At 71.2% G+C, this 57,671-nt stretch carries 48 protein-coding genes and 1 rRNA gene (2 of these 49 only partly in view); 30 read left to right on the top strand and 19 right to left on the bottom strand.

All coding sequences use genetic code 11. The features are described 5' to 3' along the window. A protein-coding gene (locus KV381_RS13475) for a hypothetical protein (RefSeq protein ID WP_218785280.1) crosses the window boundary here: on the top strand, positions 1-179 show its 3' portion. 886 nt of this gene lie to the left of the window's left edge; only the last 179 of its 1,065 coding nucleotides appear in the window; the start codon falls outside the window, past its left edge; it ends in the stop codon at positions 177-179. 14 nt (positions 180-193) lie between these two features. Continuing rightward, positions 194-1,576, top strand: a complete 1,383-nt coding sequence (locus KV381_RS13470) for a hypothetical protein (RefSeq protein ID WP_218787214.1) — start codon at positions 194-196, stop codon at positions 1,574-1,576. Positions 1,577-1,833: 257 nt separating this feature from the next. Here the strand turns inward: KV381_RS13470 and KV381_RS13465 are convergent, their stop codons facing one another. After that, positions 1,834-3,333: a peptide MFS transporter gene (locus tag KV381_RS13465; protein WP_030086083.1), complete on the bottom strand. Its 1,500-nt coding sequence runs from the start codon at positions 3,331-3,333 to the stop codon at positions 1,834-1,836. A 490-nt stretch (positions 3,334-3,823) separates the two neighbouring features. On the opposite strand from KV381_RS13465, the gene KV381_RS13460 reads away from it, so the two are divergent. Then, positions 3,824-4,501, top strand: a complete 678-nt coding sequence (locus KV381_RS13460; protein ID WP_012380631.1) for a response regulator transcription factor — start codon at positions 3,824-3,826, stop codon at positions 4,499-4,501. A 58-nt stretch (positions 4,502-4,559) separates the two neighbouring features. After that, positions 4,560-5,825, top strand: a complete 1,266-nt coding sequence (locus KV381_RS13455) for an ATP-binding protein (protein WP_030086080.1) — start codon at positions 4,560-4,562, stop codon at positions 5,823-5,825. 66 nt (positions 5,826-5,891) lie between these two features. Here the strand turns inward: KV381_RS13455 and KV381_RS13450 are convergent, their stop codons facing one another. Then, on the bottom strand, positions 5,892-6,413 hold the full coding sequence (locus KV381_RS13450) for a GtrA family protein (protein ID WP_030086078.1): 522 nt from the start codon (positions 6,411-6,413) through the stop codon (positions 5,892-5,894). 178 nt (positions 6,414-6,591) lie between these two features. On the opposite strand from KV381_RS13450, the gene KV381_RS13445 reads away from it, so the two are divergent. Genes KV381_RS13445 through KV381_RS13435 form a run of 3 tightly spaced genes read left to right on the top strand, consistent with a single transcriptional unit; the run spans position 6,592 to position 9,485 of the window. Further along, complete coding sequence (locus KV381_RS13445) at positions 6,592-7,743, top strand: 5-(carboxyamino)imidazole ribonucleotide synthase (RefSeq protein WP_218785279.1); 1,152 nt, start codon at positions 6,592-6,594, stop codon at positions 7,741-7,743. Further along, a complete protein-coding gene (purE, locus tag KV381_RS13440; protein WP_218785278.1) occupies positions 7,740-8,288 on the top strand; it encodes a 5-(carboxyamino)imidazole ribonucleotide mutase in 549 nt (182 codons plus the stop codon). Before KV381_RS13445 ends, purE begins: the two co-directional genes overlap by 4 nt. A gap of 12 nt (positions 8,289-8,300) precedes the next feature. Next, complete coding sequence (locus KV381_RS13435) at positions 8,301-9,485, top strand: dipeptidase (RefSeq protein WP_030086073.1); 1,185 nt, start codon at positions 8,301-8,303, stop codon at positions 9,483-9,485. Between the two features lie 3 nt (positions 9,486-9,488). On the opposite strand, the gene KV381_RS13430 is transcribed toward KV381_RS13435, so the two are convergent. Together KV381_RS13430 and KV381_RS13425 are read right to left on the bottom strand one after the other, a co-directional pair. Next, positions 9,489-10,685 carry a GDSL-type esterase/lipase family protein gene (locus tag KV381_RS13430; RefSeq protein ID WP_218785277.1) on the bottom strand — a complete coding sequence of 399 codons (1,197 nt, stop codon included), beginning with the start codon at positions 10,683-10,685 and terminating at the stop codon, positions 9,489-9,491. Positions 10,686-10,734: 49 nt separating this feature from the next. Beyond that, on the bottom strand, positions 10,735-12,078 hold the full coding sequence (locus KV381_RS13425; RefSeq protein WP_030632933.1) for a UDP-glucose/GDP-mannose dehydrogenase family protein: 1,344 nt from the start codon (positions 12,076-12,078) through the stop codon (positions 10,735-10,737). A 207-nt stretch (positions 12,079-12,285) separates the two neighbouring features. Here KV381_RS13425 and KV381_RS13420 point away from each other — a divergent pair, with 207 nt between their 5' ends. After that, the gene (locus tag KV381_RS13420; RefSeq protein WP_030632934.1) at positions 12,286-13,443 is read left to right on the top strand and encodes an acyl-CoA dehydrogenase; all 1,158 of its coding nucleotides are present in this window, start codon (positions 12,286-12,288) and stop codon (positions 13,441-13,443) included. A gap of 100 nt (positions 13,444-13,543) precedes the next feature. Here the strand turns inward: KV381_RS13420 and KV381_RS13415 are convergent, their stop codons facing one another. Both KV381_RS13415 and KV381_RS13410 read right to left on the bottom strand, forming a co-directional pair. Next, positions 13,544-14,074: a hypothetical protein gene (locus KV381_RS13415; protein WP_218785276.1), complete on the bottom strand. Its 531-nt coding sequence runs from the start codon at positions 14,072-14,074 to the stop codon at positions 13,544-13,546. A 118-nt stretch (positions 14,075-14,192) separates the two neighbouring features. Next, positions 14,193-14,765, bottom strand: coding sequence for a dihydrofolate reductase family protein (locus KV381_RS13410; RefSeq protein WP_030086058.1), 573 nt, complete (start codon positions 14,763-14,765; stop codon positions 14,193-14,195). 96 nt (positions 14,766-14,861) lie between these two features. On the opposite strand from KV381_RS13410, the gene KV381_RS13405 reads away from it, so the two are divergent. Continuing rightward, the gene (locus tag KV381_RS13405) at positions 14,862-15,332 is read left to right on the top strand and encodes a hypothetical protein (RefSeq protein WP_030086056.1); all 471 of its coding nucleotides are present in this window, start codon (positions 14,862-14,864) and stop codon (positions 15,330-15,332) included. A 38-nt stretch (positions 15,333-15,370) separates the two neighbouring features. On the opposite strand, the gene KV381_RS13400 is transcribed toward KV381_RS13405, so the two are convergent. After that, the gene (locus tag KV381_RS13400; protein WP_218785275.1) at positions 15,371-15,955 is read right to left on the bottom strand and encodes a 1,4-alpha-glucan branching protein; all 585 of its coding nucleotides are present in this window, start codon (positions 15,953-15,955) and stop codon (positions 15,371-15,373) included. Positions 15,956-16,054: 99 nt separating this feature from the next. Here KV381_RS13400 and KV381_RS13395 point away from each other — a divergent pair, with 99 nt between their 5' ends. Continuing rightward, positions 16,055-16,579, top strand: a complete 525-nt coding sequence (locus tag KV381_RS13395) for an AAA family ATPase (protein WP_218785274.1) — start codon at positions 16,055-16,057, stop codon at positions 16,577-16,579. A gap of 52 nt (positions 16,580-16,631) precedes the next feature. Continuing rightward, positions 16,632-17,225 (top strand): hypothetical protein, encoded by a 594-nt coding sequence (locus KV381_RS13390; protein WP_218785273.1) that lies wholly within the window; start codon positions 16,632-16,634, stop codon positions 17,223-17,225. Here KV381_RS13390 and KV381_RS13385 read toward each other — a convergent pair. Then, positions 17,116-18,240 carry a helix-turn-helix domain-containing protein gene (locus tag KV381_RS13385; protein WP_256995061.1) on the bottom strand — a complete coding sequence of 375 codons (1,125 nt, stop codon included), beginning with the start codon at positions 18,238-18,240 and terminating at the stop codon, positions 17,116-17,118. The two genes, KV381_RS13390 and KV381_RS13385, sit on opposite strands and share 110 nt — an antisense overlap. Positions 18,241-18,663: 423 nt before the next feature. Here KV381_RS13385 and KV381_RS13380 point away from each other — a divergent pair, with 423 nt between their 5' ends. Then, positions 18,664-19,710, top strand: a complete 1,047-nt coding sequence (locus tag KV381_RS13380) for a DUF5954 family protein (RefSeq protein WP_030086041.1) — start codon at positions 18,664-18,666, stop codon at positions 19,708-19,710. A gap of 100 nt (positions 19,711-19,810) precedes the next feature. Here the strand turns inward: KV381_RS13380 and KV381_RS13375 are convergent, their stop codons facing one another. Continuing rightward, positions 19,811-21,136, bottom strand: coding sequence for an LCP family protein (locus KV381_RS13375; RefSeq protein ID WP_078611247.1), 1,326 nt, complete (start codon positions 21,134-21,136; stop codon positions 19,811-19,813). Positions 21,137-21,253: 117 nt separating this feature from the next. Between KV381_RS13375 and KV381_RS13370 the strand changes: the two genes are divergently transcribed. After that, on the top strand, positions 21,254-21,823 hold the full coding sequence (locus tag KV381_RS13370; RefSeq protein ID WP_218785272.1) for an acyl-CoA thioesterase: 570 nt from the start codon (positions 21,254-21,256) through the stop codon (positions 21,821-21,823). A 50-nt stretch (positions 21,824-21,873) separates the two neighbouring features. On the opposite strand, the gene KV381_RS13365 is transcribed toward KV381_RS13370, so the two are convergent. After that, positions 21,874-23,256: an LCP family protein gene (locus tag KV381_RS13365; RefSeq protein WP_218787213.1), complete on the bottom strand. Its 1,383-nt coding sequence runs from the start codon at positions 23,254-23,256 to the stop codon at positions 21,874-21,876. A gap of 335 nt (positions 23,257-23,591) precedes the next feature. On the opposite strand from KV381_RS13365, the gene KV381_RS13360 reads away from it, so the two are divergent. Then, positions 23,592-24,620: a glycosyltransferase family 2 protein gene (locus KV381_RS13360; protein ID WP_030086031.1), complete on the top strand. Its 1,029-nt coding sequence runs from the start codon at positions 23,592-23,594 to the stop codon at positions 24,618-24,620. A gap of 73 nt (positions 24,621-24,693) precedes the next feature. On the opposite strand, the gene KV381_RS13355 is transcribed toward KV381_RS13360, so the two are convergent. From KV381_RS13355 to KV381_RS13340, 4 genes are all read right to left on the bottom strand, one after another. Further along, positions 24,694-26,421 carry an LCP family protein gene (locus tag KV381_RS13355; protein ID WP_230543578.1) on the bottom strand — a complete coding sequence of 576 codons (1,728 nt, stop codon included), beginning with the start codon at positions 26,419-26,421 and terminating at the stop codon, positions 24,694-24,696. 37 nt (positions 26,422-26,458) lie between these two features. Further along, the gene (locus KV381_RS13350; protein WP_373461025.1) at positions 26,459-28,231 is read right to left on the bottom strand and encodes an LCP family protein; all 1,773 of its coding nucleotides are present in this window, start codon (positions 28,229-28,231) and stop codon (positions 26,459-26,461) included. Positions 28,232-28,455: 224 nt separating this feature from the next. Then, on the bottom strand, positions 28,456-30,042 hold the full coding sequence (locus KV381_RS13345) for an LCP family protein (protein WP_218785271.1): 1,587 nt from the start codon (positions 30,040-30,042) through the stop codon (positions 28,456-28,458). A gap of 177 nt (positions 30,043-30,219) precedes the next feature. After that, positions 30,220-30,972 carry a TIGR03089 family protein gene (locus tag KV381_RS13340; RefSeq protein WP_218785270.1) on the bottom strand — a complete coding sequence of 251 codons (753 nt, stop codon included), beginning with the start codon at positions 30,970-30,972 and terminating at the stop codon, positions 30,220-30,222. A 149-nt stretch (positions 30,973-31,121) separates the two neighbouring features. Here KV381_RS13340 and KV381_RS13335 point away from each other — a divergent pair, with 149 nt between their 5' ends. The 3 genes from KV381_RS13335 (at position 31,122) to KV381_RS13325 (ending at position 34,919) form a co-directional block, all read left to right on the top strand. Beyond that, the gene (locus KV381_RS13335) at positions 31,122-32,663 is read left to right on the top strand and encodes a peptidoglycan recognition protein (protein WP_218785269.1); all 1,542 of its coding nucleotides are present in this window, start codon (positions 31,122-31,124) and stop codon (positions 32,661-32,663) included. Between the two features lie 79 nt (positions 32,664-32,742). Next, positions 32,743-33,834 (top strand): NDP-sugar synthase, encoded by a 1,092-nt coding sequence (locus KV381_RS13330; protein ID WP_030086018.1) that lies wholly within the window; start codon positions 32,743-32,745, stop codon positions 33,832-33,834. 77 nt (positions 33,835-33,911) lie between these two features. Then, positions 33,912-34,919 (top strand): DNA-3-methyladenine glycosylase, encoded by a 1,008-nt coding sequence (locus KV381_RS13325; RefSeq protein WP_086780167.1) that lies wholly within the window; start codon positions 33,912-33,914, stop codon positions 34,917-34,919. Between the two features lie 192 nt (positions 34,920-35,111). Here KV381_RS13325 and KV381_RS13320 read toward each other — a convergent pair whose 3' ends face one another. From KV381_RS13320 to KV381_RS13310, 3 genes are all read right to left on the bottom strand, one after another. Then, positions 35,112-36,434, bottom strand: a complete 1,323-nt coding sequence (locus KV381_RS13320; RefSeq protein ID WP_107058021.1) for a coenzyme F420-0:L-glutamate ligase — start codon at positions 36,432-36,434, stop codon at positions 35,112-35,114. Between the two features lie 104 nt (positions 36,435-36,538). Next, positions 36,539-37,495, bottom strand: a complete 957-nt coding sequence (cofD, locus tag KV381_RS13315) for a 2-phospho-L-lactate transferase (protein ID WP_030086012.1) — start codon at positions 37,493-37,495, stop codon at positions 36,539-36,541. A gap of 13 nt (positions 37,496-37,508) precedes the next feature. Further along, entirely contained in the window at positions 37,509-38,009 is a 501-nt protein-coding gene (locus KV381_RS13310) for a cysteine dioxygenase family protein (RefSeq protein ID WP_030086010.1), read from the bottom strand. 676 nt (positions 38,010-38,685) lie between these two features. On the opposite strand from KV381_RS13310, the gene KV381_RS13305 reads away from it, so the two are divergent. The 3 genes from KV381_RS13305 (at position 38,686) to KV381_RS13295 (ending at position 44,858) form a co-directional block, all read left to right on the top strand. Continuing rightward, a complete protein-coding gene (locus KV381_RS13305) occupies positions 38,686-38,949 on the top strand; it encodes a WhiB family transcriptional regulator (RefSeq protein ID WP_003968728.1) in 264 nt (87 codons plus the stop codon). 468 nt (positions 38,950-39,417) lie between these two features. Continuing rightward, positions 39,418-43,314 (top strand): glycosyltransferase family 2 protein, encoded by a 3,897-nt coding sequence (locus KV381_RS13300; protein WP_218785268.1) that lies wholly within the window; start codon positions 39,418-39,420, stop codon positions 43,312-43,314. Then, positions 43,311-44,858, top strand: coding sequence for a DUF5719 family protein (locus KV381_RS13295; protein WP_218785267.1), 1,548 nt, complete (start codon positions 43,311-43,313; stop codon positions 44,856-44,858). The genes KV381_RS13300 and KV381_RS13295 overlap by 4 nt, the downstream gene beginning before the upstream one ends. Before the next feature lie 39 nt (positions 44,859-44,897). Here the strand turns inward: KV381_RS13295 and KV381_RS13290 are convergent, their stop codons facing one another. Further along, positions 44,898-45,326, bottom strand: a complete 429-nt coding sequence (locus tag KV381_RS13290) for a metallopeptidase family protein (protein WP_078611244.1) — start codon at positions 45,324-45,326, stop codon at positions 44,898-44,900. A 469-nt stretch (positions 45,327-45,795) separates the two neighbouring features. On the opposite strand from KV381_RS13290, the gene KV381_RS13285 reads away from it, so the two are divergent. From KV381_RS13285 to KV381_RS13250, 8 genes are all read left to right on the top strand, one after another. Further along, a complete protein-coding gene (locus tag KV381_RS13285) occupies positions 45,796-46,173 on the top strand; it encodes a DUF3499 domain-containing protein (RefSeq protein ID WP_030086004.1) in 378 nt (125 codons plus the stop codon). Positions 46,174-46,240: 67 nt separating this feature from the next. Next, a complete protein-coding gene (locus tag KV381_RS13280) occupies positions 46,241-47,614 on the top strand; it encodes a phosphomannomutase/phosphoglucomutase (RefSeq protein WP_218785266.1) in 1,374 nt (457 codons plus the stop codon). 567 nt (positions 47,615-48,181) lie between these two features. Beyond that, entirely contained in the window at positions 48,182-48,364 is a 183-nt protein-coding gene (locus KV381_RS13275) for a Trm112 family protein (protein ID WP_003968734.1), read from the top strand. Positions 48,365-48,513: 149 nt separating this feature from the next. Next, positions 48,514-49,650 carry an SIS domain-containing protein gene (locus tag KV381_RS13270; protein WP_030634438.1) on the top strand — a complete coding sequence of 379 codons (1,137 nt, stop codon included), beginning with the start codon at positions 48,514-48,516 and terminating at the stop codon, positions 49,648-49,650. Positions 49,651-49,834: 184 nt separating this feature from the next. Beyond that, a complete protein-coding gene (gene manA / locus KV381_RS13265; RefSeq protein ID WP_030076015.1) occupies positions 49,835-51,010 on the top strand; it encodes a mannose-6-phosphate isomerase, class I in 1,176 nt (391 codons plus the stop codon). 87 nt (positions 51,011-51,097) lie between these two features. Further along, a complete protein-coding gene (locus KV381_RS13260) occupies positions 51,098-52,102 on the top strand; it encodes a cation diffusion facilitator family transporter (RefSeq protein WP_030076017.1) in 1,005 nt (334 codons plus the stop codon). A gap of 279 nt (positions 52,103-52,381) precedes the next feature. Beyond that, positions 52,382-53,839 (top strand): adenosylhomocysteinase, encoded by a 1,458-nt coding sequence (gene ahcY / locus KV381_RS13255; RefSeq protein ID WP_218785265.1) that lies wholly within the window; start codon positions 52,382-52,384, stop codon positions 53,837-53,839. A gap of 140 nt (positions 53,840-53,979) precedes the next feature. After that, the gene (locus KV381_RS13250) at positions 53,980-54,648 is read left to right on the top strand and encodes a hypothetical protein (protein ID WP_030076041.1); all 669 of its coding nucleotides are present in this window, start codon (positions 53,980-53,982) and stop codon (positions 54,646-54,648) included. Here KV381_RS13250 and KV381_RS13245 read toward each other — a convergent pair. Then, a complete protein-coding gene (locus tag KV381_RS13245) occupies positions 54,645-55,631 on the bottom strand; it encodes an RDD family protein (RefSeq protein ID WP_193464783.1) in 987 nt (328 codons plus the stop codon). The two genes, KV381_RS13250 and KV381_RS13245, sit on opposite strands and share 4 nt — an antisense overlap. Before the next feature lie 119 nt (positions 55,632-55,750). Between KV381_RS13245 and KV381_RS13240 the strand changes: the two genes are divergently transcribed. After that, the gene (locus KV381_RS13240; RefSeq protein ID WP_030634458.1) at positions 55,751-56,758 is read left to right on the top strand and encodes a stage II sporulation protein M; all 1,008 of its coding nucleotides are present in this window, start codon (positions 55,751-55,753) and stop codon (positions 56,756-56,758) included. Between the two features lie 692 nt (positions 56,759-57,450). Continuing rightward, positions 57,451-57,671: ribosomal RNA gene (locus KV381_RS13235) — 16S ribosomal RNA — on the top strand (it continues 1,295 nt past the right edge of the window).

The raw sequence follows: 57,671 nt of genomic DNA, 5'->3' as shown, positions 1-57,671 counted from the left end.
TCGTGGACAAGGTCCGACCCCGCCCCGCAGGCGCGCACCGTACGCGGAGGGCCGCGACACCCGCCGCCCAGGCCGCCCCCGCGAACACCACCGCGACCACGGCCGTGCTGCCGTGGTTCACCCCGGATTCCGCACCGTTGGAGAACCCACCCCGACCCACGACGAAGGGACAAGCGTGAGCACGCAACGGAGGATGAGCGCGGCCGGAGTCGCGCTGATGCTCGGCGGCGCGGGCATCCTGATGGCCGCGAGTCCGGCCCAGGCCGCCGAGGTCAGTTACGCGACGGAATGTATTCCGCCGCCGATCTCGGGACTGCCCGCGGTGCAGGGCACCACGAAGGTGGAGCTGACCGCCCCGGCCGAGGCGAAGGTGGGCGACGAGATCGAGGTCGTCTGGAAGACGGTCGAGGCCGCGTCCAAGAACCCGGACGTGCTGGACCTGTCGGCGGACACGGTCAAGCCGACCGGCACCATCACCCTGGGCGGTGCGGCGAGCGGCGAACTGAAGCTGGAGGGCCCGCGACAGAACCCGCCCATACCCAAGAACAGCCCCATGGTGCTGTCCGACATGAAGGGCACGCTGAAGCTGGAGGCCGCCGGGGAGATCACGCTGACGCCGGGTGCGTACAACATCAACGTGTCCAAGCCGATCTCCACGGACACCAAGTGCGCGCCGAAGGAAGAGGTTCGGCCCGGCGCCACGATCAAGGTCACCGAGGGCGGCGGCGACACCACCGGAGGCACGACCTCCGGCGGTACGGACAGCGGCGGCACGGACAGCGGTGGTACGACCGGCGGCGACGACACCGGCGGCACCACGACCGGCGGTACGACGACGGGCGGCGCGGACGGCGGCACGGACGCGGGCGGCACCACCTCCGGAGGCGGTGACTCCGGCGGGAGCACCGGCGGCGGGGGCGGCGAGACCGACTTCCCCGGCAAGGAGGTGTCCGTCGCCTACGCGTGCAAGACGCCGATCGGGGACAAGAACGCCACCTCGCCGGTCAGGATCGACGCCAGGAAGAACGGCGGGGCGTACGACCTGACGGTGAAGTTCAGCAAGTCCGTGATGGACAGCCCGATCGACATTCCCGCCAACCAGGTCAAACCGTCCATGGACGTCAAGCTCGGCGGGGCGGACGAAGGCACGGTCAAGGTCGAGGGGCCGCTGAACAAGGAGGTCATCAAGACCGGAGCCCCGATCGAGATCCCCGACCTCACGGGTACGTACAAGCCCGGTGCGAGCGGAAAGTCCACGCTCAGCCCCGGCGTCCTGACGGTGATGGCCGCCGGTACGACCACGACCTGCACGCCGCCCGACGACGTGGCGGTCTCCCTGGAGCTGGACACCTCCGCCCAGCCGGGCGGCGCGTCCGGCGGCAGCGGCGGCGCTGCGGACTCCGGCGGGGCCGCGGCGTCCGGCGGCGGCACGGACTCCGGCGGCGGGCTGGCCGCCACCGGGGCCGAGGGCGACGGTGCGCTGCGGGCACTCGGCCTGGTCGCCGGTACGGCGATCCTGCTGGGCGGCGCGGTGTTCACGTTCACCCCGTGGCGGAGGCTGCGCGGCACGTGCTGAGCCGGGCGCACGGAGCACGGGAGCACGGAGCACGGAGCACGGGAGCACGGGCCGGGGCGCCGAGCACACCATCCCGTGGACGCTGTTCGGCGACTGGAAGAAGCCCGGTGAGAAGTCCTCGGTGAAGTGCGGGTTCAGCAGCTTCCCGCGCAGCGTCAAGGTCGAGACCAAGAAGTAGAAGAGGCCGACGACGAACGGCAGCGGGTCCGCACGAGAAGTTCGTGCGGACCCGCTGCTTCACGTTCCTCGCCGAGGAGCTACTTCACATTGCCCATCAGGGCGCGGATCTTGCGGCCCGCCACCATGAAGGCGATGCCCGCCGCGACCGCGACGACCGCCTGCAGCGTGTAGTACGCGGCGTCGCCCAGCGGAGCGTTGAGCTTCGTGGTCCAGCCGTTCAGGGCGTTGCCCGTCGACGTGGCCAGGAACCACAGGCCCATGATCTGGCCGACGAACATCTTCGGCGCCAGCTTCGTGGACAGCGACAGGCCGACCGGGGAGAGGCACATCTCACCCATGGTCTGCGCCAGGTAGACGGCGAGCAGCCAGAACACGGTGACCTTGCCCGTGTCGCTGTTGGCCGCGGCCGCGCCCGCCAGGCCCATGATGCCGAAGGAGCCACCGATGAGGAGCATCGCCAGCGCGAACTTCATCGGGGTGCTGGGCTCACGGTTGCGCGTGGCCAGCTTGACCCAGAGCGTGGCGAAGATCGGAGCCAGGATGATGACCATGGCCGGGTTGACCGACTGCAGCCAGGAGGCCGGGAACTCCCAGCCGCCGATGAAGCGGTCCGTCTTGTTGTCCGCGAAGATCGTCAGCAGCGAGCCGGACTGGTCGTAGATCATCCAGAAGAGCACGGCGGTGATGAAGAACCACACGTACGCCTTGATCTTCGGCCGGTCCTCCTTGGTCAGCGCCGGGTCCCGGAAGATCGTGATGAAGTAGACGATCGGCACGACGACGCCCAGCACGGCCAGGACGTTGACGATGTGCTCGATGTCGTACGTGCCCAGCGCCAGGTCGATCAGCAGCGCGGCGACCGCGATGCCGGCCCACAGGCCCACCTTGCGCAGCGTGCTGCGGCGCTCCTCGGGGGAGATGGGCTTGGCGGGCAGCTTGCCGACCTCGCCGAGGTGCCGGGAGCCCAGCGCGTACTGGATCACCGCGAAGGTCATACCGACACCGGCGACACCGAAGCCGAGGTGCCAGTTGACGTTCTCGCCGAGGTAGCCGACGAGCAGCGGGGCGGCGAGGCCACCGATGTTGATCGCCATGTAGAAGAGCGTGAAACCGGCGTCGCGGCGGGCGCTGGTCTGGCCCTCGTAGAGGCCGCCCACCATCGCCGAGATGTTCGGCTTCAGCAGACCCGTACCGGCCGCGATCAGCGCGAGGCCGACGAAGAACGCGATGTCGCTCGGCAGTGCCAGGGTGAAGTGGCCCAGCGCGATGATGATCCCGCCGACCAGAACGGCCTTGCGGGCGCCCCAGAGACGGTCGGCGACCCAGCCGCCGGGCATCGCGGCCATGTAGACGACGGCGTTGTAGACACCGTAGATGGAGGCGGCGAGCGCCTCCCGGCCCTCGAGGGGGCCGTCGAGCACGGCGGCCACCAAGTACAGGGTGAGGATGGCGCGCATCCCGTACCAGGAGAAGCGTTCCCACATCTCCGTCATGAACAGGGTGGCCATACCGCGGGGGTGGCCGAAGAAGGTCTTCTCACCGGAACTCGGCGAGTCCTTCGTCAGGCTGGACGCCATGGTCGATCCTTGCTGGTCGGGACGCGCCGCCTCGTGAGCGGTACGCGCCCGGTGGGGGGCAGCCGGCACCGGCGCGGCGTGCCCCGTCCCCACGCCTGAGGGGGACGTGCTCCGCGCGGCCGGGCTCCTGGCGGAGATACGGCGGCGGAGCGGGGAGGAACCGCGTCGGGATCCACGCCCGTCACGCGTTCTCGCGTTCCGGGCCCGGCTCACAGGTCATTCACTCGAAGCGGGCCGGCGGGAACCGACCCCGCACACAAAAGGGACCCTTGGCGCTCATGGCTGCCCAAAGGTCCTTGAGTAGTGCAACAGGCGTCGGGACACCATACGACACGACACGGCGGGATATGAAAGGACTTGAGACATGGATCACAGGTCTTAGCGGAACCACACTCCCATATTCAAAGGTCTCCGTCCTCTTTGTGGCGCTGACCCGCAGGTGGCGTCGTGGGCCTCACTTCCGGACCTCCGTCCGGACTACCATCAGTCCATGACCCGTGTACTGCTCGCCGAGGACGACGCATCCATCTCGGAGCCACTGGCCCGCGCACTGCGTCGGGAGGGTTACGAGGTCGAGGTCCGCCAGGACGGTCCGACCGCGCTCGACGCCGGCCTCCAGGGCGGCATCGACCTGGTCGTTCTCGACCTGGGGCTGCCCGGGATGGACGGTCTCGAAGTCGCCCGCAGGCTCCGGGCCGGCGGTCACACCATCCCGATCCTGGTGCTGACGGCCCGCGCCGACGAGGTCGACACGGTCGTCGGCCTGGACGCGGGCGCCGACGACTACGTCACCAAGCCGTTCCGGCTCGCCGAGCTGCTCGCCCGGGTCCGCGCCCTGCTGCGGCGCGGTGCGTCCGAGCCCGTCGCGCAGCCCGCCACCCACGGGGTCAGGATCGACGTCGAGTCGCACCGGGCCTGGATGGGCGAGGAGGAACTCCAGCTCACCGCCAAGGAGTTCGACCTGCTGCGGGTCCTGGTCCGGGACGCCGGCCGGGTCGTCACCCGCGACCAGCTGATGCGCGAGGTCTGGGACACCACCTGGTGGTCCTCCACCAAGACCCTCGACATGCACATCTCCTGGCTGCGCAAGAAGCTCGGCGACGACGCCGCCAATCCGCGCTACATCGCCACCGTCCGGGGCGTCGGCTTCCGGTTCGAGAAGAGCTGACGTACGAAGCTCCCATGCGTTCTGAGAACCGCCCCGACGGCCCCGTGAGGCGGCGGACATGCGCCGTCGGCTGATCAACTCCACGCTCGCCGTGGTGCTCGTCGTCATCGCCGTCTTCGGCGTCTCGCTGGTGATCGTGGAGACCCGCACCATCAGCGCCAGCGCCCAGGAGAGCGTCGAGTCCGAGGCGCTGCGGCTGATCAGTGTGGTCGAGAGCCGGCTGCTGGGCGAGGAGACGATCAACTCCGGCGTGCTGGCCGAGCAGATCGACCCGGCCCGGTTCGCGCTGATCGAGATCCCCGGCCGCGAGCCCATCGCCGTCGGCGAACGCCCCTCCGGCAGCGTCCTGCGCGCCACCGAGACCGGCGAGCAGGGCGAGAAGGTCACCGTCGAGGAGTCCCGCACCGCCGTCACCCGCGAGGTCGGGCGCACGCTCCTGATCATCGGCGCGGTGGCGCTGCTGGCGATCGTCTCGGCCGTGCTCCTCGCCGTACGCCAGGCCAACCGGCTGGCCTCCCCGCTCACCGACCTCGCCGAGACCGCCGAACGCCTCGGTTCCGGGGACCCCCGGCCGCGCCACAAGCGGTACGGGGTGCCCGAGCTGGACCGGGTCGCCGACGTCCTGGACTCCTCGGCCGAGCGGATCGCCCGGATGCTGACCGCCGAACGCCGGCTGGCCGCCGACGCCTCGCACCAGCTGCGGACTCCGCTCACCGCGCTCTCCATGCGGATCGAGGAGATCTCCGTCACCGACGACCCCGACACGGTGAAGGAGGAGGCGAACATCGCCCTCACGCAGGTCGAGCGCCTCACCGACGTCGTCGAGCGGCTCCTGACGAACTCGCGCGACCCGCGCACCGGGTCCGCCGTCGTCTTCGACCTCGACGAGATCGTCAAGCAGCAGATCGAGGAGTGGCGCCCCGCCTACCGCAGCGCCGGACGGGCGCTGGTCTGCTCCGGCAAGCACGGGCTGCGGGCCGTCGGCACCCCGGGAGCGGTCGCCCAGGTCCTGGCGGCGCTGATCGAGAACTCCCTGATGCACGGCGGCGGCACCGTCGCCCTGCGCACCCGGGTCACCGGCAATCAGGCGGTCATCGAGGTCACCGACGAGGGCCCCGGCGTCCCCGCCGAACTGGGGGCGCGGATCTTCGAGCGGACCATCAGCGGCCGCAACTCCACCGGCATCGGCCTGGCGGTCGCCCGCGATCTCGCGGAGGCGGACGGCGGGCGGCTGGAACTGCTCCAGCAGCATCCGGCGGTCTTCGCGCTCTTCCTCAGCCGGGTCCCGGTCGACCGCGCGGACCCCGAGCGCCCGGTGCGCTGAACAACGAGTGACGCCGTGGGTCGGTTCCGCAGGCCGCTTCCGTGGATCGCTTCCGTACGGGACGGTTCAGTTCCGTACGGGATCGGGCGCTACCCGTTCCTCCGCCGGCCTGCGCTGCTCCAGAAACCGTTCCGCGCTCAGCACGGCCTCCTTGGCGGGCAGGGTCTTGAAGACCCAGGTCCGGTAGGACCAGAAGCGGAACAGGGTGGCGATCCCGATACCGACGATCTTGAAGACATTGCTCTGGACCGGGGTGTTCCAGCCGAAGCCGTACGTCGCCAGATAGAGCACGCCCGTCTCGATCACCGCGCCCGCCGCACTGAACAGCAGGAACAGCGCCAGCTCACGGGTCCGGCCGGTCTTGTCGCGGTCCCGGTAGGTCCAGTAGCGGAAGCCCACGTAGTTGAAGAGGATCGCGACGAAGGTCGCCAGCACGCTCGCCCGGACCACCTGGAGGTCCGTGGTGTGCCGCAGCAGGTTGAAGACCGCGATGTTGACCAGCAGGCCGAAAGCGCCGACCGCGCCGAACTTGGCGACCTCCCGGGCCAGCAGCTCAAGCCGGGTCCGCAGTGCGCCCGGTTCGCTCATGGTGATCGCTGGTCCCGTCCGTCGGAAGGCGTCTGGCTGACGTGTCGACGTAACCACGTCAACTCCGCCATGCTAACCAGCCCGCCCGTGTGACGCCCGTGAGTCCGCGAGGGCGGCGGGCGGGCGGCCATCCGTACGGCCGTCCGGGAACCACCGGCGCGCCGGATACCCTGGAGACGTGACGTTCCCGGTAGTCGGCATGGTCGGCGGCGGTCAGCTCGCCCGCATGACCCACGAGGCGGGTATCCCCCTCGGCCTGAAATTCAAGCTCCTCAGTGACACGCCCCAGGACTCGGCGGCCCAGGTGGTCAGCGAGGTCGTCATCGGCGACTATCGCGACCTGGACACGCTCCGCGCCTTCGCGCGCGGCTGCGACGTGATCACCTTCGACCACGAGCACGTGCCCACCGAGCACCTGCGGGCCCTGGAGGCGGACGGCATCCCCGTGCGCCCCGGCCCCGATGCCCTGGTGCACGCCCAGGACAAGGGGGTGATGCGGGCCAAGCTCCAGGAGATCGGCGCCCCCTGCCCCCGTAACCGCATCGTGAGCGACCCGGCGGACGCCGCCGCGTTCGCCGAGGAGGTCGGGGGCTTCCCCGTCATCCTCAAGACCGTGCGCGGCGGGTACGACGGCAAGGGCGTGTGGGTGGTCCGCTCCGAGGCGGACGCCGCCGATCCGTTCCGCGCCGGCGTTCCGGTCCTCGCGGAGGAGAAGGTCGACTTCGTACGGGAGCTGGCGGCCAACATCGTCCGCTCGCCGCACGGCCAGGCCGTCGCCTACCCGGTCGTCGAGTCCATCCAGGTCGACGGCGTCTGCGACACCGTGATCGCCCCGGCCCCGGAGCTGGACGAGGCCCTGGCCGGCGAGGCCCAGCAGCTCGCGCTCCGGATCGCCGCCGAGCTGGACGTCGTCGGACACCTCGCGGTGGAGCTGTTCGAGACCCGGGGACCCGACGGGAAGCCCGGCATCCTGGTCAACGAGCTGGCGATGCGCCCGCACAACTCCGGCCACTGGACCCAGGACGGCGCGATCACCTCGCAGTTCGCCAACCACGTGCGGGCGGTCCTCGACCTCCCGCTCGGCGACCCGCGCCCGCGCGCCCCCTGGACGGTCATGTGCAACGTCCTGGGCGGCGACTACCCGGACATGTACCAGGCGTATCTGCACTGCATGGCCCGCGACCCGCAGCTCAAGATCCACATGTACGGCAAGGACGTGAAGCCCGGCCGCAAGGTCGGCCACGTCAACACCTACGGCGACGATCTGGCGGACGTGCGGGAGCGCGCCCGGCACGCGGCCGACTACCTGCGAGGAACGATCACCGAATGACTTCCCCCGGCACCGGATCCCCCGCCGCCCCGCTCGTCGGCATCGTCATGGGCTCGGACTCCGACTGGCCCGTCATGGAGGCGGCTGCCAAGGCGCTCGACGAGTTCGAGATCCCGTACGAGGTCGACGTCGTCTCCGCCCACCGCATGCCGCGCGAGATGATCGCGTACGGCGAGGAAGCGGCGGGCCGCGGCCTGAAGGCGATCGTCGCGGGCGCGGGCGGAGCCGCCCACCTGCCCGGCATGCTGGCCTCCGTCACCCCGCTGCCGGTCATCGGCGTCCCGGTGCCGCTGAAGTACCTGGACGGCATGGACAGCCTGCTCTCCATCGTCCAGATGCCCGCCGGAGTCCCCGTCGCCACCGTCTCCGTCGGCGGCGCGCGCAACGCGGGCCTGCTGGCCGCCCGGATCCTCGCCGCGAGCGACCCCGCGCTGCAGGACCGGATGCGGGAGTTCCTGCAGGAGCTGAACGACCAGGCCACCGAGAAGGGCAAGCGCCTGCGCTCCAAGGTCCAGGGTTCGGACTCCTTCGGCTTCGGAAAGTAAGGGGCGGCCCTCATGGACCATCTCGCCCGCGCCCGCGAACTGCTGGCCGCCCACCCCGTCGTCGACGGCCACAACGACCTGCCCTGGGCCCTGCGCGAACAGGTCGGCTACGACCTCGACGCCCGGGACATCGCCGCCGACCAGCGCGGCCTGCTCCACACCGACCTGAACCGGCTGCGGGCCGGCGGGGTCGGCGGCCAGTTCTGGTCGGTGTACGTCCGCACCGACCTGACCGGCGACGCGGCCGTCAGCGCCACCCTGGAGCAGATCGACGTCGTCGGCGAGCTGATCGCCCGCTACCCGACCTCCCTGCGCCGGGCGCTCACCGCCGACGACCTGGAGAAGGCCCGCGCCGAGGGCCGGATCGCCTCGCTGATGGGCGCCGAGGGCGGCCACTCCATCAACAACTCGCTGGGCACCCTGCGCGCGCTGTACGACCTGGGCGTCCGCTACATGACGCTCACCCACAACGACAACATCGACTGGGCCGACAGCGCCACGGACCTGCCGCGCCTCGGCGGGCTCTCCGCCTTCGGCCACGAGGTCGTCCGCGAGATGAACCGCGTCGGCATGCTGGTCGACCTCAGCCACGTCGCCGACGGCGTGATGCGTGACGCGCTCGCCACCAGCACCGCGCCGGTGATCTTCTCGCACTCCTCGGCCCGGGCCGTCTGCGACCACCCGCGCAACATCCCCGACGACGTGCTGGCCGCCCTCCCGGCCAACGGCGGCGTCGCGATGGCGACCTTCGTCCCGAAGTTCGTGCTGCCCGAGGCGGTCGCCTGGACCCTGGCCGCCGACCGCAACATGCGCGAGCACGGTCTGCACCACCTCGACACCACCCCGGTCGCGATGCGCATCCACGAGGACTTCGAGGCGGCCCACCCGCGCCCCGAGGCCACCGTCTCGACCATCGCGGACCACCTCGACCACATGCGCGAGGTCGCGGGCGTCGACCACATCGGCATCGGCGGCGACTACGACGGCACGGCGTTCACCCCGCGCGGCCTGGAGGACGTCTCCGGCTACCCGAACCTGATCGCCGAGCTGCTGCGGCGCAACTGGTCCGAGGGCGACCTGGCCAAGCTGACCTGGCAGAACTCCGTACGCGTCCTGCGCGACGCGGAGTCCGTGGCCCGCGCCGAGCAGAGCGTGCGCGGCCCGTCCCACGCGACGATCGCCGAGCTGGACGGCTGACGCCTACCGGTCGCTCGATCCGCCGCCCACCGCCGCGAACGGTCCGCCCGGACCGAAGGCGAACGCCCCGAAGCGCTCGCTCATGCGGCGGTGGGCGGCGTCGTCCGGGTGGAGCCGGTCCGGCAGCGGCAGCTCGGCGTGGTCCGCCTCGCCGTACAGCGCGCGTCCGTCCAGATGGAAGAGGTACGGGTCCGACGCCGCCCGCTCCGCCACGATCCGGGCCAGCTCCGCGCGGACGACGCGCAGGGTCAGCTTGCCGGAGGCGGACTCCGCCGGGTCGCCCAGCGCGGTGAACTCCACCTTCCCGTCCCGGAAGTCCGGTGCCGCGGGCCCCGGAGTGTCCTCGTGGGCCGGGCAGAGCACGGGCGACACGACGAGCAGCGGGGTGGCGGGCCGCCCCTCGCGGATGGTGTCGAGGAACCCGTGCACGGCCGGGCCGAAGGCGCGCAGCCGCATCAGGTCCCGGTTGACGAGGTTGATGCCGATCTTGACGCTGATCAGATCGGCGGGGGTGTCCCGCAGGGCGCGCGCGGTGAACGGGTCGAGCAGGGCGTTGCCGGCCAGCGACAGATTGACCAGCTCCACGTCGGCCGCCGCGGCGGCCAGGGCGGGCCAGGCGGTGGCCGAGCCGGCGGCCGCCGAACCGTGGCTGATCGAACTGCCGTGGTGCAGCCACACCCGCCGCCCGCTCGGCGCCACGGCCGTGACGGGGGCGTCGGTGCGCAGGTCGATCAGCTCGGCGGTCTCGGTGTACGGCAGCCAGATCTCGACGTCCTTCTCCCGCCCGGGCAGCCCGTCGAACCGGACGCGGCCGATCCGCCCGGGGAACGTCTCCCGCGAACCGTCCGCCAGGTCGACGAGCACGACATCGCCGCCGCTCGCCGTGGTCCGCCCGGCCGGCTCCCCGTCGATGTGCAGGTCGTACGCGCCGTCCGGGGCGGGCGGGACGCCCCGGTAGCCGACGACCGTGCGCAGGAGGCCCAGTTCGACGACGGTGGCCCGGGTGCGGAACACCACCCGCACACCGGAGGGCTGGGACTCCGCGCGGGCCAGCTCCTCGTCACCGTCGAACCGGGCCCGTGCCGCGGCGGGCAGCCGGTGCGGGAGCAGACCGCCGCGCGCGGTGCGCTCCAGGTCGAGCGCGCCGCGCAGGAGGTCGCCGGTGAGCGGGGTGATGATCCGGTCGCGCGAGTCGTTCATGGGCTCAGCCTGTCCGCCGGAGGCGGGGCCGAAGCCGGCGGGACGGCTCTCAGGCCTTCGGGCGGCCCATCGCCCGGTACGTCCACCCGGCCTCGCGCCACACCGCGCTGTCCAGGGCGTTGCGCCCGTCCAGGATGATCCGGCGGGCGGCCACCTCGCCCAGCTCGGCCGGGTCCAGCTCGCGGAACTCGCGCCACTCCGTCAGGTGCAGGACCACATCCGCGCCGCGCACCGCCTCCAGCGCGGAGTCCGCGTAACCGAGCGTCGGGAACAGCCGCCGGGCGTTGTCCATCCCCTTCGGGTCGAACACGGTCACCTGGCCGCCCTGGAGGTGGATCTGCCCGGCGACGTTGAGCGCGGGGGAGTCGCGTACGTCGTCGGAGTCGGGCTTGAACGCGGCGCCCAGCACCGCCACCCGCTTGCCGAGGAACGAGTCGCCGCCCACCGCCTCCCGGGCCAGCTCCACCATGTGGCCGCGGCGGCGCATGTTGATGGAGTCGACCTCGCGGAGGAAGGTGAGCGCCTGGTCCGCGCCCAGCTCTCCGGCGCGCGCCATGAAGGCGCGGATGTCCTTGGGCAGGCAGCCGCCGCCGAAGCCGATCCCGGCCCGCAGGAACTTCTTCCCGATGCGCTCGTCGTGCCCGATGGCCTCCGCGAGCTTCACGACGTCCCCGTCGGCGGCCTCGCAGACCTCGGCCATCGCGTTGATGAAGGAGATCTTGGTGGCCAGGAAGGAGTTGGCGGAGGTCTTCACCAGCTCGGCGGTCGGGAAGTCGGTGACCACGAACGGCGAGCCCTCGGCCACCGGCCCGGCGTACACCTCGCGCAGCAGCTTCTCGGCGGTCTCGCTGCGCACGCCGACCACGATCCGGTCCGGGTGGAGCGTGTCCTGCACGGCGAAGCCCTCGCGGAGGAACTCCGGGTTCCAGGCCAGCTCGGCGCCGGCGCCGACCGGAGCCAGCTCGGCGAGCCGGTCCGCGAGCCGGGCGGCGGAGCCCACCGGGACGGTCGACTTGCCGACGACCAGGACGGGCCGGGTCAGATGCGGGGCCAGCGACTCGAAGGCGCTGTCCACATAGCTCATGTCACACGCGTACTCGCCGTGCTTCTGCGGAGTGTTCACACAGACGAAGTGCACATCGCCGAACGCGCCGACCTCCTCCCAGGAGGTGGTGAAGCGCAGCCGCCCGGTGGACCCCTCGATGCCCGCGACATGCCGCTGAAGCATCTCTTCGAGCCCAGGCTCGTACATCGGCACGCGCCCGGAGGACAGCAGCTCGACCTTCTCCGGCACGATGTCGAGCCCCAGGACCTCGAAGCCCAGCTCGGCCATGGCCGCGGCATGGGTGGCGCCGAGGTAGCCGGTGCCGATCACGGTGATCCTGAGGGCCATGGAGTGCTCCTGGAAGATGCGGACGGACGTGCGGACCGAGCATAGTCCGGGACCGGAAGGCCGGAATTCACCGCTCGATATGCCCGGTACCTCCCCCATGCCCCACCCCTGTCGGCAAGCTCACGTACGCGGCACGTATGCCGTCGGACGGTCGGCGCACTAAAATTGAGTTACTTAACGGTAGTTAGCATCTGGGGAGTGAGCGTCTTGGCGGGTTCGACCGATTTCGACCTGTACCGTCCGGCCGAGGAGCACGACATGCTCCGCGAGACCATCCGCGCGCTCGCCGAGTCGAAGATCGCCCCCTTCGCCGCCGCGGTCGACGAGGAGAGCCGCTTCCCGCAGGAGGCGCTGGACGCCCTGGTCGCCTCGGACCTGCACGCCGTCCACGTCCCGGAGGAGTACGGCGGCGCCGGCGCCGACGCGCTCGCCACGGTCATCGTGATCGAGGAGGTGGCCCGCGTCTGCGCCTCCTCCTCCCTGATCCCGGCCGTCAACAAGCTCGGCTCGCTCCCGGTGATCCTCTCGGGCTCGGAGGAGCTGAAGGCCAAGTACCTGGGCCCGCTGGCCAAGGGCGACGCGATGTTCTCGTACGCCCTCTCGGAGCCGGACGCCGGCTCCGACGCGGCGGGCATGAAGACGAAGGCCGTGCGCGACGGCGACTTCTGGGTCCTCAACGGCGTGAAGCGCTGGATCACCAACGCGGGCGTCTCCGAGTACTACACGGTCATGGCGGTCACCGACCCGACCAAGCGCTCCAAGGGCATCTCCGCGTTCGTCGTCGAGAAGTCCGACGAGGGCGTCTCCTTCGGCGCCCCGGAGAAGAAGCTCGGCATCAAGGGCTCGCCGACCCGCGAGGTCTACCTCGACAACGTCCGGATCCCCGCCGACCGCATGATCGGCGAGGAGGGCACCGGCTTCGCCACGGCGATGAAGACCCTGGACCACACCCGCATCACCATCGCGGCCCAGGCCCTCGGCATCGCCCAGGGCGCACTGGACTACGCCAAGGGGTACGTCCAGGAGCGCAAGCAGTTCGGCAAGCCGATCGCGGACTTCCAGGGCATCCAGTTCATGCTCGCCGACATGGCGATGAAGATCGAGGCCGCCCGCCAGCTCACCTACGCGGCGGCCGCCAAGTCGGAGCGCGGCGATGCGGACCTGACCTTCCAGGGCGCGGCCGCCAAGTGCTTCGCCTCGGACGTCGCGATGGAGGTCACCACGGACGCCGTCCAGCTGCTCGGCGGCTACGGCTACACGCGGGACTACCCGGTCGAGCGCATGATGCGCGACGCCAAGATCACCCAGATCTACGAGGGCACCAACCAGGTCCAGCGCATCGTGATGGCGCGCAACCTGCCGTAACGGCCTTCCGCGCACAGCGCCTTGTACGGCCCCCGGCGGCTCCGCCGGGGGCCGTCGCGTCCTCGGTATCCGTGCAGGCCCGCTCCGGCAAGCGGGGAATTCAGGAGGCGGGTGGGTCCGGATCGTCGAAGACGATCTCCGCGCGGACGGGCTGGTCGGTCGCGGGCGGCTTGGACCACGCCACGCTCATTTTCATCGGTTTGAAGCCGTGCGGGCCGCTGCCTCGTACACGGGCCAGCGTCACTCCGTCCTCGCTGGGGAGGAGGATGACCGACAGAATCAGTGCGACCACCGCGAGAGCGGCGGGCACGAGAGTCCGGGATTCGCCCCCCGAGCCGCTGCTGATCCTCGTCGCCGTGATCATGATGAGCACCGCGAGTGCGGCCGCCGCGATGAGCCCGACGGCCAGCCACAGCCGCTGGCGCGCCCTGGCGCGTGCCCGGCTGCGCAGCCGGAAGCCGACCAGGCCGCCGCAGGTGGCGCACCGCAGATGCCCGGTCCGGATCCCCTCGGGAGGCCGGTCGACCCAGGCGGTCTGGATCCGGTAGTAGTGGTACGTGTCCGATCCACGGTGCTCGGTGTGCGTCATATGGATCAGCCGCATGCCGACCCTGGGCCCGATCTTCTGCACTCCGCCCTCCGCCCTCCGCTCGCCGTGAGCAGCCCCGGTCGGACCAAGGTACGGCTGAACTCGTGGGTGTGCCCAGCCAGTTCGCAGAGGGTTGGGCTGTCTCCCGCGGCCCGACGCGTCAGCGGATCACGTCGAACACGTTCTTCTGGATCCCGTTGGCGTACGCCTCGTACTCGACCAGCTTCAGCTTCTGCTGGTCCTTGTCCGTCGTACTGAACAGGCGCTTGCCCGCGCCGAGCAGCACCGGGAAGACCAGCAGGTGGTACCGGTCGATGAGGCCGGCGTCCGCGAGGTTCCGGTTCAGCTCGGTGCTGCCGTGGACGATGATCGGGCCGCCCTCGGTCTCCTTGAGGGCGGCGACCTCGTCGAGCGACCGCAGGATCGTCGTCTCGCCCCAGTCGGCGACCAGGTCGCCGTCGGTCAGCTGGGTGGAGACGACGTACTTCGGCATCGCCTTGTACCCGGTGAACTCCTCCATGCCCGGCCACACCGGGCTGAACGCCTCGTAACTGGCCCGGCCCAGCAGCAGGGCCGCGGCCTCCTCCTGCTCCCGGCCCTTGAGCTCGTACGCCTCCGGCAGGAACTCGATGTCCTTGAACGTCCACCCCGAGTTCCGGTAGCCGGGTTCGCCGCCCGGGGCCTCCATGACGCCGTCGAGCGAGACGAAGGCGGTGCTGATCAGGGTGCGCATCGGGACTCCTGGGTTTCTCTCGGCTGCTTATGTCTCACTGTTACGCATGTACTGACCGCGCGCCGCCGGAAAACTCATCGGTTAGCCTCCCTCCCCATGACCGAACTCGACAGGCTGACCACCCTCTTCGGCGCCCTGGGCGCGGACGCCGACGCCCGGGACTGGGCCGAGTCCGAGACGGAGGAGGGGCTGCCGCAGCTCGCCCGCTACCGCTTCCTGCGCACGGTGTGGCAGGACGTCGACGCCTGGGCCACGGAGGCGCCCCGGTGGGTGGCCGCCTACCGCACGGACGGCGCGGCCGCCGACGCCGTCGACCGCGCCCTGGCGGCCGGGCTCACCCCCGAGGAACTGGGCGCACTGGCCCGGGAGATCGCCCGGGAGACGGCGTTCGGGGTGCTGAACGCCCTGGCGGACCCGGCGGACGGATCGCTCCCGGCCGAGGTCGAGGAACAGCTGCCCGGCTGGCGGCTGGCGGAGCTGGACCCGACGGGCACGCCGACCGGCCGCCATCTCGACGCCCTCCACGAGGACTTCACCGAACTGGAACCGAAGGGGCCGGTCGGATGAGGCCGCCGCCCCCCCGGTCCTGGTGCTCGCGCGACGTCCTACTGCGGTGCGACCGCCGCGAACACTCCGCGTGCGCCCGTACCGTCCGGCCGGCTCCATCCGGCGACGAGACGCACCGACGACCCCTGCTCGGCTTCCGTCTCCCGCAGGACGCGGCTGATCCGGACGTCGGACTCGTGGCCGGGCCCGGGACCGGCGCCCTGCACGGTGACGGTCGGGTCGGGAGTGTCGCTCAGGCTCTGGTGCTGCGGCGTCGCCTCACCGCGCAGAAGGGAACGCAACTGCGCCAGCACCACCGGGTCGTGGGCGCCGTCGTAGACCCACCGGGTGCCGAGCACCCCATGCTCGGAGGTGCCGATCAGCGCCTCACCGGGAACGCCCTCCAGCGCCGCGCCCCGGTAACCCAGCGGCACCAGATACGCCACCGGTTCCGGTCCGGCCACGTCCGCCACGACCATGAACTCGATCCCGACCGCCCCGTCCGGATCGTCCAGACGGAACCCGCCGGCCTTGACCAGATCCGGCGCTCCCTCGGTACCCGCGTACCAGCTCTGCTTCGGCAGCCAGCCGGTGATGAGCTCCAGCTTGGTAGGCGTCATGGTGGTGCGGTGGATGGATGCCATACGAGCTCCCTCATGCGTAGAACCAGGTCCGGCCGTCCTCACGGCGGGTGTGCCCGAACCTATCGGGAGCGTCCGCCCGCCCACCTCTAGGGTGGAGCGATGATCATCTGGCTGAACGGAACCTTCGGCGCGGGCAAGACCACCACCGCGAAGGAGGTGACCTCGCTCCTCCCGGACTCCCGGCTCTTCGACACGGAAAAGGTCGGCGAGATGCTCTGTCACGTCCTGGGCATGCCCGAGAAGGACTTCCAGGACTTCCCGCCCTGGCGGGGCCTGGTGGTGGAGACCGCACGGCAGGTCCTCGACCACGTGGGCGGAACGCTGGTGGTCACGCAGACGGTCCTGGTCGAGCCGTACTGGCAGGAGATCCACGACGGCCTGACGAAGTCCGGCATCCCCGTGCACCACTTCCTCCTCCACACCGACCGGGACACCCTCGTCGAACGCATCGAGACCGACACCGCGCCGGAGAGCGCCGGCGCCCGGCAGTGGCGTCTGGACCACCTGACCGACTACGAGCGGGCCCTGCCCTGGCTCCGCCGTGCGGCTCAGGTGGTCGACACGACGGGTGTCGCGCCCGCCGAGGTGGCGGAGACCGTGCTGCGGAAGGTGCGCACGGGCTGACGAGTACACGAGCATTTCGCCGAACTCGAACCGAGGGGGAGAGCACGTAGCCATGAACAAGAAGAACGTGGTCCTGCCCGCCGTGCTCGTCGTCGCGGCGGCGGTCGTCGCGACGGTTCAGCTCTGGCCGACGGAGCTCAAGAAGCTGAGCGAGCAGAATCTGTGTCTCGGAATGCTTACAGAGCGGACCGCCGGCCTGATCCAGGACGGCAAGGGCGGGGCCGTCGTGGTCGAGGAGTCCATCCCGGACAGTTCCGGGTCCGCGACCGAGCCGGCCGACCCGATCTTCTCCACCATCTGCTTCGTCAATCGGAAGAACGCCGAAGGCAAGAGCACCATGCGGCTCCTGTACACCCTGGACGCACGCCCCACCGATTCGCTGAGCGACCCACCGAAGGGTGCCACCCTCGTCAAGGATGGGCTCACGGGCTGGGTCGGCCAGCGGCAGAGCGAGGTCCAGCTGCCGGACGGCTGCGCGAAGAGGATGAAGCGGCCCGACGCGCGGTACATCACCGTCACCCTGAAGATCTCACCGGTCACCCTCGTCGGACGGGACTGGAACTACGCGTCCCTGATGAAGGATTCGCGGACGGTGATCCTTGAGGCCGTGGAAAACCTGACGAAGCAGTACGACTGCGCCGCCTGACGGTCACCCCGTACTGGGCCCGGCAGTCGCGGCAGTGGCCGGGGTGGTGGGAGCGGAAGGCCCGTTCGCAGCCGTCGCAGGTCTGGAACGGGGTGACCGGCGCACGGCGCGATGGTGCCAGATCGTGGATGCCGGGGAGCGGGGGTGGCAGGAGGGCCGTCAGGCGGTGCCTGAGAAGCCTCGCCGGGTGCTTCAGCGGCTTCGGGAGGTCGGCCGTGAGGGTGTGCCGGAGCGTGTCGGTGGTCGTGTCCCGTTCGAGCCAGGCGGCCACCCCGGGGACCAGCTCCTCGACGGCCTCTTCCGAGAGCACGAGCTCTTCCGCGTGACGCCGCAGATCGGCGAGGAACGTGGAGGCGGTTTGCCGCAGCTCCGGGGAGAGTGCGCGGGGGTGGGGGAGCGGCCGCCGTGGCTGCTTGGGCGCGGTTCGCGCCGGCAAGCGGGCCGGGGCGTGCGGACCTTCCGGTAAGGGGATGGGTTCCGGCGCGGTGATCGGCTCCGGTACGGGTGTCAGCCCCGGTAAGTGGCCGGGTTCCGGTACGGGTGTCGGTTCCGGTACGTGGCCGGGCTCCGGTACGGCGGTGGGCTCTCGTACGACAGTGGGCGTGGGCGTGGGCGCGGGCGCAGTGCCACGCACCGTAGGTCCCACCACCGCCCGCGGCTGGTTGCGGAACACCGTCCGGGTCACCACCCAGCCGTTCGCCAGCCTCATGCGCGGCCGGTGCAGGTAGCCGTGGTTCTCCAGCTCGCGCAGGGCGGAGGCGATCTTCGTCTCGCCCTCGGGGAAGCGGGCCGCGAGCGCCTTGATGCCGACCTTCGACCCGGCGGGCAGCGACTGGATGTGGACGCCGATCCCGATCGCGGTGAGCGACAACTCGGCGTGCTGGGCGAGGTGGTTGCCGACGATCGTGAACCGGCCGGTGTGCGGGATCACGACGTGGATCACGCCGGAGGACGGAAGAGGTCCGGGAACCTGCGTCAGGGCGCGGGTGAGGGCGATATCGTGCTGGGTATCCATCGGGAAGGGGCTTTCTTCCTTGGTGGTCAGGTCCTCGCTCGGGATTGCCGTCCCGGCGGGGGCCGTCTCATGTCTGGGGTTGTGGTCAGCGTGAGCATATGCCTGCCAACCCGTACGAAATCCAGCTCAGTTGGCAAACCTCACCCGTGTGAGTGACCAGCCCCTCCCGCAGGAGACCACCGGGATCGGGTGGGGTGGGGTTGGGTCATTTCTCTTGGTTCTTTGAGTACTTGCTGTCGCAGTCCACCGGGTCGCGGTCGGTCACGACCCGGTGGGCCCCCGCCGGGTCGTGACACGCCACGACCCGGTGTGGGCAGCGATTCCGGGTGGATTCCGGCGATCCGTCGTCGTCCCGTACGCGGCGGTACGCCCGTGGTCGCGAAAACCCCGACATCGACGACCCCTCTTCGGCACACTGAGTGCATGGACGATTACCCGGGGAAGTCGCCGGACCATCTCACCATCAACGTCACCCACCGCGACGACCCGGTCTTCGAGGTCACCCAGGCGGACGCGTTCGCCTCGGCCCGCAAGTATCCGAACATCGTGGTGCGGGGGCCGCTGTTCGGCCTTGCCGAGCAGCGGCGCGGGGACCGGCCGCGCTGGCGGCTGATGGGCGAACTCGACACCGGATTCCCGCAGATGACCCGCGACGAGCTGAACTCGCTCCTCTGGTTCAGGGCCAAGGACGACGTCGAGGACCGGGCCGTGCGGCGGTCGCTGCTGGAGGCCGTGACCCGGCTGGAGACCGAGCCGGTCAACGAGGTGACGGCGGACGGTGTGCGCTACCGCGTCGTGCGGGCCGACGAGTTCACCCGGATCGGCGGCGGGCGCCTGGAGCCGCCCCGGGCCACCGACCCGGACGACGACAGCTGGGACCTGGACGCGCCGGACCCCTCCCGTACCAAGGGCTTCGTCGTCGACCACGCGGCCGCCGTCGGGCTGGCCGAGGGGATCGACCGGGCCGGGCTGCTCCAGCTCTCCTACACCGCGAGCCGCTACCCCGAGGACGTACGGGCCGACTCCCACAGGGCGTTGACCACGCACCCGGGGGTCGTGCTCCTGCCGACGACGTTCCGCGTGGTGGAGCGCAAGGAGCTGTCCTGGTCGATGGTGACCGGGCAGTACTCCACCCCGCAGGGAGCCCGGCGTGCCCTCGTCCACCACCTCACCCGGCCCGTGCCCGAGCTCCCGGATCTGCCGGACATGCCGGAGCTGCCCGAGTGGATGCAGGTGGACGAGAAGGAGGCGGCCATTCACGCACGGGCCGCGAAGAAGTTCACCGCGCGCCGGAGGCCCAATGAACTCGTGGTGCGGGGGCGGCAGTACGAGGTCGTGCGCGTCGAGCGGGTGATGCGCATCGGGCCGGACGGGCCGGAGACGCCGCGCCCCTCCGACGTGGACGACTACGGCCCCTCCAAGATTCACCCGACCATGGACGAGCACGGCGTCGTCACCTACGGCGGATAGGCGGGCAGACCGACCTGCCTCCAAAGCACAGGGGCCCGCCCGGCGACCTACCGCCCGGCGGGCCCCGGCCCGTACCGCGTCAAACGGCCACGCCCCGGCCTCAGTTGCCGGTGACCGTGACCTTCTCGTCGTTGTTGAGCTGCTGCACCAACTGCTTCACCTTGGCCTTGTCCCAGACGAGGTTCCCGCTGGTGCTGCCCGAGATCGGCATGTTCATCGACGTACCGTCGCCGCCCGTGACGCCCTTCATCGCGAAGAACATGTTGGCCAGCGACCAGAGCGACATGTCCTTGTCCACGATCAGCGTGTCCAGGCCCGCGCCCATCGTCGGGTACAGCTTGAACGGGTTGATGATCGTGGACGGGGTCGCCGTCTGGCTCGCCAGCGCCGCCAGGAACTTCTGCTGGTTCTTCGTGCGGTCCAGGTCGCTGTTCGGGAACGCGTAGCGGGTGCGGACGAAGGCGAGGGACTGCTCGCCGTTCAGCGTCTGCTTGCCCGCCTTGAAGTCGGCACCCGACTTCTTGTCCTTGAAGGCCTTCGGGATGTCCAGCTCGACCCCGCCGATCGCGTCCACGATCTTCGCGAAGCCGCCGAAGCCGATCTCGACGTAGTGGTCGATGTGCAGACCGGTGTTGAACTCGACCGTACGGACCAGGAGTTCGGGGCCGTCCTCGGCGTAGGCCGCGTTCAGCTTCACCTGTCGGCCGGTGCCCTGGAACGTCTTCCCGGACTCCGAGCCCTTGAAGGTCGGGATCTCGACGTTGGAGTCGCGCGGCAGCGAGATCAGCGTCGGACCGCTGGAGCCGTCGTGCAGGATCATCATCGAGTCGGTGCGCTTGCCCTCGGCGGAACCGGTGCGCAGCCGCTTCTTCTCCTCGTCCGACATGCCCTCACGGCTGTCGGACCCGACGATCAGATAGTTCGTGCCGTCGCCGGACTCCGGCCGGTCGATGACCTTGGAGAGGTCGACCTCGCGCTTCAGCTTGGAGTCGGCCCAGAAGTACGTCGAGATCGAGACCGCGAGCACCACGACCACCAGGGTCAGCGCGCCGAGCTTGATCCGGCGGCGCCAGTCCGGCGCCGGGCGGCCCTGGACGTAACCTCCGTCACCGCCGCCGCGCCGGCCACCGCCGCCCCGGCCGTCGGAGCCGCCGCTGCCCGAGCCGTAGACCTGGCCCGTGTTGTAGCCGCTGTCGTACCCCGGGTCGGGGCTGTTGCCGTAGCCGCCGTCCTGGTAGCGGTCGTCGTACCCCTGGCTCTGCGGCGGCACCTGCGGCCGCTGCGGCGGGTTCTGCGGCCTTCGCGGCTGGGCCGGGCGGCGCTGGATGTGCGGCATCGACCGGGCGCTCTCGGGCTGGGGGCTGGCGCTGCCCCGCCCGTAGCGCTCGCTGCGGTCGCCGGTCCGTCGATCGGGCCAATCGTTCATCCGAACAGTGTGCCGTCCCGGCCCACGGCTATTACAGGGTGTAAGGGAAATCGCACCAGGGCTGTTGCGAACCTGATGCATTCTGCGGGATCGCGGCCCCCGCATAAGGTGGACGGTATGACAGATCAGGTCACTGGCGTAACAGATCAGGCCAACCGCCCGGAGGGCGAGATTCCGGGCAAGCCGACCGCTGCGTCCCGGACCACCCTCAGCCACATCATGACCGGCAGCGACACCAACCTCCTCGGCACGGTCCACGGTGGCGTGATCATGAAACTGGTCGACGACGCCGCGGGCGCGGTGGCCGGCCGGCACTCCGGCGGGCCCGCCGTGACCGCATCGATGGACGAGATGGTCTTCCTGGAGCCGGTCCGCGTCGGTGACCTCGTCCATGTGAAGGCCCAGGTCAACTGGACCGGCCGCTCCTCCATGGAGGTCGGCGTCCGTGTGATGGCCGAACGCTGGAACGAGTCGACCCCCGCCCAGCAGGTCGGCAGCGCCTATCTGGTCTTCGCCGCCGTCGACGGCGACGGCAAGCCGCGCCGCGTACCGCCGGTGATCCCCGAGACCGAGCGCGACAACCGGCGCTACCAGGAGGCGCAGATCCGGCGCACCCACCGGCTGGCCCGCCGCCGCGCGATCAAGGAGCTGCGCGAGAAGCGCGCCGCCGACGGCATCGACGACTGAGCCCGCGAGACCGCCTCACGGTTCTACGGGGCCGAGACCGCCTCACGGTCCTACGGGCACACCACCTCGTCGCCCGTCACCGTCGAGAACTCGCCCGTCTGCCGGGTCTCCGCCCTCACCCGCTGCACCTTGGTGAAGTCCGCGCCCACGGTCACCTTCATCAGCGGTCCCTGGCCCTTCACCGCCTTCAGCTCGCTCCCGGGCAGGGCGGTGGCCAGGGACTTCGCCGAGCGGTCCCAGCGCGGGTCGTACTCCACGAGCGTCCGCTTCAGATCCCGCAGCTCCCCGTTGAGCGGCGCCTCGCCGGTGGTGAACCCGGTGGCCCGCAGCGCCTCGTCCACGGTCCGGCCCAGGCCGTCCTTCGGGGTCCCGTTGTAGACCTGCACCCGGATGTCCTTCGGCGCCACGTCCACGAGCGTGGCCGGAGGCTGCTTCGGGCCGGCCGCCGGCTTCGGCTTCGCCGGGGCCAGCGGCTTGTCCTCGCGCAGCGCCTGGAACAGCTTCTTCGACTTCTTCGCGTGCCACTGCACGGTGGAGCCGATGCCCTTGACCGGGAAGCTGGGGTTGCCGATGGGCACGGACGCGAACTCCGACGAGGCCGGGCCGAAGTCCTTCATCGCCTTGCCGAGCGCCAGCATCTGCTCCGTACCGAAGCCCTCGTCGGCCCGGACCGAGCCCAGCACCGAGGCGGAGACCTGCTGGAACTTCACCGGGTTCAGCAGCACCCCGCTGCTCGTCGCCTGCTTGATCAGCGCCGCCATGAACTTCTGCTGGCGCTCCATCCGGCCCAGGTCGGCGGCCACGTCCACATGGCGCGAGCGCACGTACTGCAGCGCCTGCCCGCCGTCCAGCTCATGGGTGCCCGCGGGCAGGTCCAGGCCGGTGTACGAGTCCTTCATCGGCCGGGCCGTGCAGATCTTCACCCCGCCCACCGCGTCCACCGTCTTCATGAAGCTGGTGAAGTCGACCTCCAGATAGTGGTCGACCTTGACCCCGGTCATGTTCTCGACCGTCCGCACGGTCAGCGTCGGCCCGCCCTCCGCGTACGCGGCGTTCAGCTTCACCGGGTGGCTCTCGTGGTGCTTGCCCGTGGTGCGGTCGGTGTGGGCGGGCATCTCGGCGTAACTGTCCCGGGGCAGGCTGACCACGCTCGCCCGCTGCCGGTCGGCCGACAGATGGACCAGCATGATCGTGTCGGTGCAGTGACAGGGCGCGCCGCCGAGCTTGTACTTCTTCTTCTCGGCCTTGGTGATCGTGTCCCGCCCGTCGGTGCCCACGAGCAGCAGATTCGTGCCGTGGCCCCCCTGCGGGCGGTTCTTCATGTCCTTGAACGGATCGACCCGCCCGATTCCGCCCTCCAGGCTGCTGACCACGGCGTGACCGATGCCACCCGCGCCCAGTACCAGCACCGACAGGCCGGTGGCCACCCGCATGCCCCAGCGCGGCCGCTCGTCCTGCTTGCGCCGGCGGACCGGCCGGGCGCCCTGGGGCGGACGGCGCCGCGGGGGAGTGGCGGGACGGGGCCGGGGCGGGCGCTGCGGTCGTTGCGGCGTGGGCACGGGGAGACACCTCCGGGGTGCAAGGGAGACACCTCTGCGGTGCAAGGGGACCATCGCACGGTAGGCCCATACGACCACCGCCCCGGCCCGCGACCCGGCGGCGCGCACCGGTGTCCCCCATTCGCGGTAACGTGGCGGCCGAAAACCGAGCCGCCTCCTGGGGTACGTACGCAACCCCCCGGCGCCCCCGAGGACCCCCCGAGGACCACATGTCTGCCGCGCAGTACCCCGCCGTCTCCGTGATCATGCCGGTGCTCAACGAGGAACGCCATCTCAGGAACTCGGTCCGGCACATCCTGGAGCAGGAGTACGCCGGTGAGATGGAGGTCGTGATCGCGCTCGGCCCCTCCGCCGACCGGACGGACGAGATCGCCGCCGAATTGGTCGCCGAGGACCCCCGCGTCCACACCGTGCCCAACCCCACCGGCCGCACCCCCGCCGCCCTCAACGCGGCGATCAAGGCCTCCCGCCACCCCGTCGTCGTACGGGTCGACGGCCACGGCATGCTCTCGCCGAACTACATCGCGACCGCCGTCCGCCTCCTGGAGGAGACCGGCGCGCAGAACGTCGGCGGCATCATGCACGCCGAGGGCGAGAACGCCTGGGAGGAGGCCGTCGCCGCCGCGATGACCTCGAAGATCGGCGTCGGCAACGCGGCCTTCCACACCGGCGGCCAGGCGGGCCCGGCCGAGACCGTCTACCTCGGCGTCTTCCGCCGCGAGGCGCTGGAGCGGGCCGAGGGCTACAACGTCGAGTTCATCCGCGCCCAGGACTGGGAGCTGAACTTCCGCATCCGCGAGGCCGGCGGGCTGATCTGGTTCTCACCCGAGCTGAAGGTGCAGTACCGCCCGCGCCCCACGGTGAAGGCGCTCGCCAAGCAGTACAAGGACTACGGCCGCTGGCGCCACGTCGTCGCCCGCTACCACGCCGGCTCGATCAACCTCCGCTACCTGGCCCCGCCGACCGCCGTCGTCGCCATCGCGGCGGGCCTGGTCCTGGGCGCGGCCGTCACCCCGTGGGCGCTGGTCGTCCCGGGCGGTTACGTGGCCGCGATCGTCGCCGGATCGCTGCCCGCGGGCAAGGGCCTCTCGCTGAAGGCCCGCGCGCAGATCCCGGTGGCCCTGGCGACGATGCACATGTGCTGGGGCTTCGGCTTCCTCACCAGCCCCCGGTCGCTGGCCAAGCGGGTCATCGCGAGCCGCCGCCCGGCGATGACCGGCAGCAGCGAGACCGTCTGAGACGGCGACGTACGAGAAGGGCCCCGACGCTCGGCGTCGGGGCCCTTCCTCGCGTGTGCGTGCCGCTACGGCGTCACCAGGTGTAGTTCGGGTTGACCTTCATGCAGGCCCCCTCTTCCTCGCCGTTGAGCGCGCCCGCCGACTCCGGGGTCTTCTCCGTGCCCTTGGACACCGGATAGGCCCCGTCCTCACGCCAGTCCGCACCCACGGCGAGCGAGATCCCCGAGACGTCGGTGGACCTCTTCACCTGCGACAGCGGAACGCCCAGCGCCTTGGCGACCGCCTGCGCGTCGCCCTCCAGATCCGCGCTCGGATACAGGATCCCGGTCCGCGCGACCCCCGTGACGTTGCCCGAGTCGACGGTGGTCCTGCCGAAGCCCGCGTTCTTCAGCTGGTCCGCCACGTCACCGGCCCGCCCCGAGGCCGGTCCGAGAGCGTCGGTGGCGGTCCCGTTCCGTACGGAGACGGCGATCTCGCCGACCGGCGCGGACGGGTCCTTGGGCTCCTCCTGAGGCTTCTTCCGCTTGGAGGCCTTGCCGTCCAGCGGGACGTCGTCACGGACCATCCGGAACAACTGCTCCGCGTCGCCCGCCTTCGGGTACACCCGGCCGTTGTTGACGCCGGTGCCGTACACGTTCGGCATCGTCGACATCGTGATGCGCTTCGTCGGGACCTTCTTGAACTCCTCGGCCAGGTCGTAGAGCTTCTTGACCGTGTCGAGGCCCTTGTCGACCGTCAGCGCCTTCGTGGCCGCCTCGGCGAGGTTCATCAGCTTCGCCGGGTCGCTGAGCTTGGTGCCCTTGCGCAGCTGGCGCACCATCGAGTTCATGTACTGGTGCTGGGCCTTGGCCCGCCCCAGGTCGGTGTTGTCCTCGAAGCCGTACCGGGTGCGCAGCCACTGGAGGGCCTGCTCGCCCTGGATGGACGTGGTGCCCTTCTCCAGCTTCAGCCCGGAGCCCTTGCCGTCCCGGCTGCGGGAGTGGATGTTGGCGTCGACGCAGACGGGCACGCCGCCGATCGCGTCGGCCATGGACACCACACCGGCGAAGTCGATCATCATGAAGTGGTCGATGCGGATGCCGGTCAGCTCGTACCAGGTGGCCACCGTGCACCCCGGACCACCGCGCCCCAGGCTCTCGTTGGTCTGTACGTCACCGGTGCTGGCCGGGAAGACCTCACCGTCCGGGGCCGTGCACTTGGGCATCTTCAGCATGGTGTCGCGCGGCATGCTGATGACGGAGAGATTGCTGCGGTCCGCGGAGAGGTGGAGCAGCATCTGTACGTCGGCGAGCGGCGGGGCCCCGAAGGTCTCCTTCGCGCCGCCCAGCTTCTGGTTGGCCTCGGAGTCGCGGGCGTCGGAGCCGATGAGCAGGATGTTGAGCGGGGTCTGCCCGGCGGCGTTGGCCTTGTGATCGGCCATCTGCTTGTCGCCGAGGGTCAGATCCTCTTTCTTGATGTTGCTGTTGAGGTACTCGTAGTAGACGTAACCGGCGCCGCCGGTGGCGAGTATGAGCACGGCGAGCACGGAGGCGCTCCAGCGGAGCACGCGCCGCTTGCCGCTCTTGGGCGCCCGGCGGCTGCTGCGCCCCTGGGCACCGCCGCTGCCCCCGCCGCGCCGGCCCTTCGTGGCCCGATGGCCGCCGCCCCCCGGCCTGCCGCCGTCGTCCGGCCCGTCACCGCTGCCTTCGCCCGGCCCGTCGTCCTCGTACAGGCTCTCGTCCCAGCCGTGTTGATCGGCACGGCGGACGCGTGATCGCGTCCTCTCCCCGGGCGTGCTGCTCCGTCCCACCGGACCCCCCATGCTGTTCAGATTTCCGCTACGGCGCGGTGACCCGGTGTCACTTGGCGCATACCGCCTTGTCGGCGCTTGCCTGCTCGACGCCTTCCGGAGCCTTCGCCGGCCCGGTGATGAGCTGGCCCGCGCCCTTGAAGTCCGCCCCCAGCGTGAGCACCATCGCCTCAAGCCCCTCGGCGTCGGCGGTGCCCTTCTTCATGGCCGTGGCGGGCAGCCCCATCATCGCGGCGAGCGCCCGGGCCTGATCGGCCTGGTTGGGCGCGTACTCCAGCGTCGTCTTCTTGATCTTCTCGGGTGCGTTGGCCTTGTTCGTGGACTTCAGCACCCCCTGCTCGTTCTGGAGCCAGGTGACGGTCGAGCCGGCCGCACCGGCGATCTCACCGCCGTTGAGGACGTCCACGCGTACGTCGGCGGGCTCGGCCTTCGGGCCCTTGAGCAGGGCCGCCTGCTTGCCCTTGGCGGCCTTCTCCTTCTGCTTCACCTCGGTCAGCGAGGTGTCGGAGCGCATCATCGCGAAGAGCTGCTCACCCTTGACCGGGTCCACGACCACGGTGATGGGCTTCGGCTCGGCCGGGTTGTCGATGACCGGCATCGTGAGGAAGGTGACGTTCTTGGTGTCGACCTTGCCGATCTCCTGAGCCAGCGTCATCAGCTTCTTCGCGTCGCCGATGCCCGTGTCGACGGTCAGCGCGTTGGTGGCCGCGTCGGCCAGCGTGTAGAGCTTCTTCGGGTTGGTCAGGGTGTCGCTCGACTTCATCTCGCGGATCATCGAGGCGAGGAACTGCTGCTGCACCTTGATCCGGTCGAGGTCGCTCTCGTTGCCGAAGCTGTGCCGGGTGCGCAGCAGGGCCAGCGCCTGCTCGCCCGCCACCTCCGACTCGCCCGCGGGCAGCTTCAGATGGGACTTCGGGTCGTCGACCGGCTTGGCCATGCAGACCTTGACGCCGCCGACCGCGGTGGTCAGCTCCTTGACCGCGTTGAAGTCGACCATCATGAAGTGGTCGGGCTTGAGGCCGGTGATGTTCTCGACCGTCTTCATGGTGCAGCCGGGATTGCGGCCGCTCTGGCCGAGGCTGGTGTTGAAGCGCTCGTTCGGGGTGCCGGGGATGGTCGTGGTGGTGCCGTCCGACTGCTTCGTCTCGCACTCGGGGATCTCGGTCATCAGGTCGCGAGGGATGCTCATCGCCGTCGCGTTGGTCCGGTCCTCGGAGACGTGGAACAGGATCGTGGTGTCGGCGTGGCCCTCGCTGCCCTTGTCGCCGTAGCCCTCGTTGCCCTTGCCGGTGCGCTTGTCGGTGCCGATGATCAGGATGTTCATCGGGCCTTCGCTGAGAACGTTCTTGCTGCCGGCGTCGCCCACGTCGATGGTGTCGATGTTGCCGTTGAGCTGCTGGTAGAGGACGTACGCGCCGAGCGAGGCGCCCACCACGACGAACGCCATGACGCCGCCCGTCCACAGCAGCGCCTTCTTCTTGCGCGACTTCTTGGGCTTGCGCTTCCGGCGGCCGGACGCGGGCGGTTCCGTGCCGCGCCCGCCGCTCTGGAAAGCGCGGCGGCTGCGCTGGCCCGGCACCTCGCGGCGCGGCCCGTCGGCACCGTCCTCCCGTGCCCCCCGGCGCCCGGAACCCTCACGGGACGCGTCGGTCCGGGTGCTGCCGCGGCGGCCCGTCCCCTCGGCCGTGGCCGTACGCGAAGGGCTGCTCGACTCCCCAGCGGAGTGATCCAGTCGCAGTTCGTAATTGCCGGTGTTCGGGTTGAGTACCCACTGGTCGGCGGGGTCGATATCGTCCGCCCGTCCACGACTGTGCGCGTCCACGGTTGCCTGCGTCCTCCGTCGGTGCCACGCGAGGCGCCCTCCCCCGGCAGGGCGCTCGTTCCTTCGCTCCAGCAGTGCACGACCTGACGGCCGGAAGCACCGGATCGCGTCACACTATCCGGCCGATTCCGCGTCGAGCGACGTGCGTGACACATTCCACGCCCCTTACAACCGGGCATACTTCCCATTACGCGTCGATTGTGTTCGCTGTCTTGGCAATTGCTTTACTGCTTGCACAGGTCGTCCGCCGCGCTCGAACCCGAATAGGTGGGCGTCGGCGTCGGACTTTCCGAACCGGCGTCGTCCGGCTTCCCTTCCTGGTCCTGCCGCGCTTCCTCCAGTTCGTCGGCCGGAACCACGGCGACGGGCCGGTCCTCGCGGAGTTGCTTGAACAGTTCGCCCGCGTCCGGTTCGACGAGTTCATCCCGGTTCGGGTTGTTGCGGTACGGCTGCCGGGGCACGGTCAGGAACTGCACCTGCTCGGTCGGTACGTCGCGCATCCCGCGCACCAGGTCGTACAGGTCGCGCAGCGAGTCCAGCCCCGGGTCCGTGGTCAGCGACTTGGTCGCCGCGTCCAGCACCGGGTAGAGCCGGGTCGGGTTGAGCAGAACGCCGTTGCTCTGCATCTTGTTCACCAGCGCGCCCAGGAACTGCTGCTGGCGCTCCATCCGTTCGGTGTCGCTGCCGTTGCCGAGGGTCTTGCGCGCCCGTACGTAGCCGAGCGCCTCCTCGCCGTTCAGCGTCTGCCGGCCGGCCGGCAGCTCCAGGTGCGCGTCCTTGTCGTTGATCGGCTCCTTGAGGCAGATCTCGACCCCGTCGACGGCGTCGACCATGTCCTTGAAGCCGTTGAAGTCGACGACCATGTGGTGATCGATGCGGATACCGGTCATCTTCTCGACGGTGCGGATCGTGCAGGCGGTGCCGCCGAGTTCGAACGCCGAGTTGAACTGCGCGAACTGCTCGCGCGTCTCCTTGTCGTCCGCGGTGCGGCAGCTGGGGATCTCCGCCATCAGGTCACGGGGGAGGGACACGGCCGTCGCGCTCTTCCGGTCCGCCGCGAGGTGCAGCAGGATCGTGGTGTCGGAACGCTGGCTGCCGCCGTCGTCCCGGCCGTACTCACGGTTGTCCCCGGCCCGGCTGTCCGACCCGATGAGCAGGATGTTCTGGGCGTCCATGACGACCGGCGTCGGCCGTTCCTTCTCGTACGCCTTGAGCTCGGCGGCGGCGCTCGTGTCGGTGGTGATATTCCCGTCGAGCTTCTTGTAGAGCCACCAGCCCGCCCCGGCGGCGACCAGCACGAGGAACGAGGCGGCGAGGGCGGTCCAGCGCAGCCAGTGGCTCTTGCGCGCGGCGACGATGCCGGCCTTGGGCTGATCGGCCCAGGTCTGCACGCCGTCGCCGTTGCCGTCGGTGCCGCCGTCGCTGTCTGCTTCGTTCTTCGCGGAGCCGGCGGAGCTTTCGGCCTGGTCGGCCGGGTCGGCAGGGTCGGCCGGATCGTCCTGAGCGGGTTTCTCGGCTTTCCCGGACTTCTCCGGCTGCTCGGTCTGTTCGGTCGGTTCGGTCTTCCCGGGCTTCTCCGGAGCGGGGGCCTCCGAGGCTTCGGGCGCCTTGTCCTCGGCGGCGTCGTCCTCGGGGGCACCGCCCTCAGACGCTTCGGCGGCTTCGGCGGCTTCCGCGGCCTCGGCTTCTCCGGTCCCGGGGGTGGGGCCCTCGGGACCGGACTGTTCCTGCGACCTGCCCTGCGGCTTGTCCCCGGCCGGGTGGTCCGGGTCGGACGGCGGGCCAGCACTGTCGGTCACGTCTGCGTCCATCCTTCACGTTCGGCGGCGCGAGGAGCCGCCGGTCGCAGGAGTAGACGGCTGAAACTCGCGCTTGGTTGTGCACGGCCAGGAGAGTGGTCTGTACCGCCCGATCATCTACCCGCTCCGGTGTTGCGCACCGAGGACTCGGCCCGCTGTGGGCCGGACGGGTGGACCTCAGGGCGCTTGTCATACCGCGGTGTTGGTGACCCGCTCGCTCTCGGTCCGCTTGGCCAGTCCGGCCGCGTCGAGCTGTCCGAGATGGCGGCACAGCACCACGGACCCACCGGCCGCCAGCGGCGCGAAGAGCCCCGCGCTCAGGCCGTCCCACGTGTCGTACGTACGCCCGGTGAGCAGCCGGGATCCCGGTACGAGCCCGAGGGCGCCGGCGTCCTCGCGGGCCTTGGCGACGAGCTGCGCACCCGTCAGCTCGACCCCGCCGACGGCCAGCGCGGGGGCGTCGGCGTCCACCGGGGCGAAGGGCGCGAAGCGGTCGCCCTGGCTCGGCACCTCCACCGCGTAGTCCGAGAACCCCTCCGGAACCTGCGGGAACCGGCCACCCAGCGGACGCAGGGCGAGGGCGACCCGCTCACCCCGGCAGGCCCGCGCCTGCTCCAGGGTGTCCGGTCCGGTCACGACGAGATCGGCGGCGGCCGGGTCGCCCTGGACATCGGCGACGACCCCGACGGAGGAGCAGGCGAGCAGCCAGACAGCGGACTGCCAGTGCGGGGGAAGCAGCAGGGCGAGCCGGTCTCCGGGCTCCGCGGCGAGGTCGCCCTGGAGCAGATTGGCGGTCTTGGCCACCCAATTGGCGAAGGTGGCCACCGACAGTTCGACGCGTTCTCCGGTGGCGTCGTCGTAGAAGGTGACCAAGGGGCGGGCCGGGTCCGCGGCAAGGGCGGATCGCAGCAGGTCGGCAGGGGTGCGGTCGCTGGAGTTCATCCGCGCAAGCGTACGCGGGGGCGCTGTGCGGGGCGGGCTGAACGGGTGTCACGTACACCGGTTCGGCAGACGGCCCGGCAGACGGTACGTCAAGGCGGCGCCGATGCCCGGGTAGCCGGAGTCGTGACTGTATGACCACGATCGTGCGTATGCGTGCACTATTGGTCACCTCAGTCGGCGTCACCTGCGCGGCGGCCCTCACCCTGCCGCTCGCCGCCCCCGCCCTGTCCGCCCCGGCCTCGCACTCCGCCTCGGCCCGGCCGCCCTCCGTGTCCCCCGAATCACCCGGTTCCGGCCCGCCGTCGTCAGTACGGGCCGAAGCCCCTTCCCCCCGCGCGGCCGAGCTCGCGGGCTCGACGCAGTCCCTGCCCCTGGAGCCGCTCGCCGCCCCGTCCGACCGGGTCGCGGGCGCGGCGGCCGGCCAGGGCCTGGCCCAGCGCGACGCCCGCCCGTTCTCCCTGGTGGGCGTGGTCTGGGACGACGCCGATGCCGAGCTCCACGGCACGGTCCAGGTCCGCACCCGGGCGACCGGCGGCGAGGGCTGGTCGGACTGGCAGGACGTCGAGACCCACAACGCCGAACACGCCGCCGACCTCGGCAGCGCCGAGCGGTCCACCGGCGCCGTGCGCGGGGCGACCGCCCCGCTCTGGGTCGGCGCATCGGACGGCGTGGAGGTACGCGTACGCCCGGAGGCGGCCGATCCGCAGCACCGGGCCGCCGCCGTACCGCTGCCCGAGGGGCTGCGCCTCGAACTCGTCGACCCCGGCGAGGACCCCGTAGCGGAAGCAACCCCCGAATCAGCTCCGGAATCAGCTCCGGAACCGGCCACCGAAACGGGCTCGGAACCGGCCCCCGAACCCGCCCGCGCGGCCCCCGTCGGCCGGTCCGCCACCCCGGCGACGTTCGCTGTCAACCCGGCCCCGCCCACGACGACGACGGCCGTGCCGGAGGCGCTCACCGCCGAATCCGCCGCCGCATCGGCGGTCAACGCGGACCTCGCACCGCTCGGCGCGTCCGTCATCCCCGAGCTGACCAAGGCGGAGACGGAGGAGGAGGCGGCGATCGTCGCCGCCGGGGCGAAGCCGTACATCGGTCCGCGCCCGAAGATCATCACCCGCAAGGGCTGGGGCGCCGACGAGAAGCTCCGCGAGCGCAACTTCGCGTACACCAAGTCCGTCAAGGCGGCCTTCGTGCACCACAGCGCGACCGGCAACAACTACACCTGCAAGCAGGCCCCTTCGGTGCTCCGCTCCATCTACCGCTACCACGTCAAGAGCAGCGGCTGGCGCGACTTCGGCTACAACTTCGCCGTCGACAAGTGCGGAAACATCTACGAGGGCCGGGCCGGAGGCGTCGCGAAGGCGGTCCTCGGCGCCCACACCCTGGGCTTCAACACCAACACCATGGGGGTCGCGGTGCTCGGTACCTACTCCTCCACCAACCCGCCCGCCGCCGCCGTGACCGCGGTCTCCAAACTCACCGCCTGGAAGCTGGGCCTGTTCGGCGCCAACCCCAAGGGCAAAGTGACCCTCACCTCCGGCGGCAGCAACAAGTACAAGGCGGGCGTGAAGGTCAAGATGAACGTCATCTCGGGCCACCGGGACGGTTTCGCAACCGAATGTCCCGGAGCGCGTCTCTACAAGAAGCTCGGCACGGCCCGGACCAGCTCCGCCAAACTGCAGGGCCGCTGACCGGGGCATGTCCGACCGGTCTGCTTAGACTGGCCAGCCGTATCCAGGCCAGGCCCCAGCAGGAAGCAGAGACGGTGCTGTGACAGAGGCAAAAGAAGCGATCCTCCTGGTCGGTGGCAAAGGCACCCGGCTGCGCCCGCTCACGGTGCACACCCCGAAGCCGATGGTCCCGGCGGCGGGGGTCCCGTTCCTCACCCACCAGCTGGCGCGGGCCAGGGCGGCCGGGGTGGAGCACATCGTGCTCGCCACGTCCTACCTGGCGGAGGTCTTCGAGCCGTACTTCGGCGACGGTTCCTCGCTCGGTCTGCACATCGAGTACGTCACCGAGCAGGAACCGCTCGGCACCGGCGGAGCCATCCGCAATGTCGCGCCGAAGCTGACCTCGGGGCCGGACGAACCGGTCCTGATCTTCAACGGCGACATCCTGACCGGGCTCGACATCCGGGCCCTGGTCACCTCGCACACCGACTCCGGGGCGGACGTCTCGCTCCACCTGACCCGGGTCGAGGACCCGCGCGCCTTCGGCCTCGTACCGACCGACGCGACGGGCCGGGTCACGGCGTTCCTGGAGAAGCCGCAGACGCCGGAGGAGATCGTCACCGACCAGATCAACGCCGGGGCGTACATCTTCCGGCGCTCGGTCATCGACAGCATCCCGGCGGGCCGCCCGGTCTCCGTCGAACGCGAGACCTTCCCCGGACTGCTCGCCTCCGGCGCCCACCTCCAGGGCATGGTCGACTCCACGTACTGGCTGGACCTCGGCACCCCGGGGGCCTTCGTCCGCGGCTCCGCCGACCTCGTCCTCGGCCGCGCCCCGTCCCCGGCGGTCCCGGGCCGCTGCGGCGACCGCCTGGTGCTGCCGACGGCGTCCGTGGCCCCGGACGCCAAGCTCACCGGCGGTACGGTGGTCGGCGCCGACGCGGTGATCGGCGCGGGCGCGAGGATAGAGGGCTCGACGATCCTGGCCGGCGCGGTCGTCGAGGCGGGCGCGATCATCACGGACTCGCTGGTCGGAGCGGGCGCCAGGATCGGCGACCGTACGGTGCTGGCGGGCGCGGTGATCGGCGACGGGGCACAGGTGGGCGCGGACAACGAACTGCGCGACGGGGTCAGGATCTGGTGCGACGCGATCCTGCCGGACGGCTCGGTCCGCTTCTCCTCGGACCAGTAGGACCTGACCCGTACCCTCAGAAGAACGCACGAAGCGCACAAAGCACACCGAGAGCACCGAGAGCACCGAGGCCCCCTGTGGCAGGACGATTCGCCCCCCGCACCGCGCGAGCAGCGCTGCCGCACCAGGCCGCCGCTCCGTCGGGCACGGCGGCTGCGTCCTCGCCGGACGGACCGCCGCTGACCAGGGAGTGGACCCCGCCCGGCCCGCTGGACCTCCGCCTGGTCCTCGGCCCGCTGCGCCGAGGCCCGGCGGACCCCACGTTCCGGATGACCGCGGACGGCACGTTCTGGCGGGCCACCCGCACGCCCGAGGGCCCCGGCACGCTACGGATCGCGGCGAGCGGCGGCCGGGTCACGGCGGCCGCCTGGGGCCCGGGCGCGGACTGGTTGCTGGCCGGGCTGCCCGCGCTCCTGGGCGCGGAGGACGACCCGGACGCGTTCGTCCCGCGGCACCGCCTGCTGGCCGTGACCCGGCACCGCCGCCCGGGCCTGCGTCTGCTGCGTACGGGCCTGGTCATGGAGTCGCTGATCCCGTCGGTCCTGGAGCAGAAGGTCACCACGGACGAGGCGTACCGCGCCTGGCGCCACCTGGTCCGCCGCTTCGGCACCCCCGCCCCGGGCCCCACGACGGACCTGGGCCTGCACGTCATGCCGGACCCGCGCGGCTGGGCGATGATCCCGTCCTGGGAGTGGCACAAGGCGAACGTCGACGCCAAGCGCTCGTCCACGATCCTGCGCGCGGTACGGGTGGCCCGCCGCCTGGAGGAGGCGGCGACGATGCCGCTGCCCGAGGCCCTGACCCGCCTCCAGCTGATCCCCGGCATCGGCCCCTGGACAGCGGCGGAGACCCTCCAGCGCTCGAACGGCGCGGCGGACGCGGTCACGGTGGGCGACCTGCACCTTCCGGGCATCGTGGGCCACGCGCTGGCGGACAACCGCAACGCGGACGACGAGGAAATGCTGACGCTGCTGACCCCCTACGAGGGCCAACGCCACCGAGCGACGCGCCTGATCCTGCTCTCGGGCCACACCCCGCCCCGCAGAGCCCCGAGGATGACCCCGGGCAACATCGCCAACCTGTAGCCCTTCTCAAGCCCTGAAATCCAGCCCCTCCGGCGTTTGAGGAGCGGGGCCCGGGGCAGCGCCCCGAACAAACCGTCCGGCGCGAGGACAAAGAGCAGGGCGCGCCCAGCGGCTTTCAGAAGGGCGGGTGGGGAAGGCCCGCGCAGCCTCCGCCACCGCGGCCCCGCCCACCGAGCCCCACCCCACCCCACCTCACCGCACGGTGAGAAACGCCTCCGCCTCCCGAACAGCCCGCTCCCGAGCCACCCCCACCGCATGCCCCACAGCCACCGCCCCCAACGGATCCCACGACGAAGGAAGCGACAGCACCTCCCGCACCACCGGCCGGCAGAACATCGTCGAGGACACCCACGCCGACCCCAGCCGCTCACCGGCCAACGCCACCAGGAAGTTCTGCACGCCCGCCCCGGCCGCGACCACGAACATCTCGCGCTCCGCCGTGTCACGGCGCTCGTCCCCGTACGTGTGGGAGCCGTCCATCACCAGGCACGGCACCACCAGATACGGCGCGTTGCGCAGCACATCGCCGCGCCGCACCCGCTTGGCGATCGACTCCTCGCTCTTCCCGTCGCGCCGCAGATCCTCGATCCACGCCTCACGCATCGCGTCGAGCAACCGGGTCCGCGACTCGGCGGACTCCAGCAGCACGAACCGCCACGGCGTCGTGTGATGCGGCGCGGGAGCGGTGACGGCAGCGGCGACGGCCCGCCGCACGGCCCCCGGATCCACCGGCTCATCGCTGAACTCGCGCACCGTACGCCGCAGCGTCACCGCTTCCCGCACGGCCTCCGACGTCCCGAGCCGGAACATGTCATCGGCCGCACTCCGCACCAACTCCCGAGCACCGGGCTCGTCGTCGGAGGCGACCACATGCGACAGCCCCCGGACCACCGCCACCGGCAGCCCCTCCGCCTTGCCCTTGACCAGGTCCCCGGCAGCGGCCAGCTCGTCCGCCGTGGCCACGACCGTGGCGCCGAGCGGATTGCCGTGCGCGTCCGTACCGCCGCGCAGATCGTCCAGCACCCGCACCCCGGCCGCACCGATCGCGACATCGGTCAGCCCGTTGCGCCAGGGCCGCCCGAAGGTGTCCGTGACGACGACGCCGACATCGACGCCGAGGGCGTCCCGCAGCCCGTCCCGGACGGCCCGCGCGGAGGCGTCGGAGTCCTCGGGCAGCAGCAGCACGGTCCCGGCCGGGGTGTTCGAGGCGTCGACCCCGGCGGCGGCCATGACCAGGCCCTGCCGGTTCTCCACGATCCGCAGCGGCCCGCGCCGGGCCACCACCCGTACGGTCTCCGCGTCGATCGCGGCCTCCCGGTCGGCGGCCTCGACGATCCGGCCCTCCGCCTTGGAGACGATTTTCGAGGTGACGAGCAGCACGTCTCCGTCGACCAGCCCCGGTTCGGCCGCGGCGATCAGCTTGGCGAGATCGTCACCGGCCCGCACCTCGGGAATCCCGCCCAGCGCCCACACCCGAAAGGAAGGCGCAGAGGAAGCCCCAGAAGACGAGGTCACAGAAGACGAGGTCACAGAGGGCGAGGCCACATCGGAGGAAGCCACATCGGAGGAAGCCGCATCGGAGGAAGCCGCATCGGAGGAAGCCGCATCGGAGGAACCACTCACGCCCGGACCTCCTCGGCCAGATCCAGCGCCTGCCGGGCCATCTCGGCGGTCGTGTCCACGTCCGTCATCATCAGCGGCACCGCCCGGCAGCGGATCCCCGCCGCCTCGACGTCACCGACCGCACCCGCGTCCACCGTGTCCACCAGCCACCCGTCCAGCAGCCCCGACCCGTAGTGCTGGGCCACGGCGGCCGCCGTCGACTCGACGCCCACGGCCGCGAGCACCTTGTCCGCCATCCCGCGCACGGGCGCGTCCCCGACGATGGGGGAGAGGCCGACCACCGGCACCCCGGCCTCGGCGATGGCCTCGCGGATTCCGGGCACGGCGAGGATCGTGCCGATGGACACCACCGGGTTCGACGGCGGGAAGACGATGACATCGGCGGAACCGATGGCCTCCAGCACCCCCGGAGCCGGCTTGGCCTGCTCCGCCCCGACCGGCACGATCGCCTGCGCCTCGACGGAGGCGCGCAGCTTCACCCAGTACTCCTGGAAGTGGATCGCCTTGCTCTCGCCGTCCATCTCGACGGCGACGTGCGTCTCGACCCGGTCGTCCGACATGGGGAGCAGCCGCACTCCGGGCTGCCAGCGGGCGCAGAGCGCCTCGGTGACCGCGCTCAGCGGATAGCCGGCGCCCAGCATCTGCGTACGGACGATATGGGTCGCGAAGTCGCGGTCGCCGAGCCCGAACCATTCCGGCCCCACGCCGTAGGCCGCGAGCTCCGCCTTGACCTGGAAGGTCTCGTCGGTACGCCCCCAGCCCTGCTCCTCGTTGATGCCACCGCCGAGGGTGTACATCACGGTGTCGAGGTCGGGACAGACCTTCAGCCCGAACAGATGGATGTCATCACCCGTGTTGCCGATCACCGTGATGTCCGCGTCGGGCGCGGCCTGCTTGAGGCCGCGCAGAAAACGGGCACCGCCGATACCACCGGCCAGAACAACAATGCGCATGCACAGCAGTTTGTCAGGCGGGTACGACGTCCACGGCCGTCGGGGCGCTTTGGGTGGGGTGCATCGGCATCTCGGTCAGACCCGGGTAGTAGATGTGCAGACTGACGGCCGGTTCGAGCGAGTCGTTGACCACTTCGTGGACGTACCCGGGGCCGAAGGCGCGCTGCGCGCCCGCGCCGAGGGACCGCGTCCCGTTCTCCGTGTGCTCGGTCAACTCGCCTTCCAGGACGGTCAGTACGCCGGCGGAGAGGCCGTGGTCATGACGCCCGCTGCCCTGCCCGGGCACCCAGCTGAGCAGCCACACCTCGTAGCCGGGGCCCTGGTGCAGACGGTGGTACCAGCGGGAGGCGGAGTCGTACTGGACGATTCCGGCCCACTGTGCGCGGTCGGCCGCGATGGAGCGCGCGAGGCCGACGAATTCGGAGACGGTGGAGGGGTGCTCGCGGGCGGGCTGCAGGAGGTGCTGGACCTCAAGGATGTCGCCGGCGATCTGAAGGTCGCTGTCGCTGTTCATGGCTGCGGTGGTTCCTCGGCATGGGGGGGTGCACGTGCGGAGAGTCACGGTGAATGCAGGGAGGAGCGGAAACGAAGAAAGCCGCTCGACCGGAGATCCGGAGAGGCTGGATCAGAGCTGGAGCGCTACGGCATCAACAGCTGTGACAGCTGGAACAGCAACAGCGGGCCTGGACAGCGCTACGGAACCCACGGACGTGGGCGACGTGCATGGCTGTGGTCGCTGGCATGAAGTCAAGGAGACCGGCTCGGCCGTCCGCTGTCAACCCAATACCCGATATGGGGGCAATGTTTCACTCCTTCCGGTCGCCGGATCCGGAGAAAGGTTTATGCGCCCAGGGGCGAGGACATGTGGCGCATCATCCGCGCTCCCAAACGCGGCTGACGCTCCGTGACCTGACTGTGATCTTGATCGCTTCAGTGATCGAATCGCAACACAAGGGCGTCCCTGCTCGTCTCTCTCATGGGAGGGCGTGGGTCTGTGGAGCCTGTGGCATATGTCAGGTTTTTGCTGATTTGAACACTTTCCGCATACGCTTGGTTCCGCAGAGTGAATCCCTGGGCCAATAGCAGATCCTCGCTTGACTGGCCTGGAGCTACACACTTGTAATTTCACTCGTGTCGTTCAGCCGCAAACGGCTGCAACACGGGACGCAAGAGACAGACGAGGGGCGCACATGACCGAGCTGTTCCAGCAACTGCTGGTCGAGGACGCGGACGAGGAACTCGGCTGGCAGGAGCGCGCACTGTGCGCCCAGACCGATCCCGAGTCCTTCTTTCCCGAAAAGGGCGGATCCACCCGCGAGGCCAAGAAGGTCTGCCTCGCCTGCGAGGTGCGCTCGGAATGCCTTGAGTACGCCCTCTCCAACGACGAACGCTTCGGCATCTGGGGCGGACTCTCCGAGCGGGAGCGACGGCGCCTCAAGAAGGCCGCCATCTGACGTAGGTCCCCGGGAACCTCCTCCGGCCGCTCCACCCGAGAGCCCGGAGCCGCAGAGCCGCAGAGCCACAGCACGACACAGCACGACGCAGCACCACACAGAGCCACGCAGAGCCGCAGAGCGGCAGGGTCACAAGCCGCTGAGCCTCCCAGACCTCCCACCCCCACCCCCCCCACCACCCCCAGGGCTCCCAGGCCCACACCTCCCCAGGCCCCCCCACCCCGCCACACTCCTCGCACCCCGACAGCCCCCCGACGGCCCGTCCGCCGACCCCTTCCCCAGGGTTCGGCCGGCGGGCCGTCGGCCGGTCCGCCCCCGGCCGCTTCACCCGCTCGGACCTCCGTCACCTGTCCGTACCGTTAGTGTGGGGCCCCGTCCGAGACGCGCCAACGCCCCGCCGGGGCGCGCGTGTACACCGATGCAGCCCCCGGGGACGCCCCCGGACCCGGCCGGAGGGCCCGTACCTCGATGTCCGTGCACAGCCACTCGGCGGCGCCGAACGCGGCCGCCGCCGCCCCAGAGTTCCCCCGGCACGTCGTCACCGCCGTGCTCGTCTCCCACGACGGCGCCCGCTGGCTGCCCGACGTGCTGGCCGGGCTGCTCGGGCAGGAACGCCCCGTACAGAACGTCGTCGCCGCCGACACCGGCAGCGCCGACGACTCGGCCCGGCTGGTCACCGAGGCGCTCGGCGACGAACGCGTCCTGCACCTCGCACGCCGTACGAGCTTCGGCACGGCCGTCGACGAGGCGGCCCGCACGGCCGGGATCCTCACCCCGGACGACCTGCCGTACCTCAAGCGCCCCAGCGGCTGGGACCCCGAGACCCGCACCTGGGTCGACGAGAACTACGACCTCCCCGAGCTGCCGCACGGCGAACCGGTCCAGTGGCTCTGGCTGCTGCACGACGACTGCGCACCCGAGCCGGACGCGCTCGCCGAGATGCTGCGCGTCGTCGACAACGACAAGCACGCCACGATCGTCGGCCCCAAGCTGCGCGGCTGGTACGACCGCAAGCAGCTCCTCGAGGTCGGCGTCTCCATCGCCAACAGCGGCCGCCGCTGGACCGGCCTGGACCGCCGCGAGCAGGACCAGGGCCAGCACGACCAGGTCCGTACCGTCCTGTCCGTCTCCTCCGCCGGCATGCTCATCCGCCGCGACGTCTACGAGGAGCTCGGCGGCTTCGACCGCAGGCTCCCGCTGATGCGCGACGACGTCGACCTCTGCTGGCGCGCCCACCTCGCCGGACACCGGGTCCTCGTCGCCCCGGACGCCGTCCTGCGGCACGCCGAGGCCTCCGCCCGCGAACGCCGCCCCATCGACTGCGCCGGCCGCTCGGTCGCCAGCCCGCACCGCGTCGACAAGGCGGGCGCGGTCTACACGATGCTCGTCAACGCCCGCGGCAAGGTCCTGCCCTGGGTCCTGCTCCGGCTCGTCGTCGGCACCCTCCTGCGTACCCTCGCCTACCTCGTCGGCAAGGTGCCCGGCCAGGCCCTCGACGAGGTCACCGGCCTGCTCGGCACCCTGCTGCGCCCCGGCCGCATCCTCGCGGCCCGCCGCAACCGCGGAAAGGGCGTCGTCGACGCCCAAGAACTGCGTGCCCTGTTCCCGCCGCCCGGCGCCACCGTCCGGGCCACCGTCGACCAGGTCGCGGGCAACTTCGGCGGCCGTACGGACTCCGAAGCGGGCGGCTCGCGCCACGGGGCCGTCGAATCCGGACCGGGCGGCGACGACGCCGACTTCCTCGAAGTCGACCAGTTCGCCCGCCTCAAGCGCATCGGCCGCAAGCCCGGCCCCGTCCTCTTCCTCCTGCTCCTGGTCGTCTCGCTCATCGCCTGCCGCAACCTGCTCAGCGGCGGAGCCCTGGCGGGCGGCGCGCTGCTGCCCGCCCCGGCCGAGGTCGGCGCGCTCTGGGACCGGTACGCGGACGCCTGGCACACGGTGGGCACCGGCGGCACCCAGACCGCCCCGCCCTACCTCGCCCTGCTCGCCGCGCTGTCGGCCCTGTTCCTCGGCTCGACCGGGCTCGCCGTCAGCGTGCTGCTGGTCTGCTCGATCCCGCTGGCCGGCGCCACCGCCTACTTCGCCTCCCGCCCGCTGCTCCCCTCCCGGCTGCTGCGGGCCTGGGCGAGCGTCGCGTACGCCTTCCTGCCCGCCGCGACCGGCGCCCTGGCCACCGGCCGTCTCGGCACCGCCGTCCTCCTCGTCCTGCTTCCGCTGATCGCCCGCGCGGGCGTCGCCGCCCACGGGCTGCGCGCGGACAGCGCGGCGGGGGAGCGCGGCAGCTGGCGCGCCACCTGGGCGTACACCCTGCTGCTGACCGTCACCATGGCGTTCACCCCGATCGTCTGGCCGCTCGCCGTGGTCCTCGGCCTCGGCGTGCTCGTGCTGCGGCGCGGCGACATCACCGCGTACGGTCTCCGCTTCGTCGCCGCCGTCGGCACCCCGGTGCTCGTCCTCGCCCCCTGGTCGCTGAGCCTCCTGACGAACCCGTCCGCGCTCCTGACCGAGGCGGGCCTGGACATCGGTGCGGGCGACGCCTCGGGCCTCGACCTGCTCGGCATCAGCCCCGGCGGCCCCGGTGCGGCGGGCGGCATCCTGCTCCTCGGCATCGTGCTGGCCGCGCTCGCCGCCCTGCTGCGCGAGGACCGGCAGTTCGCCGTCCGCACCGCCTGGGCGGTCGCGCTCGTCGGCTTCCTCTTCGCCGCCGTCGCCAACGGATCCACCTGGGCCGGACCCGCCACCCTCGTCTACGGCACCGCCCTGATCGCCGCCGCCCTGGTGGGCGCGGACGGCGCCCGGATCCGGGTCGCCGAGCAGAGCTTCGGCTGGCGTCAGCCCGTCGCCGCCCTGATCGCGCTGGCCGCCGGGCTGGCCCCGGTCCTGGCCGCCGCCGGCTGGATGATCGGCGGCGCGGACGGCCCGCTGGAGCGACGCGACCCCGTACAGGTGCCCGCCTTCGTGGCGGAGGAGAGCACCACCCGCGACCAGCCCCGCACCCTCGTCCTCGGCGGCACCTCGCCCGACTCCGTGGCGTACAGCCTGGTCCGCGGCTCGGGCGCGCGCCTCGGCGACGGCGAACTCACCGAGGCGGTCGGCGGCAACAGCCACCTCGACAAGGTCGTCGCCAACCTCGTCGCCGGCTCCGGCGCCGACCAGGGCGGCCAGCTCAGCGGCTTCGCGATCCGCTACGTCCTCGTCCGGGACGGCGCGCCGCGCGAGATGAGCCGGGTCCTCGACTCGACCCCCGGCCTCAGCCGCCTCAGCCAGCTCGACGGCAGCGCCCTGTGGCGGGTGGACCGCCAGGTCGCCCGCGTCATGATCACCCCGGCTTCCGGCGAGGGAGAGCACATCGCGGTCGGCTCGGCCGCCGTCGAGGCGCACTCCGAGATCCCGTCCGGGGAGCCGGGCCGCGTGCTGCGGATCGCGGACGCCGCCGACCCGGGCTGGACGGCCACGCTGGACGGCAAGCCGCTGACCCGCAAGACCGTCGACGGCTGGGCCCAGGGCTTCGAACTGCCCGCCAACGGCGGTCGCCTGGACCTCACCCACGACGCCCCGATCACCCACACCGCGTGGATCTGGTCCCAGGCCGCGCTCCTGGTGGTCCTGGTGGTCATGGCCCTGCCGGGCCGCCGCCGGGAGATCGACGACGACCTGCCCGAGGAGGCGCTCGCCGTCGCCGCCGAGCCGGTCGACGGGGAGGGTCGCCGCGCCCGCAGGCTGCGCGCCGCGGCCCAGGCGGAGGCGGCGGCCGCCGCCGAGGAGGACGGGACCGACGACCCGTCGCGCGCCGGGGACTCCGAGGACCACGGCCACCTGCCCGACCCGGGGGAGTACATCCCCGCGCAGCAGTCCGCCGACCCGTACGCCGAGAACCCTCCGGCGTACGACCCGCAGGAGGCCACGGGCGGCTACGCGGCGGTCCCGTCGGCTCCGCAGCAGCAGTACGACGCGTACGCGCAGTGGGACGGGCAGCAGCAGCCGAACGCCGACCACTACGCGACGTACCAGCAGCCGGACCCGTACGCCCAACAGCACCAGCAACAGCAGCCGGGCCATCAGAGCGCCGACTACCAGGGCGGCTACGGAGTCCAGGACCCGTACGCGCAGCAGTACGACGACCAGGGCACGTACAACGGCCAGGGCGCGTACGAGGGCCAGAGCACGTACGAGGGCCAGGGCACGTACGCAGGCCAGAGCGCCGCGTACGACAATCAGGGCGCGTACGACGAGTACGGCCAGTACGTCGGCGGGCAGCAGCACCCCCAGCACCCGTACGGCGAGAACGGCGAACACACCGACCCTCCGGCCCCGGGTCAGGCCCCGTGGCAGACCGGTAACGCATCGCGAGGCGAGTCCGAGTGAAGTCCACCCACCTGTCCCTGATCGCGGGCGCGGCCGTCCTGGCCGCCATCACCGGATTCGCCACGGTCACCGCGCCCGGCGCCCCGGCCGACACCGCGGCGAAGTCCGCCACGCTGCTGCCGGTCGAGCGCTCCAGCCTGGTCTGCCCGGCGCCCAGCAACTCCGACCTGGCGGAGACGCAGTACACCGCGTTCACGCCGGCGGGCCCGGGCGGCGAAGCCAAGGGCACCGCCGAGCTGAAGCCGGCCCTGCCGGTCGCGGACGACGAGGACGAGGAGGCCGAGACCGACCCCAAGAAGGTCAAGAAGGCCGAGGAAGCCGCGAAGAAGGCGAAGGAGAAGGCCGAGAAGCCGGTCCTCGCCGTGAAGGAGCCCGGAAAGCCGGTCGTCGCCGACGCGAACGGCTCCGGAGCCCCGGCCCTCGTCGGCACGGCCACCGGCCGGCTGGCCCCCGGCTGGGCCGCCCAGCAGACCACCGAGGTCACCGCGGGCGGCGGCCGGGGGCTCCTCGGGGTCACCTGCACCGCCCCCGACACCGACTTCTGGTTCCCGGGCGCGAGTACCGCCAAGTCCCGCCAGGACTACATCCACCTCACCAACCCCGACGACACCGGCGCCGTGGCCGACATCGAGCTGTACGGCCCCAAGGGCGCGCTCAAGGCCGAGGTCGGCGACGGCATCACCGTGCCGGCCCGCTCCAGCGTCGCCGTCCTGCTGTCCACCCTCACCACCGAGGCCGTCGACCAGCTGACCGCACACGTCACCACCCGCTCGGGGCGGATCGGAGCGGTCGTCATGAGCGCCGAGGACAACGTGGGCAGCGACTGGATCACCGCGTCCGACGACCCCTCCGGCACGCTCGTGCTGCCCGGCATCCCGGCCGACGCCACCTCCGTACAGCTGGTGGCGTTCGCTCCCGGCGAGGACGACGCGGACGTGAAGGTCCAGCTCATGGGGAAGAACGCGACGTTCTCCCCGGCCGGCAACGCCACCCTGCACATCAAGTCCTCGATGACGGCGACCGTCGACCTCAAGGACGTCACCCGGGAGGAACCGGGCTCCCTGCGTCTGAGCCCGGTGCAGAAGGACCGGGCGACCCCGATCGTGGCGGCGCTGCGCGTGGTCCGCGGCAAGGGCGACCAGCAGGAGGTCGCCTACATCCCGGCCACCGGACCGGTCGGCGCCCGGGCGAGCGTCCCGGACAACCGGGCCAAGGGCTCCACGCTCTCCCTGGCCGCGCCGGGCGCCACGGCCAAGGTGAAGGTCACCGCGTCGGCGGGCAGCGGGGGCGGCGAACCGTCCGTGGAGACGTACACCGTCAAGGCCGGCACGACCCTCGCCGTCACCCCGACGGCGCCGGAGGGCCTCAAGGGCGCCTACGCGCTGACCGTCGAGACGACCTCGGGCGGCCCGGTCCACGCGTCGCGCACCCTCGCGCGCACCGAGGGCGGCGTCCAGATGTTCACCGTGCAGACGCTCCCCGACGACGGCGGCACGGTCGAGGTCCCGTCGGCCGTCCAGGACCTCTCGGTCCTGGACGACTGAGGGCGCGGCCGGCGGCGGGGCCGCGGCGGGCCGCGGAGGTCAGTCCTGCCCGTACCGGGGATCGACCGACTCGGGGGCCAGCCCCAGCAGCTCGGCCACCTGCTCGACGACGACCTCGTGGACGAGCAGGGCGCGCTCGTCGCGGCTCTTGGTACGGATCTCGACGGGCCGCCGGTAGACGACGATCTGGGCGGGCCGCCCCTTGCCCGCGGCCATCGCGCTGCCGAGCGGAACGACCTCCTCCGGCGTGCCGGGCACGTCGAGGACGACGAAGTCGACCTCGGCCAGCTGCGGCCAGCGCCTCTCCAGCCGCTCCACCGAGTCCTGGACCAGATCCCGGAAGGTCTGCCCCCGGCTGGCCGACAGCGGCACCTGGGGCGGCGCGACCGGCCCCCGCATACCGCGGCCATGACGGTCACGGCGCCGGGGCCGCGGCTCGAACGGGTGGGGAGGTACGGAGCTGTCCATCACCGACGCAGCGTAACGCTCCGGGGACCAGGACGATCAGATGAACGACGCGGCCGGCCGGGGGCGACCGGATCGGTTCACCGATCACATCACCGATCACATCACCGATCACATCACCGATCACATCACCGATCGCTTCACCGATCGCCTCACCAAGGGCGCGGGCAGGACAGGCGGGAACGAAGGCGAGGGAGGCGGCCCCACTTCCCGATGTCCGCAGTTGAACATTTCGGCCAAGGTTGAGCCCATTTCAGGCCCGTCATCCGATCACCGACCCCGCGCCCACCGCCTGGGCGAAGCCCCGCCCGCCACCGGCACGACCACCGCGCGATCAACGGGTCCCGGCCCTGGCGCAGGTCAGGGTAGCCGCCGGAAGCACCGCTGTGCCGCAGGTCACAGGGCGACACGGTGGGGTGACCCGAGGGGGAGTCGTCGCAGCCCGCTCAAGAGTGCGGTACCGTCCAACATCGTGAGCCCTGTACGTCGCTGTTCGCGCACCGCGTGCGGCCGCCCCGCCGTCGCGACACTGACGTACGTCTATGCCGATTCGACCGCGGTCCTCGGCCCGCTCGCCACCTACGCCGAGCCCCACTGTTACGACCTCTGTGCCGAACACAGTGAGCGGCTCACCGCGCCACGGGGCTGGGAAGTGGTGCGGCTCTCCGACGGCTCCGCACCGGCGCACCCCAGCGGCGACGACCTCGAAGCACTGGCCAACGCGGTCCGCGAGGCGGCCCGCCCGCAGGACCGCGGCCCGGGCGGCGGAGGCAGGGGCCCGCGCGCCGCGGACCCGGTGGAAGTGGCCCGCAGAGGCCACCTGAGGGTGCTGCGCTCCCCGGACTCCTGAGGCCGACTCTCGGGGCTCTGTACGGCCGGGTAGTTTGGGCTCTCCGTAAACACCAGGAGGACCGGCCGTGGTCGCTGATCTGTCGCAGCTCGTGAAGGCGTACGACGTACGTGGCGTGGTGCCCGACCAGTGGGACGAATCGCTGGCCGAGCTCTTCGGAGCCGCGTTCGTCCAGGTCACGGCCGCCGACGCGATCGTGATCGGCCACGACATGCGCCCCACCTCACCGGGTCTGTCCGGCGCCTTCGCGCGCGGAGCGGCGGCCCGGGGCGCGGACGTCACGCTCATCGGCCTCTGCTCGACGGACCAGCTCTACTACGCGTCGGGGGCGCTGGACCTCCCCGGGGCGATGTTCACCGCCTCGCACAACCCGGCGCAGTACAACGGCATCAAGATGTGCCGGGCGGGCGCCGCCCCGGTCGGCCAGGACACCGGCCTGGCCGAGATCCGCACCCTGGTCGAGCAGTGGTCGGAAGGATCGCCCAGGCCCGCCGCGGCGACGACCCCCGGCACGATCAAGGAACGGGACACCCTCGCCGACTACGCGGCCCACCTCCTCGGCCTCGTCGACCTGACCGCGATCCGCCCCCTGAAGGTCGTGGTCGACGCGGGCAACGGCATGGGCGGCCACACGGTCCCCACGGTCTTCGCGGGCCTCCCGCTCGACCTCGTACCGATGTACTTCGAGCTGGACGGCACCTTCCCCCACCACGAGGCCAACCCTCTCGACCCGAAGAACATCGTGGACCTCCAGGCCCGCGTCCTCGCCGAGGGCGCCGACCTCGGCCTCGCCTTCGACGGCGACGCGGACCGCTGCTTCGTGGTCGACGAGCGGGGCGCGGGCGTCTCCCCCTCCGCGATCACCGCCCTGGTGGCCGCCCGCGAGCTGGCCCGCAACGGCGGCGAGGGCATCGTCATCCACAACCTGATCACCTCCTGGTCCGTCCCCGAGGTGGTCCGCGAGAACGGCGGCACCCCGGTCCGCACCCGGGTCGGCCACTCCTTCATCAAGACGGAGATGGCGCGGCACGGAGCGATCTTCGGCGGCGAGCACTCAGCGCACTACTACTTCCGCGACTTCTGGAACGCCGATACGGGCATGCTCGCCGCCCTCCACGTACTCGCCGCACTCGGCAACCAGCAGAAGCCGCTCTCCGAGCTGGTGGCGGAGTACGACCGCTACACCGGCTCCGGCGAGATCAACTCCACCGTCGCCGACCAGGCGGCCAGCCTGACCGAGGTCAGGACGGTCTACGGCACCCGCGACGACCTCACCTTCGACGACCTGGACGGCCTCACGGTCACGGCCGCCGACTGGTGGTTCAACCTCCGCGCCTCGAACACGGAACCGCTGCTGCGCCTGAACGTCGAGGCGAGGGACGAGAAGACGATGACAGCAGTACGGGACGAGGTCCTGGGCTTGATCCGGGGCACTGCCTAGCCCTCCGGCCCCCGCCCCGGCCCTCCGGCCCCCGCCCCGGCCCTCCGGCCCCCGCCCCGGCCCTCCGGCCCCCGCCCCGGCCCTCCGGCCCCCGCCCCGGCCCTCCGGCCCACTTCAGCCCCTCCGGCCCACCCCCCCTCAGCCCTCCGGCCCCCCCCAGCCCCCGCCCCCCCCCGGCGGCCCCGCCCTCCGGCTCCCCGCCCTCCGGCCCACCCCTCAGCGCTCCGCCTCCCCGGCCCTCCGGCCCCGCCCCCGCCCTCCGGCCCACCCCAGCCCCTCCGGCGTTTGAGGCGGGGTCAGGGCGGGCCCCAAATCAACCGTCCGGCGTTTGAGGACAAGCAGGGCGGGGCGGAGCCCCCAAGGGGCGGGGCGGGAGAAAGCCGCCGCAGGCTCCCGCCACCCGCCACCCACCCACCGCACGCCCGTCCACCCACCCCACCCCCACCACCGCCACCACATCCCCCGTTCCATCCCCCCGGCCAGGCCGCGCCCCCACCACCCCAGCGGTAGGCTGACGACGCCTGATCCACGCGGATCGGAACTCGCATGCTCGAAGGGACTCACCCCATGGCGCTCGAAGCCGGCCTCCTGGAGATCTTGGCCTGCCCGGCCTGCCACTCCCCGCTCGACGACCGTTCGGCGGCCGACAGCCCCGAACTGGTCTGCACGGGCGACGACTGCGGACTGGCCTACCCGGTCCGGGACGGCATCCCGGTCCTCCTCGTCGACGAGGCCCGCCGCCCCGCCTGACCGCGAGCGACACCCGTACGGGACGGGACGGCAGCAGACCGCAGGCGCCGCGGACCGCCTCGGCGCCCCACCGGGACAAGCCGGGCGAGGCCGCCCCCGCCCCCGTACCCGCAGCCCGCACCCCACCCGGTGATCGGAGGCCCACCGCCATGCTCGACGAGTCCTTGCTCGACGCCCCGGAAGCCCTGGCCCGAGCGGACCGCCGCGACCTGCTGCGCGGCGCCGCCGAGGCCGGCGCGCGGGTCCGCACCGCCGCCCGGCACGCCGCCGAGGCCGGCATCGGCGGCCTCGCCCCGGAGGGCCGGCCCCGGGCCGTCCTCGTCGCCGGCCCCGGCACCGCCGCCTCCGGCGTCGCCGACCTGATCGGCGCACTCGCGGGCGCGGCCGCCCCCGTCGTACGCATCCACCCCACCGGCGTCGCCCCCGCCCCCGGCGCCCTCCGCTGGGCCCTGCCCGGCTGGGCCGGATCCGTGGACCTCCTGCTCATCGCGACCGCCGACGGTTCCGAACCGGGCCTCGCCCTGCTCGCCGAGCAGGCCTACCGCCGAGGCTGCACCGTCGTCGCCGTCGCCCCCACCCGCTCCCCGCTGCGTGAGGCGGTCGACGGGGTGCACGGCCTGGTCGTCCCGATGGCCGCCGCCCCGCACGGCGAGTACGACGCGGAGACCTCGGCCGCCGGCCCCGGCACCCTGTGGGCCCTGCTCACGCCCCTGCTGGCGCTCCTGGACCGGGTCGGCCTGGTGACCGCGACCCCCGACGACCTGCAGAAGGTCGCGGACCGCCTGGACCGCACCGCGGAACGCTGCGGCCCGGCCATCGCCACGTACAGCAACCCGGCCAAGACGCTCGCCGCCGAGCTCGCCGACAGCCTGCCCCTGCTGTGGACGGAGGGCGAAGCCGCGGGCCCCGTCGGCCGCCGCTTCGCCGCCGTACTGTCCGAGCTGGCGGGCCGCCCCGCCCTCACCGCACAGCTCCCCGAGGCGCTGCCCTCGCACGGCACGCTCCTCGCCGGGGACTTCGCCGCCGGCGCCGACCCCGACGACTTCTTCCGCGACCGGGTAGACGAGGGGGAGACGCTGAGGGCCCGGGTCGTCCTGCTCAGGGACCGCCCGACGGGAGGCCTCAGCGCCTACCCGGCGGCCCGGGAACTGGCGCTCGGCCACGACACCCCGGTCAGCGAACTGGAACCGGACGAGGGCAGCGAACTGGAGACCCTGGCCGAACTGCTCGCGATCACCGACTTCGCGGCGGTCTATCTGTCCCTGGCCTCGGCCCCCCAGCCCTGAGCCCTTGCCCCGGCCCCAACCCCGGCCGACGGGGCCCCGGCTCCCCCAAGCCACGCTCCGCCCCCCCGGCCCCGACCGACCCCACACCCTCCGGCCACCCCCGCGACGCCAGGACCTCACACAACCCTGGTATCCCTGGTGACGCAGAGACTCATGCCCGCCCGCACCACCCGAGGACGACTCCATGGACCGCCTGTCCAACACCGTGCGCCCCTACGCCTGGGGGTCCACCACGGCCATTCCCGCCCTGCTCGGCATCGCGCCCACCGGCGAACCGCAGGCCGAGATGTGGATGGGCGCCCACCCCGGAGCGCCCTCACGCATCACCCGTACCACCGCGTCCGGTGAGACGGAACTGGCCCTCACCGAGGCCATCGAGGCCGACCCGGAAGGCGAGCTGGGCGCCGCCACCGTCGCCCGGTTCGGCCCCCGCCTCCCCTTCCTCCTGAAGCTCCTCGCCGCCGGCGCCCCCCTCTCCCTCCAGGTCCACCCGAACCTGGACCAGGCCCGCGAGGGTTACGCCGACGAGGAGGCCCGGGGCGTCCCCGTCGACGCCCCGCACCGCACGTACAAGGACGCGAACCACAAGCCCGAACTGATCTGCGCCCTCACCCCCTTCGACGGACTGTGCGGCTTCCGCAGGCCCACCGAGGCGGCGGACGCGATGGAGGCGCTGGGAGTCGACTCCCTCAAGCCGTACGTGGACCTCCTCCGCGCCCACCCCGAGGAGGCCGCCCTCCGCGAGGTGCTCACGGCGATCCTCACCGCGGACCCGGCGGAGATGGCCGACACCGTGGCCGAGGCGGCGGCCGCCGCGGAACGCCTCGGCGGCGCCCACGCCCCGTACGCCCGCATCGCCCACAACTACCCCGGCGACCCCGGCGTCCTCGCCGCGATGCTGCTGAACTACGTACAACTCCAGCCCGGCGAAGCCCTGTTCCTCGGCGCGGGCGTCCCGCACGCCTACCTCGACGGCCTCGGCGTCGAGATCATGGCCAACTCGGACAACGTCCTGCGCTGCGGTCTGACCCCCAAGCACATCGACGTCCCCGAACTCCTGCGGATCGTCCGCTTCGAGGCCACCGAGCCCGGCGTGCTGCGCCCGGAGGCCGCCCCGTCCGGCGAGGAACGCTACGAGACCCCCGTCGACGAGTTCACCCTGTCCCGCTACACCCTCGCGTCGGGCGCGGCCCCCACCGGCCTGACCGCCCCCACCCCCCAGATCCTGCTCTGCACGGCGGGCTCGGTCACGGTCGGCGAACTCGCCCTCGGGCCGGGGGAGTCCGCCTACGTTCCGGCCGGCGAGACGGTCGAGGCGGCGGGAGCGGGCACCCTCTTCCGGGCCACTGTGGCGGCCTGACCGACGGACCGTCCCGACGGCTGCAACAATGTGCCGCCTCACCGCGACGGCACGTGCCGCGCACCGACGAAGGGACACCACGCACTCATGAGCGCGTCAGGCGGAACCAAGGCGATCGTGGCGGCACTCGCCGCCAACCTCTCGATCGCCGTGGCCAAATTCGTAGCGTTCCTCTTCAGTGGTTCCTCCTCGATGCTCGCGGAGAGCGTCCACTCGCTCGCCGACTCGGGCAACCAGGGACTGCTGCTGCTCGGCGGCAAGAAGGCGAAGCGCGAAGCCACCCCCGAGCACCCCTTCGGCTACGGCCGCGAGCGCTACATCTACGCGTTCCTCGTCTCCATCGTCCTCTTCTCGGTCGGTGGCATGTTCGCGGTGTACGAGGGCTACGAGAAGATCAAGCACCCGCACGAGATCGAGGCCTGGTACTGGCCGGTCGGGGTGCTGGTCTTCGCGATCATCGCCGAGCTCTTCTCCTTCCGTACGGCGATCAAGGAGTCCAACCAGACGCGCGGCGACCGCTCCTGGACCGAGTTCGTCCGCCGCTCCAAGGCCCCTGAGCTGCCGGTCGTGCTTCTGGAAGACCTCGGCGCCCTCGTCGGCCTGATCCTTGCGCTCGGCGGCGTCGGCCTCGCCCTCGCCACCGGCAACGGCGTCTGGGACGGCATCGGCACCCTCTGCATCGGCGTCCTGCTGATCCTCATCGCGATCGTCCTGGCCGTGGAGACGAAGTCCCTCCTGCTCGGTGAGTCCGCCGGCCTGGAGGACGTCGAGAAGATCAAGGCGTCCGTGGTCGACGGCGACACCGTCACCCGCATCATCCACATGCGCACCCTTCACCTCGGCCCCGAGGAACTGCTGGTCGCCGCCAAGATCGCGGTCCGGCACGACGAGACCGCGGCCGAGGTCGCCGACGCCATCAACGCCGCCGAGAACCGCATCCGCGACGCCGTCCCGATCGCCCGGGTCATCTACCTGGAGCCGGACATCTACAACGCGGAGGCCGCGGCGACCGGCACCAACCCGGGCAGGACCGCCGAAGCCCCGGACGCCGGCACCGACGCGAGCCCGGCCCCGAAGGATTCCGGCCACTGACCCACCGCGCACCAGCCCCGATCGGCCCGGTGACCCCTCACACACGCCCCTCTCCACGAACGGGCTGGGGCTCACTGGGCCGTTCGGTGTAGATTCGGATACGGAATAACAGACGTCGCTGCTGATGGCGGTCGACCGGCTGGCGCGAGCGAGCCGGGCGAGGGACAGAGGGCCTCCGACGGACTGCACTGCGAACTGCCCGGGCATTCGTGTGCCCGCCGCGCCGCAGAGTCAGCCCAGACAAGCCCACCCTCGACCCATCACGAGGAGCAGCCCGTTATGACGACGGCCACCAACCGCCAGGACTTCAAGGTCGCCGACCTCTCCCTCGCCCCGTTCGGGCGTAAGGAGATCACGCTCGCCGAGCATGAGATGCCCGGCCTGATGTCGATCCGTAAGGAGTTCGCCGCCGCCCAGCCGCTGGCCGGCGCCCGGATCACCGGTTCGCTGCACATGACCGTGCAGACCGCTGTGCTCATCGAGACCCTCGTCGCCCTGGGGGCCGAGGTTCGCTGGGCGTCCTGCAACATTTTCTCCACCCAGGACCACGCCGCCGCTGCTATCGCGGTGGGCCCGAAGGGCACTCCGGAGGCCCCCGCGGGTGTGCCGGTCTTCGCGTGGAAGGGCGAGACGCTCGAGGAGTACTGGTGGTGCACGGAGCAGGCGTTGACCTGGCCGAACACCCCCACCGGCGGTCCGAACATGATCCTGGACGACGGTGGCGACGCCACGCTCCTGGTCCACAAGGGTGTCGAGTTCGAGAAGGCGGGTGCGGCTCCGGACCCGTCGACGGCGGACAGTGAGGAGTTCGCGCACATCCTCACGCTGCTGAACCGCACGCTCGGTGAGTCCCCGCAGAAGTGGACGCAGCTGGCGTCGGAGATCCGCGGTGTCACCGAGGAGACCACCACCGGCGTCCACCGCCTGTACGAGATGCACCGTGACGGCTCCCTCCTGTTCCCCGCGATCAATGTGAATGACGCGGTGACGAAGTCGAAGTTCGACAACAAGTACGGCTGCCGTCACTCCCTGATCGACGGCATCAACCGCGCCACCGACGTCCTGATCGGCGGGAAGACCGCCGTCGTCTTCGGGTACGGGGATGTGGGCAAGGGCTGCGCGGAGTCCCTGCGCGGCCAGGGCGCCCGGGTGATCATCACGGAGATCGACCCGATCTGCGCGTTGCAGGCGGCGATGGACGGCTATCAGGTCGCGACGCTGGACGATGTCGTGGAGACGGCGGACATCTTCGTCACCACGACGGGCAACAAGGACATCATCATGGCCAAGGACATGGCCCGGATGAAGCACCAGGCGATCGTCGGGAACATCGGTCACTTCGACAACGAGATCGACATGGCCGGTCTCGCCCGGATCGACGGGATCGTGAAGGACGAGGTCAAGCCGCAGGTCCACACCTGGACGTTCCCGGACGGGAAGGTTCTCATCGTCCTGTCCGAGGGCCGGCTCCTGAACCTGGGCAACGCGACCGGGCACCCGTCGTTCGTGATGTCGAACAGCTTCGCCGACCAGACGCTCGCGCAGATCGAGCTGTTCACGAAGCCGCAGGAGTACCCGACCGACGTGTACGTGCTGCCCAAGCACCTGGACGAGAAGGTCGCCCGCCTCCACCTCGACGCCCTGGGCGTCAAGCTCACCACGCTCCGCCCGGAGCAGGCGGCGTACATCGGTGTCGAGGTCGAGGGCCCGTACAAGCCCGACCACTACCGCTACTGATCCACCCCGGTGTTCGGGAGGCCGGCCTCCCGAACACCGACGGGCGTCAAGCCCTCAGCAGCAGATCCGAGCGCAGGCCCCCGCACCCCCGTGGCGGGGGCCTGCTCCCGTTACCGCCCCCGCACAGCCCGAAGGACCCCATGCCCCGCGGCAGGTATTCGCTCCACGACCTTCACGATCACACCCCCCTCGGTGAAGAACACTTCCACTGCGCCCCCGGCCCCTCCGGCTGGCGCTACGTCTCCCAGACCACATCCCCCTCCGGAGACCACCTCGGCTCCGTCGACCTCGCCCTGGACGAGCTGGGCCGCCCCATCCGCCTCGAACTGCATGCCGCGAGCTGGCAGGTGCGAGGAGCCGCCCTCGAAGGGGTCACCTGGGTCCGGACCGACCCGACCGGCAGTCACGCCACCGAAGGCAACGTCCGCGCCCACACCTTCTCCGGCACATCCCCCGCATTCCTCATCGCCATGACCCGCCTTCTGCGCCTCACCCCCGCTTCCCCCGCGACCCGCGTCCGCGTGGTCACCTTCACGGACCCGGTCCTCGCACCCAGGACCGTCGACCAGTCCTGGGCTCTGGTGAACAGTGAAGCGCACGCCACTGACAACGGCCCCTTGATCGTGGACGAATACCAGGTCAGCGCCCTGGACACCGGCGAACGGCACACCGTCCACATCGCCGGCGACGTGGTCCTCGCGGCCCCCGGCATCGAACTCGAACACCTGGAATCGCCCCCGTCCCCCCGCGCCCAGGGCGACCCGGCGGCCCTGGAGACATCGCCCGGACCACGGCAGGACCCCGCCTAGCCGGGCGGAGCGAACCCACCCGAGGACGCACCCCCACGCCGCTGCTCACGAGCACCACCGACACCGCCTGACCCGGTTCCACCCGCCCCGGCAGGCGCGGCAGACACGGACGGCGAGGCAGGCACGGACGGCCCGGCAGGTACAGACGGCCCGGGAGCCACGGACGGCCCGGCAGCCACGGACGGCACACCGGGCACAACCGCTACGGAGCCCACGGGCCCCTGCGCGCGAGGCCCGGCGAACACACGCCGCGCATCGCGTGCCTGCCGCTCATGAACCACCGCGGCCAGGAACGCGGCCGCGGGAACGCCCTGCGGCGCGGTGGCCCCCGTCCGCGCGACCAGTTCACCGGCCAGCCGCTCCGCGATCGAACGCCCCACGCCGGGATCCAGCTGCTGCATCCGCGTCAGGTACTGCCGTATCGAGGACCAGAGCTCGTCCGGTACGGCCGACAGATCCAGCTGTGCGAACCGGCCGACCAGCCAGGGAGGAGGAGGCGGCACCGCGACGGACCGGCCGGTGGCCGCGACCCGCTCCCGGATCACGAGGGTCCCGGCGAACACATCACCGATCCGCCGCCCCCGCGCCGACACCAGGGACGCGATGGCGGCCAGGGCGCCGAAGGTCATCAGAATCTCGACGAGCCCCATGGCCCCTCGTACGAGCGCGTGCCGGAACCGGATCGGCCCACCGTCGTCCCGCACCACCCGCAGCCCGCAGGCGAGCTTTCCCAGGGACCGGCCATGGCTCAGCGTCTCCACCGCGACCGGCCCACCGATCAGGATCAGAAGGAACGAGGCGACCCCGATCGCTGCCACGGCCGCCTCGTCCAAGGAAGCGGAAGCGATACCGAGCACGACCGATATCAGGATGAAGACGGTGAATATCACCGCCAGATCGATCGCTGAGGCCAGCGCCCGGCTCGGCAGCCGCGCGGGCCTCAACCCCAGAACGACCGCGTCCCCGGTCACCAGCTCACTCATCGGTCCCCACCCTTCGCCGACCTTCTCTGCCCCAGCCGGGCCCAGTCTGCCAAGCTGACCGCCAGCGCGCCGCAGTAGTACGGACCCGTACGCACCCTTGCCTGGAGCAACAGACGCCCATGGACCTCGACGTCTTCGTTACCGCCCACCGCACGGAGTGGGACCGCCTCGAACACCTCCTGCGCCGGGGGCGCCGCCTCACGGGCGCGGAAGCGGACGAACTCGTCGTCCTCTACCAGCGCACCGCGACCCATCTTTCGCTGATCCAGTCGAGCAGCCCCGACCCACTCCTCACCGGCCGGCTCACCCAGCTCGTGGCCCGCGCCCGGTCGACGGTCACCGGCACCCGCAAGGCGTCCTGGCGGGACGCGGCCCGGTTCCTCACCGCGGGGTTCCCCGCCGCGGTCTACCGCTCGCGCCACTGGTGGGTCCCCACCGCGGTGCTCTCGACCGCGCTGGCGGCACTGCTGGGCTGGTGGATCGGAGCCCACCCCGAGGTCCAGGCCGCGATCGCCGCACCGGAGGACCTCCGCGCGATGACCCGGCCGGGCGGCGAGTACGAGACCTACTACTCCAGCCACCCGGCGGCGTCGTTCGCGGCCCAGGTATGGACGAACAACGCGCAGGCCGCGGCCCTCTGCCTGGTCCTGGGGGCGTTCCTCTGCATACCGGTGATCTGGATCCTCTTCCTCAACATGCTCAACCTCGGTGTCGGCATAGGCCTCATGTCCTCCGCGGGCCGCCTCGACGTCTTCCTCGGCCTGGTGCTTCCTCACGGCCTGCTCGAACTGACCGCCGTGTTCGTCGCCGCCGGCACGGGACTGCGCCTCGGCTGGACCGTGATCGACCCGGGCCCCCTGTCACGACGGACCGCCCTGGCCCAGCAGGGACGCGCCGCGCTGGGCATGGCCATCGGACTGGCCCTGGTCCTGTTCGTCTCCGGACTCATCGAAGGCTTCGTGACCCCGTCGGGCCTCCCGACCTGGGCCCGGATCACCATCGGCATCGCCGCTGAGCTGGCGTTTCTCGCGTACGTCTACGTCCTGGGCGGCCGCGCGGCACGCGCCGGCGACACGGGTGACCTCACAGCGGTCGAACGCAGCGCCGAACTTCCCACCGCAGCCTGACCGCCGATGTGCTTTCACCGCTGCTGAGCTGCTAGTGTCCTCCTCGCCCACAAAAACCGTTGACACGGCAGATGTGGGGAGGTAGATTCGAACGGTTGCCTCGGACTAGACAGGTTCGAGTTGAGCGCGTAGCATCTACCCCGCTCGTGCAGGAGGACTTGTTGCTCCGCCGGGCCAAATGATTCTCCTTTCTCGAATCTCCGGGTCGTTAGTTTCGCCCCGAGAATTTCTGATAAAGTCGGATCCGCCGAAAGGCAAGGCCACTCCACAGGTCACCGGAAATCGAATTCGGACCGGAAACGGAACGAAAAAGAGTCTGGTAAAGTTGGAACCGCCGGAAAGGGAAAACGCGAAAGCGAAGAACCTCGAAAGCACCCGCTTCGACCGGGAATCGGACACGAAAGAGTCTGATAGAGTCGGAAACGCAAGAACGAAGGGAAGCGCCGGAGGCCCGGTGAAACAGGACCGAAGGAAGCGTCCGTTCCGAGAACTCAACAGCGTGCCAAAGTCAACGCCAGATATGTTGATACCCCGGCCTGCCTCGGCAGGTTGGTGGTTCCTTTGAAAGTCCTGCTGTTCCGCTCCTTGTGGGTGGCGGTAGGCAATACACAGCGAGGACGCTGTGAACAACGGGTCTTATTCCGACCGGTTGTTCCGCTCTCGTGATGTGTGCACCCGATTACGGGTAAACATTCACGGAGAGTTTGATCCTGGCTCAGGACGAACGCTGGCGGCGTGCTTAACACATGCAAGTCGAACGATGAAGCCGCTTCGGTGGTGGATTAGTGGCGAACGGGTGAGTAACACGTGGGCAATCTGCCCTTCACTCTGGGACAAGCCCTGGAAACGGGGTCTAATACCGGATAACACTCTGTCCCGCATGGGACGGGGTTAAAACTCCGGCGGTGAAGGA

This window comes from Streptomyces sp. WY228, assembly GCF_019287315.1.
Lineage (GTDB): Bacteria > Actinomycetota > Actinomycetes > Streptomycetales > Streptomycetaceae > Streptomyces > Streptomyces caviscabies.
This window is presented reverse-complemented; position numbering and strand designations above follow the sequence as displayed.

Bases quoted from the DNA above. Each gene is read 5' to 3' on its own strand.
- KV381_RS13470 (WP_218787214.1), top strand. From the start codon at position 194: ATGAGCGCGGCCGGAGTCGCGCTGATGCTCGGCGGCGCGGGCATCCTG.
- KV381_RS13465 (WP_030086083.1), bottom strand. From the start codon at position 3,333: ATGGCGTCCAGCCTGACGAAGGACTCGCCGAGTTCCGGTGAGAAGACC.
- KV381_RS13460 (WP_012380631.1), top strand. From the start codon at position 3,824: ATGACCCGTGTACTGCTCGCCGAGGACGACGCATCCATCTCGGAGCCA.
- KV381_RS13455 (WP_030086080.1), top strand. From the start codon at position 4,560: ATGCGCCGTCGGCTGATCAACTCCACGCTCGCCGTGGTGCTCGTCGTC.
- KV381_RS13450 (WP_030086078.1), bottom strand. From the start codon at position 6,413: ATGAGCGAACCGGGCGCACTGCGGACCCGGCTTGAGCTGCTGGCCCGG.
- purE (WP_218785278.1), top strand. From the start codon at position 7,740: ATGACTTCCCCCGGCACCGGATCCCCCGCCGCCCCGCTCGTCGGCATC.
- KV381_RS13435 (WP_030086073.1), top strand. From the start codon at position 8,301: ATGGACCATCTCGCCCGCGCCCGCGAACTGCTGGCCGCCCACCCCGTC.
- KV381_RS13430 (WP_218785277.1), bottom strand. From the start codon at position 10,685: ATGAACGACTCGCGCGACCGGATCATCACCCCGCTCACCGGCGACCTC.
- KV381_RS13425 (WP_030632933.1), bottom strand. From the start codon at position 12,078: ATGGCCCTCAGGATCACCGTGATCGGCACCGGCTACCTCGGCGCCACC.
- KV381_RS13410 (WP_030086058.1), bottom strand. From the start codon at position 14,765: ATGCGCACCCTGATCAGCACCGCCTTCGTCTCGCTCGACGGCGTCATG.
- KV381_RS13405 (WP_030086056.1), top strand. From the start codon at position 14,862: ATGACCGAACTCGACAGGCTGACCACCCTCTTCGGCGCCCTGGGCGCG.
- KV381_RS13400 (WP_218785275.1), bottom strand. From the start codon at position 15,955: ATGGCATCCATCCACCGCACCACCATGACGCCTACCAAGCTGGAGCTC.
- KV381_RS13395 (WP_218785274.1), top strand. From the start codon at position 16,055: ATGATCATCTGGCTGAACGGAACCTTCGGCGCGGGCAAGACCACCACC.
- KV381_RS13390 (WP_218785273.1), top strand. From the start codon at position 16,632: ATGAACAAGAAGAACGTGGTCCTGCCCGCCGTGCTCGTCGTCGCGGCG.
- KV381_RS13385 (WP_256995061.1), bottom strand. From the start codon at position 18,240: ATGGATACCCAGCACGATATCGCCCTCACCCGCGCCCTGACGCAGGTT.
- KV381_RS13380 (WP_030086041.1), top strand. From the start codon at position 18,664: ATGGACGATTACCCGGGGAAGTCGCCGGACCATCTCACCATCAACGTC.
- KV381_RS13375 (WP_078611247.1), bottom strand. From the start codon at position 21,136: ATGAACGATTGGCCCGATCGACGGACCGGCGACCGCAGCGAGCGCTAC.
- KV381_RS13370 (WP_218785272.1), top strand. From the start codon at position 21,254: ATGACAGATCAGGTCACTGGCGTAACAGATCAGGCCAACCGCCCGGAG.
- KV381_RS13365 (WP_218787213.1), bottom strand. From the start codon at position 23,256: ATGCGGGTGGCCACCGGCCTGTCGGTGCTGGTACTGGGCGCGGGTGGC.
- KV381_RS13360 (WP_030086031.1), top strand. From the start codon at position 23,592: ATGTCTGCCGCGCAGTACCCCGCCGTCTCCGTGATCATGCCGGTGCTC.
- KV381_RS13355 (WP_230543578.1), bottom strand. From the start codon at position 26,421: ATGGGGGGTCCGGTGGGACGGAGCAGCACGCCCGGGGAGAGGACGCGA.
- KV381_RS13345 (WP_218785271.1), bottom strand. From the start codon at position 30,042: ATGGACGCAGACGTGACCGACAGTGCTGGCCCGCCGTCCGACCCGGAC.
- KV381_RS13340 (WP_218785270.1), bottom strand. From the start codon at position 30,972: ATGAACTCCAGCGACCGCACCCCTGCCGACCTGCTGCGATCCGCCCTT.
- KV381_RS13335 (WP_218785269.1), top strand. From the start codon at position 31,122: ATGCGTGCACTATTGGTCACCTCAGTCGGCGTCACCTGCGCGGCGGCC.
- cofD (WP_030086012.1), bottom strand. From the start codon at position 37,495: ATGCGCATTGTTGTTCTGGCCGGTGGTATCGGCGGTGCCCGTTTTCTG.
- KV381_RS13310 (WP_030086010.1), bottom strand. From the start codon at position 38,009: ATGAACAGCGACAGCGACCTTCAGATCGCCGGCGACATCCTTGAGGTC.
- KV381_RS13305 (WP_003968728.1), top strand. From the start codon at position 38,686: ATGACCGAGCTGTTCCAGCAACTGCTGGTCGAGGACGCGGACGAGGAA.
- KV381_RS13300 (WP_218785268.1), top strand. From the start codon at position 39,418: ATGTCCGTGCACAGCCACTCGGCGGCGCCGAACGCGGCCGCCGCCGCC.
- KV381_RS13290 (WP_078611244.1), bottom strand. From the start codon at position 45,326: ATGGACAGCTCCGTACCTCCCCACCCGTTCGAGCCGCGGCCCCGGCGC.
- KV381_RS13275 (WP_003968734.1), top strand. From the start codon at position 48,182: ATGGCGCTCGAAGCCGGCCTCCTGGAGATCTTGGCCTGCCCGGCCTGC.
- KV381_RS13270 (WP_030634438.1), top strand. From the start codon at position 48,514: ATGCTCGACGAGTCCTTGCTCGACGCCCCGGAAGCCCTGGCCCGAGCG.
- manA (WP_030076015.1), top strand. From the start codon at position 49,835: ATGGACCGCCTGTCCAACACCGTGCGCCCCTACGCCTGGGGGTCCACC.
- KV381_RS13260 (WP_030076017.1), top strand. From the start codon at position 51,098: ATGAGCGCGTCAGGCGGAACCAAGGCGATCGTGGCGGCACTCGCCGCC.
- ahcY (WP_218785265.1), top strand. From the start codon at position 52,382: ATGACGACGGCCACCAACCGCCAGGACTTCAAGGTCGCCGACCTCTCC.
- KV381_RS13250 (WP_030076041.1), top strand. From the start codon at position 53,980: ATGCCCCGCGGCAGGTATTCGCTCCACGACCTTCACGATCACACCCCC.
- KV381_RS13245 (WP_193464783.1), bottom strand. From the start codon at position 55,631: ATGAGTGAGCTGGTGACCGGGGACGCGGTCGTTCTGGGGTTGAGGCCC.
- KV381_RS13240 (WP_030634458.1), top strand. From the start codon at position 55,751: ATGGACCTCGACGTCTTCGTTACCGCCCACCGCACGGAGTGGGACCGC.